Raw genomic sequence first — 55616 nt, 5'->3', positions numbered from 1 at the left:
GCCGCAGCATTGGGCGGCAATGTGGCAACGCGATCAGGCGGTGATGGATTTAGCGGCCGGGGCACGAAGTAAACGGTTGGCCAAAGCGCTGGCGGGGTCTGCACCGGACTGAATGACCTCTGCGCGAGCAGGCATCCTTTGCTCGGTGTTCCCTGGTGGGAGCGAGCCCGCTGGCGAAGGCGGTCGATTGGGTGACACAAACTCCAAAACTGTCATCAACCTCGACTAGGCTCAGCAGGTCCTCCCCGCTGAGCCCCCGCCATGTCCAAAGGCTTGCCCCTGATTTTCTTGCTGCTGCTCGGCCTCTCGGCTCATGCCGAAAACTGGCCGGGCGAGCAATGGTCCAGCGGCCCGACAATCAGTGGGCCGGCGCTACAAGCCCTGGAGACGTATGCCTTCGCGCCGCGTGATGAAGTCACCCGAACAGGTGTGCGCACTGATGCGTTGCTGGTGATCCGCGATGGCCAACTCATCTATGAGCGCTACGCTGGCCCGACCACCGCCGACACGCCGCACCTGACGTGGTCCATCAGCAAAAGCCTGATGGCCGCTGTTCTGGGGGTGGCGTATGGCGAGGGCCTGTTCAAGCTGAATGACCCGGTACACAAGTTTTACCCCGCGCTGGCCAAACACCCGGCGCTGACCATGGCCGACTTGCTGCACTGGTCGTCCGGGCTGGACTGGCAAGAAGACTACGAGTACGCGCCGTTGAAGTCGTCGGTGGTGGCGATGCTGTATACCGGCGGCCATCAGGACATGGCGGCGTTCGCCGCTGACCGTGCGGAATACGCCGCGCCCGGCCAGGCATTTCGCTATTCCAGCGGCGACAGCAACCTGTTATCTGCGGCGTTGAAAAACATCGTCGGCCCGGCCCGTTATCCGGACTTTCCATGGACGGCACTGTTCGAACCCTTGGGCATTCGTCACGCCGTTTGGGAAACCGACGCCAAGGGAACATTTGTCGCCTCATCCTATGCCTACCTCACCGCCCGCGATCTGGCGCGAGTCGGTCTGTTGATGGCCCGCGACGGTCGCTGGGGTGAACGGCAATTGCTCCCCAAAGACTGGGTCGCCTTCAATCGTGAACCCTTTTCCCACTACCGGGCCAATCAGGACGATGCCGTACCGGGTGGGCAGTGGTGGCTCAATCGAGCAGCCGATGGCGCGACGCAACCCTGGCCGGATGCCCCCGTCGACACGTTTGCGGCACTCGGTCATTGGGGGTAGGCGATGTACGTGATTCCCAGCGAAAACCTGGTGATCGTGCGTTATGGCGATGATCGCGACAGCAGCTACCAACACAATCAATTGCTCAAACTTGCGCGTGCAGCCTTTACCGGGACGGTGCAGCCATGAGCCGCCACAGCTTTGTTCGCCGCCGACCGTTCAGTACGCTATTGCTGGTGCTGTTGATATTCGTGCTCGGCTGGGTTTGGCAGGAGCGCGTGGCGTTGTGGGCCTTCCCGGACATCATCAGCGCTTACACCGCCAAGGAGTACTGTTCGTGCCGGTACGTGATGAACAATCCGCTGGAGTATTGCCACCAGTACGTGAAGCAATGGTTGCCCGTCAGCGACTTTACCGATGATGGCGAAAGTAAACGGGTTTCGGCCAGTGGTCTGGGCCGTAGGCATAGCGCGGTGTGGCTCGGCGAACGCCAGGGCTGCCGGCTAACGCCCTGAACGAACGTCTGTGGGCGCCCGGCTTGCCGGCGATGGCGATGTCAAAGAAGTCATCGCTGGCAAGCGAGTCTTCTACAAGGCACGGTGTTTAATTTTCGCGGTTTGCATTGTGCCCACGGGCGGTTAAGGTTCGTTCAGGTTTATTTTCAATACGAGTCTCTATGTTTAAGCGGTCCCTTGCTAAAACCTTCGCCTTCTTGCTGCTGGCCGGGGCCACAGTGTCTGCTCACGCCGATTGGTACCTGGATGGTGAATCTTCGCGGCTATCGTTTATCAGCACAAAAAACGCCAATGTCTCGGAAGTGCAGCGCTTTTTGGTGTTGCATGGCAAGGTCGATTCCAAAGGATTGGCGCAAATCGAGGTCGAGCTGGACTCGGTGAACAGCGGCATCCCGCTGCGCGATGAGCGCATGCGCAAGGACTTGTTCCAGATCGAGTCCTTTCCCGATGCCGTGATCAGCACGCAAATCGACCTGCGTCCGATCAACGACCTCGCACCCGGTGCGCAGCTGGAGCTGCGTTTGCCGGTAACCGTCAACCTTCACGGTAAAACCCATGAATACGATGCGGAACTGCTGGCAACCCGGCTCGATGATCGGCGCTTTCAAGTGGTAACGCTTGAGCCCTTGGTGATCAATGCGGCGGACTTCGAGCTGGCCGCCGGGCTGGAAAGTCTGCGTAAGATGGCCGGGTTGTCGGCCATCAGTCTGTCGGTGCCGGTGGGTGCGGTACTGATTTTCACGGCGCGCTGACATGGCCGGCGCGATATTTCCCTGGCGTGAAGGCAACAGCTTCGAACTGCTGATCGATGGTCCGCAGTTTTTCCCGCGCATGTTGATGGCGATTGCCCGCGCCGAAGAACAAGTCGAACTGGAGTTGTACCTGGTGGAGGCGGGCGCCTGCGCCGAGGCAATGGTGCAGGCATTGGTTGAAGCGGCGGAACGCGGTGTTCGCGTGCGCTGTTTGTTCGATGATTTTGGCAGCCTCGCATTCACCCTGGCATTGCGCCAGCGGCTGATAGCGGCGGGGGTCGAGCTCCGATTTTACAATCGCCTGTACTGGCGGCGCTGGATCGGCAACTTCTACCGCGATCACCGCAAGCTGTTGCTGGTCGATCAGAGCCTGGCCGTGGTGGGTGGCACGGGTGTCACCGATGAGTTCTGGACGCCGGGCGAAGACACCAGCGAATGGCACGAAGTGATGGTCGAAATCACTGGCCCGTTGGTGATCGACTGGCAGCTACTGTTCGACCGTCAATGGATTGCCAACCGTCATCGCCGCGCCTGGAAACCCGCGTCGCATTTTGGCCTGCCGCACCTGCCACGCGTACCGTCGGTGGGCGAGGGCATGGGCCGGGTCGCATATGCCGATGCCCGCCAACATCGCGACATTCTGCAATCGCTGATCAGGGCAATTAACAGCGGCCAACGAAGAATCTGGCTGGCAACACCTTATTTTCTGCCGACCTGGAAAGTCCGCCGCTCACTGCGTCGTGCCGCTTCGCGGGGCGTCGACGTACGATTGCTGCTGACAGGGCCACGCACCGATCACCCGTCCGTGCGCTACGCCGGGCATCGTTACTACCCGCGACTGCTCAACGCCGGGGTCAAGATTTTCGAGTACCAGCCGTGTTTCCTGCACTTGAAAATGGTGTTGATCGATAACTGGGTGAGTCTGGGTTCGTGCAACTTCGATCACTGGAATTTGCGCTTCAACCTGGAAGCCAATCTGGAGGCGCTGGACCCTGGCCTGACGCTGGCGGTGGCGGCGAGTTTCGAGAAAGATTTTGCGTTAAGTCAGGAAGTCAGCCTTGAGGCATGGCAACGCCGTCCATTTTGGCACCGGGTCAGGCAGCGAATATGGGGATGGGTGGATCGCGTGGTGGTCAATCTGCTGGATCGCCGGGGATAGCCGCAGCACCGAATAGCAAAGTGGAAGCGGGCTTGCTCGCGAAGGGGCCTTAACATTCAACATCTTGATTGAGTGTCATGACTCTTCGCGAGCACGCCCGCTCCCACAGGTTTTTTTGGTGTTTGAGGAATTACAGCAACTCAAAGCTCTGTTGTGTCACGTCCTGTGAGTCGAGGCCGATCTGCACGTTGAATTTGCCGGGTTCGGCGGCGTATTTGAGTTGAGTATTGAAGAACTTCAGATCGTCTTCCGTAATGGTGAAGTGCACGACTTTCTGTTCGCCGGCCTTGAGCATTATTTTCTGGAAGTTCTTCAGTTCCTTCACCGGACGAATCATTGAGCCGGTCACGTCCTGGATGTACAACTGCACCACGGTTTCGCCGTCACGCTTGCCGGTATTCTTCAGCACGACGCTGGCGTCGAGCTTGCCGGTCTTGTTCAGCGTGGTCGAGGACAAGGCCATGTCGGTCAGGCTGAAATCGGTGTAGCTCAAGCCGAAACCAAACGCAAACAACGGGCCGGTGGTGTCATCGAAATACTGCGAGGTGTAGTTGCCCGGTTTGCCCGGCGTGAAGGGCCGGCCAATGCTCAGGTGGTTGTAGTAGGTCGGAATCTGACCCACCGAGCGTGGGATGGTGATCGGCAGCTTGCCCGACGGGTTGTAGTCGCCGAACAGCACGTCGGCGATGGCGTTGCCGCCTTCGGTGCCGCTGAACCAGGTTTCCAGAATCGCGTCGGCCTGTTCTTTCTCTTCAAGAATCGACAACGGACGGCCGTTCATCAATACCAGCACCAGCGGTTTGCCGGTCGCTTTCAAGGCCTTGATCAGGTCGCGCTGGTTGGCCGGGATGTTCAGGTCGGTGCGGCTGGACGACTCGTGGGACATGCCGCGCGACTCGCCCACTGCGGCAACCACAACGTCTGACTGCTGCGCGGCTTTCACCGCTTCGTCGATCAGCACCTGCGCTGGGCGCGGGTCATCCACGACTTCCGGGGCGTCGAAATTGAGGAAGTTCAGGTAATCCAGAACCTTCTTGTCGCTGGTGATGTTGGCGCCACGGGCATAGGTCAGGGTTGCGTTGGGGCCCATCACGTTGGTCATGCCGTCCAGCAGGGTTACCGATTGCGCCGGTTTACCCGCGGCAGCCCAACTGCCCATCATGTCGATCGGGGCTTTGGCCAACGGGCCGACCAAGGCAATTTTTGCGGTTTTCTTCAGCGGCAGGGTTTCGCCCTGATTCTTCAGCAACACCAGGCTGCGACGCGCAACGTCACGCGCCTCGGCGCGGTGCAGACGGCTGTCGGCGTAGGTATCAACCGGGTCATCTTCGGCCTTGCCGATGCGCAGGTACGGGTCTTTGAACAGGCCCATGTCGTACTTGGCGCCGAGCACCTCGCGCACGGCATTGTCGATGTCGCTTTGCTCGATTTCGCCGGCCTTCAATAGCCCCGGCAGCTCTTTGCCGTACAGGGTGTCGTTCATGCTCATGTCGATACCAGCCTTGATTGCCAGCTTCGCGGCTTCGCGACCGTCAGCGGCGACACCGTGCTTGATCAGCTCGAAAATGGCACCGTGGTCGCTCACCGCCAGGCCTTTGAAGCCCCAATCCTTGCGCAGCAAGTCGTTCATCAGCCAAGTGTTGGCGGTGGCCGGCACGCCGTTGATCGAGTTCAACGCGACCATAACGCTGCCAGCACCGGCATCAATCGCAGCGCGGTACGGTGGCAGGTAGTCCTGGTACATCTTGACCGGGCTCATGTCGACGACGTTGTAATCCCGACCGCCCTCGACCGCGCCGTACAACGCAAAGTGCTTGACGCTGGCCATGAGGCTGTCGGCCGCGTTGGCGCCCGAGCCCTGGAAGGCCCGGACCATGACCCCGGCGATGCGCGACACCAGGTACGTGTCTTCGCCGAAGCCTTCGGAGGTGCGACCCCAACGTGGATCACGGGAAATGTCGACCATCGGCGCGAAGGTGATGTCGATGCTGTCGGCTGCGGCTTCCTTGGCGGCGATGCGCCCGGACCGGCCGATAGCGTCCATGTCCCAACTGGAAGCGAGGGCCAGCGGGATCGGGAAAATGGTTCGGTGACCGTGGATCACGTCGTAGGCGAAGAACATCGGGATCTTCAACCGGCTGCGCATGGCGGCGTCCTGCATCGGACGGTTTTCGGGGCGTGTAATCGAATTGAACGTACCGCCGATGTTGCCGGCCGCGATTTCCTTGCGGATCAGCTCGCGAGGCATTTCCGGACCGATGCTGATCAGGCGCAGCTGGCCGATTTTTTCATCGAGGGTCATTTGCTTCATCAGGTTGGTGATGAAAGCGTCCTTGTTTTCTACAGGTGCGGGCGTCGTGGCGGCCAATACGTTATGACTGGCCAGGCTGACGAACAGGCCCAGCAAACACAGCTTCTTCATGAATAGTTTTCTCAAAAGCCTAAACGGCCGTGAATACGCGCCGGTCAGCCAAAATTTAGGGAGCGACTATTGTTGTTCAAGTAAATGCAGCAAACTCGTGAACTGTTTTTGTACTGGGGCATCTTTTAGCCCATTGGCTCGCTTCAATCCAGTGGCGGCGCAGATTATGCCCCAAGAGCCGCGTTCAAAGTTCGCAGGGTGTTTTTTCAACGGAATGTGCAAGGGAGCATCAACCAGATGAACGTAAGACACCACTATCGGTCGAGCCTGCAGGTCGCAGCCTTGATGTTGCTGACTACGCTGCTGGCCGGCTGCGGCATCAACAACATTCCAACGCTTGATGAACAGGCCAAGGCCGCATGGGGCCAGGTGCAGAACCAGTACCAGCGCCGCGCCGACCTGATCCCCAACCTGGTGGAAACCGTCAAGGGCTACGCCAAGCACGAAGAAGAAACCCTGACTGCGGTCATCGAGGCCCGGGCCAAGGCGACGTCTATCCAGGTGGATGCCAAAACGCTCGACAACCCGGAAAAGCTCAAGCAGTTCCAGCAGGCGCAGGACCAGTTGACCGGTGCGTTGAGCCGTTTAATGGTGGTGTCCGAGCGTTATCCGGACCTCAAGGCCAACCAGAATTTTCTCGCACTGCAATCGCAGCTTGAAGGCACCGAGAACCGCATTGCCGTGGCGCGTCGTGATTTCATCCTCGCGGTGCAGCAGTACAACACGGAAATCCGTACCTTCCCGGGTCGTCTGTGGCACAGCGTGATGTACAGCGATCTGCCGATTCGTGAAACGTTCGAGGCGACCACACCGGATGCTGAAAAAGCGCCGCAAGTGAAATTCTAACCAACAGCCACACGGCGCAAGCCGCACGCTGCAAGCGAGGGCAACCTGCACCGCTTCTGCTTGTAGTGTGCTGCTTGAAACTTGCCGCTGCCCCCATGAGGTTGCCAATGCGCGTGTTGAAAGTTGGCCTGGTGCTGTTGCTCTGGGTGTTTGCCCTGACGGCTCAGGCCGAGTTGAAGTTTGCGCCACTCACCGGACGGGTGGTGGATAACGCCCAGATGATCGACCCTGCGGTTCGCGAGCAGTTAGACCAGCAGTTGCAAGCCCATGAAAAAGCCACGGGCGAGCAGTTGGTGGTGGTAACGCTGACGGATTTACAGGGCACCGACATTGCAGATTTCGGCTATCAATTGGGCCGCTACTGGGGCATCGGTCAGAAAGACAAGAACAACGGTGCGTTGCTGATCGTTGCGCGCGATGAGCGCAAGCTGCGAATCGAGGTCGGTTATGGCCTTGAAGATCGCCTGACCGATGCGCAAAGTTCGGTGATCATCAATCAGGTGATAACGCCGGCGTTCAAGACCGGCAACTTCAGCAAAGGCATCAGCGACGGGGTCGCGGCGATGCTGGTGGTCTTGGGCGGCAATCCACTGGACGAGCCGTCGACTGTCTATGATTCGCGCGGCGACGAGGACAGCGACTTTGTCTCGCGTCATCCAGGTGTGTTTGTGTTTCTGGTGATGCTGTTCATCCTGACGATTTTTGTGCTGCAAATGCTTGGGCTCCTGCCTGCCGGACGCGGTGGCTCTGGTGGCTCGGGCGGTGGTTTCGGCGGTGGTGGTTTTGGCGGCGGCGGTGGAGGCGGGGGCTTCAGCGGCGGCGGGGGCAGTTTCGGCGGCGGCGGTTCGTCGGGCGGCTGGTGATCAAACGTCAGTTAATAACAACAGCGAACGGGCACTTTTAAACATGGCATTACTGACCGAACACGAACAACGCAAAGTCGCCGAGGCAATTGCCCGGGTCGAGCGCGATACCGACGCCGAACTGGTGACGGTGCTCGCCGCCCGCGCCGACGATTACGTATACATCCCGTTGTTATGGGCCAGCCTGCTGGCACTCGTGGTGCCGGGTGTCGTGCACTACCTCACCGGCGTGCTGACCATGCACAGCCTGCTGTTGGTGCAGTGGAGCACGTTCATTGTGCTGTGCCTGGTGTTTCGCATTCCGGCGGTCACCACGCACCTGATCCCGCGTTCGGTGCGCCACTGGCGTGCTTCGAACCTGGCGCGCCGGCAGTTCCTGGAGCAGAACCTGCACCACACGGTTGGCAGCACCGGCATGCTGATTTTTGTCTGCGAAGCCGAACGTTACGTGGAAATTCTGGTGGATGAAGGCATTTCCAAGCGGCTGGATAACAAAAGCTGGGATGCAATTGTTGCGACCTTCACCCGGCAGGTAAAGCAAGGGCAAACCGTGCAAGGCTTTGTGGCCTGCATCGAGGCGTGTGGCGAGTTGCTCAAGGTGCATGTCCCCGTCACGCACGTGCGCAATGAGTTGCCAAATCGGTTGGTGGTTTTAGGCTGAGTTCAGCCTTCTGACTCAACACGCACATTATTGCAACAAGGAGACTCGTGTGGTGAGCGGACTTGTCCCCTCACCACAGGGAAGCCGACTTGGCTGACGATTCGCACCGTTCGGGAAATTAGCCGTGCCCTGACGCTGCATCGCCCTTAAAATACCCGCCATTCCCTGATTTGCTCCGCCCGAGGCCGTTTTTTCTCATGTCTGTCACCTCCACCCCCGCCAGCCTCGCGCCGGATCACCACGCCCGGTTCATCAATCTGCTGCAAACCAGTCTCGATCAAAACGCCTTCATCAAACTGGTGCTGGCCAAGTACGTTGGGGCCGAAACGGATTTGCAGCGGCTGATCATCAAGCAACTGACGGTCAAGGATCAGCCTTGCCTGTCCTTCGTTTATCGTTACAAGACCCGCGATATCACCAAGAACCTGTCGATTGAGGACGGTGTGACAACCATCGCCGAAATGCTACCGGCGTCGTTCAAAAATGCTCATTTGTTGTCGTTGACCGACGAAGCTCAGCTGGAATACAGCAAAAAGGGCAAGAGTTCGCTGTTCCAGAGCAAACCTCAGCAATTGCGCGAGGTGCCGTCCGCCGAGCATAACCGTGAGAAAAACCGCTTCCTCGATCTGAGCCGGCCGTTCTTGGCAGACCTGGGTGTGACCAACAGCAAGCACGAGCTGATTCCGGCGATGTCACGCAAGTGGAAGCAGATCAACAAGTTCATCGAAGTGTTCAGCCATGCGCTGACCACCTCACCGCTGGCGCTGGATAAGCCGGTGCAGGTGGCGGATTTCGGTTCAGGCAAGGGTTACCTGACGTTCGCGATCCACGATTACCTGCGCAACACCTTGAACGCTGAAGGCATGGTGACCGGCGTCGAGTTACGCGAAGAGATGGTCAACCTGTGCAACACCGCCGCCGCCAAGCTTGAGCACCCGGGGCTGGTGTTCAAGTGCGGCGACGTGCGCAGCGTCGCGCCGAGCGAGCTGGACGTGATGATCGCGCTGCACGCCTGCGACATCGCCACCGACTATGCGATACACACCGGCATTCGTTCTGGCGCCTCGATCATCATGTGTTCGCCGTGCTGCCACAAACAGATTCGCTTGCAAATCCAGAGCCCGGCGCTGCTCAAGCCCATGCTGCAATACGGCCTGCATTTGGGCCAGCAGGCCGAAATGGTCACCGACAGTTTGCGTGCGTTGTTCCTTGAAGCCTGTGGTTACGAGACCAAGGTGTTCGAGTTCATTTCACTGGACCACACCAACAAGAACAAGATGATCCTGGCGGTCAAACGCGCAGAGAAGGTAGACCCGGCTCAGCTGTTGTTGAAAATTCAGGAGCTGAAGGATTTCTACCACATCACCGAACATTGCCTCGAAACCCTGCTGCGGGCCGACGGCCTCCTCTAAGCCCGTGTGGGAGCGGGCTCGCTCGCGAAGGGGCCGTGACATTCAATATCTTAGTTGGCTGTCAGTCCACCTTCGCGAGCAAGCCTGCTTCCACAGCGGGTTTAACGGCGGTTTTACGCCCCAACATCACTGTCACGATCACCCCGGCTGCAAACAGCCAGGTGATCGGCTCGATGTGTTCCCCGAAAAACAACGCCGAAAACGCGATGGTAAAAAATATCTGCAACAACTGGATCTGACTGACCCGGGCAATGCCGCCCATGGCCAGGCCGGCATACCACGCAAAAAAACCGATGAACTGCGAAAACAGCGATACATAGCCAAATGCCCACCAGGTTTTGGCGGAAATCGCCCCCTGATGTTGCAGAGCCAGGTACACCACCGGCCCGATCAGCAACGGCGTTGACAGCACCAGCGCCCAGCAAATCACCTGCCAGCCACCCATCTCCTTGGCCAAACGACCGCCCTCGGCGTAGCCCAAACCGCCCAATGCGATAGCGCCGAACATCAGCAAATCGCCGGCCTGAATGCTTCCGGCACCGCTGATCAGTGCGTAACCCAGCACCAACGCACTGCCCAATGCGGCGCAGGCCCAGAAGGCTTTTGACGGTCGCTCATGGGAAAGCCACGCGGCATACAGGGCGACACACAGCGGTTGCAGCCCATTGACCAATGCGCCATGGGAGGCCGGCAAGGTTTGCATCGCCCACGCCGATAAAACCGGGAAACCGAGAATGACCCCCGCAATGACCAGCGACAGGCCTCTGACCTGCCGCCAGGTCGGCCATCGCTCCCGACGCCACAGCAGCAACAACGCCGCCGGGACCGCCGCGAACAATGCGCGGCCCAAACCGTTGAGCAACGGATGAATCTCCTGCACGACGATTCGGGTGAAGGGCAATGTGAGGCTGAAGATCACTACGCCCAGCAGGCCGAGGGCCATGCCGGTGTTTTCGCGCGAGGACATGATGGGGACCAGGATTCAGGGGTGATGAGTTGAGTCATCATCTAGCCATAATCCAGGGATCAGCAGCTGTTACAGCTAGGCGCAGAGTTATCCGTACAGTTGCCGCGCCCCTGTGGCGAGCAAGCTTGCTCGCGCCGGGCTGCGCAGCGGCCCCTATCGATTATTGGTAGTAGCTGGCTATTACCCTCCCTGCAGGATTAGGTCTACTTTGAGTATTCCTGCAGGCCCACGTTTTCCCAGAGGAGTCCTCACCATGGCGGCCAAGAAAATTCTGATGCTGGTCGGCGATTACGTCGAAGATTACGAAGTGATGGTGCCTTTCCAGGCGCTGTTGATGGTTGGTCATACGGTGCACGCGGTGTGCCCGGACAAAACTGCCGGGCAAACCGTTCGCACCGCGATTCATGATTTCGAAGGCGATCAGACATACAGCGAAAAACCGGGCCACCTGTTTGCGCTGAACTTCGATTTTGCCAAGGTTGCCGAAGCCGACTACGACGCGTTGCTGATCCCGGGCGGTCGTGCGCCGGAGTACTTGCGCCTGAACGAAAAAGTGCTGGAACTGGTGCGCGCCTTCGATAAGGCCGGCAAGCCGATTGCGGCCGTGTGCCACGGTGCACAATTGCTCGCGGCAGCGGGAGTTCTCGAAGGTCGCGAGTGCAGCGCCTACCCGGCGTGCGCCCCGGAAGTACGCTTGGCGGGGGGTACGTTCATCGATATCCCGGTGACGGACGGGCACGTTCAAGGCAATCTGGCGACAGCGCCGGCGTGGCCGGCACACCCGAACTGGCTCGCGGGTTTCCTTGGTCTGCTGGGCACCAAAATCACCCTGTAACGAGGGACTTTTCATGTGCGAGCTGTACGTCAAAGCCGATCCGATTCTTTACGAATCCCGCTCCCGCTCGCTGCGCATTTGCGGGGTGGTGACCACCCTGCGGCTGGAGAATCAGTTTTGGGACATCCTCAGCGAAATTGCCCAGGTCGATGGCATGACCACCAATCAGTTGATCGCCAAGTTGTATGAAGAGGTGATGGACTATCGCGGCGAAGTGGTGAATTTCGCTTCGTTCCTGCGGGTCAGTTGCACGCGGTACCTGAGCCAGCGACGGGGGCAGACTGCGGAGTTATCGGTGGTGCGCACGGCTGTAAAATAGGAGGATCGTCTCGTAGCGTCCCCTGACTGCTGGTACCCACGAGTGTGGTGAGGGAATGAACCTGTGGTGAAGAGATGAACCTGTGGTGAGGGGATAAATCTGTGATGAACAAATGAATCTGTGATGAAGAGATGAACTTGTGGTGAGGGGATAAATCCCCTCACCACAGGAAGTTTGTTTACTGAAGCGAAGCCATTACGAGCACATCGATCCTGTTCAGCTGGTTGTCAGATCACGAAGAAGCCGTGCGTGCCGTCCCGTCCCAGTTGCGCGACCAGTCCGTACTCCCAATCCAGGTAACCCTGCATGGCGGCACGTGGGTTGTCAGTGCCTTCATAAGGCCGGCGATAGCGGTCGATACGGGGTGAGGCCAAATGTTGCGGGCTGTTTTGCAATGGCAGTCCGGCGTCGATCCAGGCCGCGGTGCCGCCGCGCAAAACAGTCACCGGGCGCTGAGTCAGGGCCTGTAGCTGCGGCGCGACCCAACGGGCCAACAGGCTGCTGCCACAGGTCAGCACGTAGCGCTCGGCGGGTGGAATGTTTGCCAACGATGCCTGCAACTGACTGCGCAACACCCACCACGCACCGGGAATGTGCCGTTGTACGTAGAGCGCACTGGCGGTGAAATCCAGTACGTGTGTACCTGGCTCCTGCAACCAGTCCGCCAGGGTTTGCGGGCTGATTTCTTCAACGTCCGGTGCTGGCGGCAATGGGGCCTGCCAGGGGCCTAGTTCACTGAAATCTGTCGCGTTCAAGTCATCGAGTACGGTCACTTGCCAACCCATTTGCGCCAACCATGACGCGCTCATGTTAGCCCGCACGTTGTCGTCATCCACCAGCACCAGGCGTGCGCCGCGAACACTGGCGAAGTGGTCGGTTTCCTGAACCAATTGGCCGCCGGGCGTCGAGCGCGAACCGGGTAAATGACCGGCGGCAAACTCCTCAGGCGTCCGCACATCGAACAGGTAAGTTGTACGTGCAGGATCAGCCTGCCAGCGACGCAGTTCGGCCAGCCCTATCCGGCGCACATTGGCTTTCGTGGCGACGGCACGGGCGGCTTCGATGGCAAGATTCTTGTTCTGTGCACTCACCGCTTTGAAGCGTCGATCCTGGCCATGCTCCAGTGTCTGCCCGGCCAGGGTCCAGCCGATGGTGCCATTGCGCAAAGCCGCCACCGGGTTGGGAATGCCGGCGTTGACAAGCGATTGGGTGCCGATGATGCTGCGGGTTCGCCCGGCGCAATTGACGATGACGCGAGTCTTGGGGTCGGGTGCCAATTCGCGCACACGCAGCACCAGTTCTGCCCCCGGCACGCTGATGCCGCCGGGAATGCTCATGGTCTGGTATTCGTCAAACCGCCGAGCGTCGAGCACCACGACGTCAGCCTTTGAGTCCAGCAGCGCTTGCACTTCCTCTGCCGCCAGGGACGGGGTATGGCGTTCGGCATCCACCAGCTCGCCGAACGATTTGCTCGGCACATTGACGTCCTTGAACACTTCACCGCCGGCATCGCGCCAGCCTTGCAGACCACCGTCGAGCAGCGCCACGTCGGTGTAACCCAGTTGTTGCAGGCGCTGGACAGCTAGGCTGGCCAAGCCCTCGCCATCATCGTAAACGGTCACGGGCGTGTCTTTGCGCGGCACCCGTGCCAACACTTCAAGTTCCAGTTTCGACAGGGGGATGTTGGCGGCAAACAGCGGATGAGCTTCAGCAAAGGGTGCTTCTTCGCGCACGTCCAACAGCGCCAGTTCTTCACGTGCCAGCAGTGCTGTGCGGATGTCGGCGTGATAGCGGATTGCAAAATCGGTCATTGCGGGGGCTCCTTGGACAAGTCCCAGAGGTTAGGCAGCAGGCTGTTGGAGTAGCCGGAAATAAAGGTTTTTTCAGTGCCGTCGAGGCCATACACCGCGCGCTGCACTGCACCGATGTTGGCGCCATACACATGGATGCTGATCGACACTTGATCACTGAAGGCATTGGCCACCTGATGAATGTCACCCACTGTAGGCGACACCGCTTCAACCTGGCCCGGCTGCAGGCGCACCGGTTCGCCTGCCGGCGACAATTCTCCGTTGAGCTGTCGGGCAAAGCCTTGAGAGTACTCCGCACCACGCAACATGCCGATCAGCCCCCACACCCGGTGATCGTGGATAGGCGTACGTTGCCCCGGTCCCCAGACAAAACTGACAATGGAAAACCGCTTTCGGGAGTCGGCGTGCAGCAAAAACTGCTGGTAACGCTCGGGGTCGGGCTGGGCATACGCCTGCGGTAACCAGTCATCGACGCTGACCAGTTGTTGCAGCAAACCGCCACCGTGTTCAAGGATGGCGCTTTCCCCTGGCTGCTCATCAAGCAGCTCTGCGAGCTCGGCAATGAACTGGCGCAAGCGAGCCAGATTCGGTGGCGCAGGTTGATTGGGTACAACGTTATGGGGCATGAGCTCCCTCCGTGGAAACTGAAATAAACGTGAACTACACGGGCGAGCTAAAAGGTATTATTCTTTATGCACATTTTTCCAGTCATTTATTATGCGAAAAAAGAATGAAGATAGATGATCTGAACGCGTTCGTCGCAGTCATTCGCTGCCAAACCATCAGCCAGGCCGCTGATTCCCTGCAGTTGACCCAACCGGCAATTACCCGTCGGGTACAGAACTTCGAAGAAGCGCTGGGCGTCGAGTTGCTGGACCGTAATACCAAACCGCTGAAGCCGACGAGCATGGGGTTGCGGGTTTACGGGCAATGCCTGGAAGTGCTGCGCACCATCGATGCCCTCAGTGAACTGGTTGCCAGCGACGGTCCGCCCAGCGGAGCGTTACGCATCGGCGTGCCGCAGACCATCGGTGACGTGGTGTTGCTCGATGCCCTCAGTCAGTTGAAAGCCCTGTACCCGCAATTGCAGACTTCGGTGGCGACGGGGTGGGGCAGTCATTTGCTGGGCAAGGTCGAAAATGGCGAACTGGATGTGGTGGCGGCATTGTTCCCTGCCGGCAAGGTGTTCCCGGAAGGCGTGGTCGGTCGCTCGCTGGCCAGCATGAGCCTGGTAGTGGTCGCGGCCAAAGGCGAGGTGCGCAAGCGCTCATGCAAATTGGCGGATTGTTATCAGCGCGGTTGGGTGCTCAACCCGGACGGCTGCGGCTTCCGTGCGGGTTTGCAACGAGCATTGAGTGCGCAAGGTCTGTCCTTGCAAATCAACCTGGAAACCTTCGGTACTGAATTGCAGTTGGGTTTGATCGCCAATGGCTTGGGCTATGGCCTGGTTCCTCTGCCATTGCTGGAAAACAGCAGCCATCGCGACAAGCTCGAAATCGTCCCTGTTTCGGATTTCAAACCCGTGATTGATCTATGGCTTATCCATCCGCGCTTCCTGGGCAACCTGCAGGAACCGGTCGGTGTATTTGGCGAAATGGTGGCAGCCAGAGTCGGCAAACAGTGACAGACGGCATTGGTTTTAATTGTTTTTTGCATATCGTCGTTTGAGATAAATGCATTTTTTGTATATTAAGTTAGAACTAAAACGAATTTCACGGACGATTTTTATGTAGTTAGCATGGGGTTCGACGCGCTTAATCAGGGAAGTTGAAATGCCTGCGCACACCCCGGCTGCATTGCTTGATCGCCTCAAATCCTTGGTCCATTGGCCCGCGTGGCGTGACCTGCTCGCGCGCTTGCTGAGCCCGCTCCTGTTGTTGCTGCTGTGGGAGCTGGCTTCACGCACGGGGCTGTTGCCGCCACGCATCATCGCCGCCCCGAGCGCCATCGGCGCTACGTTATGGCAGATGCTCGGCAGCGGCGAGTTGGCCGCTCACCTGTGGATTTCCCTGCAGCGGGCACTCAGTGGCTTGGCCATCGGCGTCAGTGTCGGCACCGTTCTGGCGCTGGTGGCTGGCTTGTCGCGCCGCGGCGAAATCGCCATTGATTCGCCGATGCAAATGCTCCGCACCTTACCGTTCCTGGCCATCGTGCCGTTGTTCATCCTGTGGTTCGGCGTCGGCGAGACGCCGAAAATCGCCTTGATCGCCCTTGGCACCACGTTCCCGATTTACCTCACGCTGTTTTCCGGCATTCGCGGCCTCGACCCCAAACTTGTGGAGGCTGCCACGCTGCTTGGCCTCAAGCGCTGGGAACTGATCGTGCACGTGATCTTGCCTGGCGCGTTGCCGGCGTTCTTCGTCGGCTTGCGGTATGCCTTCGGTATCAGTTGGCTGGGTCTGGTGGTGGTCGAGCAGATCAATGCCAGCGCCGGCATCGGTTACCTGGTCAACGATGCGCGGGACTTCATGCGCACTGACGTCATCGTTATCTGCCTGATTATCTACAGCGTACTCGGCCTGGGTATCGACGGCCTGGTGCGCTTGCTCGAACGGTTTGCCTTGTCTTGGCGCCCGACCTTCATCAGGAACTGATCATGACTGTGTTGCTCGCAAAACCCACACGCGCTGCCGTCGAGTGCCGTCAGGTAACACGACGATTTGCCGGTCAAGCGGTGCTCGATAACCTGAACCTTGAAATTGCGCCCGGCGAGTTTGTCGCCCTGTTGGGCAGCAGCGGTTCCGGAAAAACCACTTTGCTGCGGGCGCTGGCCGGGCTGGACCGAATCGACGAAGGTCAGTTGCAGGTGCCCGAAGCGCTGGCGGCGGTGTTTCAGGAGCCGCGACTGATGCCGTGGAAGCGTGCCTGGCGCAATGTTTCCCTGGGCGTGCGTGGCGCGGCAGCGAAAGAACGTGCGCTGGCGGCGATGACCGAGGTCGGCCTGGCGCATCGGCTTGATGCCTGGCCTGGCACGTTGTCCGGTGGCGAGGCGCAACGTGTCGCCTTGGCCCGGGCGTTGGTTCGTGAACCGAAGCTGTTGCTGCTCGACGAGCCTTTCGCCGCCCTCGACGCGTTGACGCGTATCCGCATGCATCAACTGATTATCGCGTTGTGGCGAGTGCACACACCGGCCGTGTTGCTGGTCACGCACGACGTTGACGAGGCGGTGTTGCTGGCGGACCGGGTGGTGGTGTTGGCCCACGGGCGCATCGCCGAACAGATCCAGATTCGCTTGCCACGCCCGCGCCAGATCGCAACACCGGCATTTCATCATTTACGTTCGCGCCTGCTGGAGCTGCTGGGCGTCGATAGCGAATCCGACAATGCCAGCGTCGCGGACGATTCCCAACCCTTGAGCAGGACCGGCAACCAATGAGCTTATCCACCGTGCAACCGCGTGCCGAGCAACAGGCTCGGCAACCCGATCTGGACTCTGCGGCATTTGCCGAACAGCTGCAGGCGCTGAGCCGCGAGTTCGCCGCCACGGCGGCTTATTACGATAAACACAGCGAGTTCCCGCATGCCAATCTGCACCGTTTGCATGAGCACGGTTTGCTGGCGTTGACGGTGCCGCGCCGGCTCGGCGGCAGTGAAGCGACGCTGGCGCAGGCGCGCCGGGTGATCAGCGAGGTCGCCCGAGGCGAGCCGTCCACCGCGTTGGTGTTGGTGATGCAATACCTGCAGCACACTCGCCTGCAAGGCAATCAGGCCTGGCCGCTGCACCTGCGAGAACGGCTGGCGCGTGAAGCCGTGGAAGAGGGCGCATTGATCAACGCCTTGCGGGTTGAGCCAGATCTCGGCACGCCGGCACGTGGCGGCTTGCCCAATACCATTGCCCGCCGCGTGGACGGTGGCTGGATACTCAACGGCCGGAAGATTTACTCCACTGGCATTCCCGGCCTGACCTGGCTCGCAGTGTGGGCGCGAACTGACGACACCGAACCGTATGTCGGGACCTGGCTGGTGCATCGTGACACGCCGGGTATACGCATCGAAGAGACGTGGGATCACTTGGGCATGCGCGCCACGGGCAGCCACGATGTGATCTTCGACGAGGTGTTTGTTGCCACGCAATACGCGGTGGACATTCTGCCGGCCAGTGTTCCCCGCCCCTCTGAACTCGACAGTACGGGCGTGCTGTGGCTGGCGGTTTTGCTTTCTTCGATCTACGACGGTGTCGCCCGCGCGGCCCGCGACTGGCTAGTGGGTTGGCTTGCCGAGCGCACGCCCGCGAATCTGGGCGCACCGCTGTCGAGCCTGCCACGGTTCCATGAACTGATCGGGCGCATCGACGCGCTACTGTTTGCCAATCGCGTACTGCTGGATGCGGCCGCGCAAGGGCGGGTGGATCCGGGTGAAGCCACCCAGGTCAAATACCTGGTCACCAGCAACGCCATCAGCGCCGTGGAATTGGGCATCGAAGCCATCGGCAATCCGGGATTGGCGAGGGGCAATCCGATCGAACGTCACTACCGCGACGTGTTGTGCAGCCGGATTCACACGCCGCAGAACGATGCGATTCTGGGGGCCGTCGGGCGTGCGGTATTTGCGTTGCCGAGTCGCGGAGCGCAGGCATGACACGCATCGCCAGTCAGCTGGACGCCGCTTTCAATCAGCGGCTGCAAGAGCAATTGCCGGGCGTCGAAGTGCTGGCGCTGCCGCGCGGAGTGCCGGCGAATCTGCCGGCCGATGTGCAGGTTCTGCTCGCGGCGCCGCATGCCGATTTTCGCGATGCCGAAACGCCGCCGGCGGGGTGGCCGTTTGGCCTGCGGCTGGTGCAACTGGTGACCAGTGGGCTCGACTATTTCCCCCGTTGGTTGTTCGACAGCTTGCCGGTGGCCAGTGCGCGGGGCACCACGGCCGAGACGATGTCCGAGTTCGCCCTGGCGTCTATTTTTGCCGCCGCCAAGCAGTTGCCGAACGTCTGGATCAATGACGCTGCGCACTGGCAACAGCGTTCGCTAGCCGCCGTGTCTGGCAGCACCTTAGGGCTGTTCGGCTTCGGCAGTATCGCCCAGGCCCTGGCGCCAAAAGCACTGGCGCTGGGGATGCAGGTGTTGGCGTTGCGCAACTCTACGCAGCCGTTTGAAGTGGCCGGGGTGCAAGCAGTGGCGGACATTCACGCGCTATTTGGCCGTGCCGATCATGTGCTCCTGGCAGCGCCGGTTACGCCACTGACGCACCACATCGTCAACGAAGCGGTGCTGGCGTCAGCACGGCCGGGATTGCATTTGATCAACCTGGCGCGCGGTGCCCTGATCGATCAACACGCGTTGCTGCGAGCGCTGGAGGCGGGCCAGGTGGGGCTGGCCAGTCTTGATGTCAGCGACCCCGAACCCCTGCCGGCCGGTCATCCGTTTTACGGCCATAAAGCCATCCATTTATCACCCCATACCTCGGCTAATTCGCCGCAGGTGTACCTCAACATTGCCCGATTGCTGGGGCGCAATATCGAACGCCATCGCAACGGGTTGCCATTGGAAAACCGGGTGGAAATCGCCCGTGGATATTGAAGGGAGTCAGCCATGAGCGCAGTCAATGCAGTGCATCGTCCGGCGGTGTACGACTTGCCCCGCGACGGCCATACGGTGTTTCGCTGGGAGCATCCGCCACAACAGCAGAACGTCGAACTGGAACGGCAGCAGCGTAAACAGAGCCTGGCCATTGCGTTGCGAGTGTTCGCCTTGCAGGGCTTCGATATGGGCGGCGCCGGGCATATCACGGTGCGCGATCCGGAGCGCCCGGACCATTTTTGGGTGAACCCCGTAGGCGTTTATTTCGGCCATATCCGGGTCTCGGATTTACTCTTGGTAAACCCTGAGGGCGAGATTCTAGAAGGCGAGGGCGCCTTGAACCTGGCAGCGTTCGCCATCCATGCCGCGCTACACGAAGCTCGCCCACACGTGATCGCGGCGGCACATGCGCACTCGTTGTATGGCAAGGCTTGGTCGAGCCTTGGGCGTTTGCTCGATCCGCTGACCCAGGACGCCTGCGCCTTTTATGAAAAGCACGCCTTGTTCGATAACTTTTCCGGGGTGGTCCTGGAGGCCAGTGAGGGGGCGCGCATCGCCCGCACCCTCGGCAATCACCACGCCTTGATCCTGCAAAATCATGGCTTGCTGACCGTCGGCGAAACGGTTGAGGCCGCGGTGTGGCGCTTTATCGCCATGGACAACGCGGCGCGCACGCAACTGCTCGCCGAGGCTGCAGGTTCGCCAAAGTTAATCCCACATGACGTGGCCCGGCACACGGCCAAACAGGTCGGTACCGAGTTTGGTGGCTGGTTCAGCTTCCAGCCGTTTCGCGAGCGGATTTTGCGTACCGAGCCGGATGTTCTGACTTGAGGAGTTACACCATGCACCGTCGACGTTTTCTTGAACTCTCGGCGCTGGCCAGCCTGGGCGCGCTCAGCGCCGGGTTACCGCGCATCAGCCTGGGCGCCAACGACCTGAGTGGCGTCACCCTGAACGTGGCGACGTACAAAGGCGCGGCACCCACGTTCTTCGCCGAAGCGGGTATCGAGCCTGCGCCCTATACCGTCAAGTACGCCGAGTTCACTGGCGGCAACCTCAGTTTTGAGGCGCTGGTCAGCGGCACGCTCGATATATCGCCGATGAGTGAGATACCGCCGATTTTCGGAATCAAGAATCACGCGCCAGTGAAGCTGATCGCGGTGCTCACCGGCGATGTCAACAACCAGGCGTTCATCGTGCCCAAAGACTCCACGGTGCAATCCGTTGCGCAGCTCAAGGGCAAGCGCATCGGTTATATCCGCTCTACCAGCTCGCATTACTTTTTGCTTAAAGCACTGAAGGAACAGGGCCTGACCTTTAATGACATCCAGCCCATGGCGCTGACACCTCAAGACGGTTTCGCAGCGTTTCAGAACGGTGCGCTGGATGCCTGGGTCTGTTTTGGCTACTTCATTCAACTCGCCGAGCAGCGCAGCGGCGCCCGGGTGTTGAAAACCGGCCAGGGCTATCTGTCGGGCAACTACGTGATCGCCGCCAATCAGAACAGCATCGCCGACCCGCTCAAGCATCAGGCGATTACCGATTACATCTTGCGCGAGTATCGGTCTTGGCAATGGATTGCGTCGCATCCCGAGGAATGGGCAAGCAAAAGCGCAAAAGTTCTCGGCATGCCGCGTGACGTGTTCCTGGCTCAGTACCGTGCACAAAGTGGCCCCCGGTTACTGCGGCCAGTGGACGACGCGGCAGTAAAGTCCCAACAGGACGTTGCGGACCTGTTTTTCGAGGCCGGCGTATTGCCCCAGCACCTTGATGTGTCGGGGATATGGGACCGAAGTTTTCACTGGAGCTGAATTCACTTTTCCGGTGGTCCAAACATTTGCCAGGGAGGGCACGCATGCTCACTTCTTTTGCCCGTCATTCGGCGGTTCTGTTGTGCCTGATCAGTCCTTTTGGGCACGCTTCGCAAACTGCCACGCAACTGCATCAGCGCCTTACCGTGCTTGATAGCCACCTCGATACACCGATGCAACTGGCCCGTCCGGGGTGGGACATCACCCAGCGTCATACTTATGCCGAAGACTTGTCCCAGGTGGATTTGCCGCGCATGAAAGAGGGCGGGCTGGACGGCGGTTTCTGGGCGATTTTCACCCCGCAAGGACCTCTGACTGCAGAGGGCCGGACATTGGCGAGCGAACATGGCCTGGCGGTGATCACACGAATTCGCGATCTGATTGCTGCCCACCCCAGGGATTTTGCATTGGCTTTGCGCGCCGAAGACGTGCCGGCAATTGTCGCGCGCCAGCAGCGGGTGGTGTTTATCAGCATGGAGAACGCCGAGCCGTTGGCGGCGGATCCGCAACGCTTGCAGACCTATTATCGACTGGGGCTGCGCATGCTCGGGCTGGTGCATTCGGCCAACAACGACTTCGCCGATTCGGCCACCGCTTTACCGCAATGGCACGGCTTGAGTCCGGCCGGCCAGGCATTGGTCGGCGAGGCTAATCGGCTGGGCATTCTGCTAGACGTCTCGCACGCCTCGGATCAGGTGTTCGATCAAGTGCTGGAGCTGTCCACCGCGCCGATCATTGCTTCGCACAGCAGCAGTCGGGCGATCACGGCGCACCCACGTAACCTCGACGATCAGCGCTTGCGTCGGTTGGCGGCGAAGGGCGGTGTGGTGCAGGTCAACAGCTTTCCCAGTGACTTGATCAATCGCGTGCCCGACCCCGAACGCGATAAGGCGTTGGGCCCGTTGTACCGTGAGTTTCGGCTGGCGGCGAGCATGAACCCGGCCCAGGTGGCGGATCTGGCAGCGCGCATCCGCGAGGTCGAATCCCGCTATCCGCAAGTCCAGGCAAGCCTCGATGATTTCATGAAGCACTTGTTGCACATCCTCCAGGTCGTCGGCCCCGATCATGTCGGAATCGGCGCGGACTGGGATGGCGGCGGCGGGGTGCAAGGCTTGAGTGACGTTGCGCAGTTGCCGCGCATTACCGAGCGTTTACTGGCGGCGGGTTACAGCGAAAGTGACCTGGCGAAAATCTGGGGCGCAAATTTGTTGCGGGTACTGAGCGAGGCGCAACACGTGCACTGATAGCGCGAACATGATTGAACGTTGTGACTATGCAATGGCCGCAGAATCTTCTTTGTTGAATATGAAACAAATTAATATTTGCATATGCTTAAAATGTATTTCTCTTATTAAACATCGCCCCCTAGGATGGCTTCCCATAGACCCAAGTGACTGAACAAGTTGCTCGGCTATAACCGAATGCACTATCTATTTGCCAGGCAGGGAGCGCTTGAATGCCATTGACCAGAAGACAATTGATCGCCCGTGTCGCCGCTGTCGGTGGCCTTCAGGCGGCCTCTGCGGTGATGGGCATGCTCGGACTGAACGAGACTGCGCAGGCCGCTGCGGAGAACTATGCAGCCCTGCCGGTCGCCAGCGTGGGTCATGGCGCCAGTGTGGTGGTGATTGGTGCCGGCATCGGCGGCCTGGTCAGCGCTTATGAGCTGAAGAAGGCTGGCTTCAAGGTCACGCTACTCGAAGCGCGTGACCGTGTCGGCGGCCGTAACTGGACCGTGCGCGGCGGTGATCGTGTCGACTACACCGATGGCAGCGTGCAGGTCGCGGATTTCGATAATGGCTTCTACCTCAACGCCGGTCCCGGTCGCTTGCCCAGCCATCATCAACTGATGCTCGGCTACTGCCGTGAACTGGGGGTAGAGCTGGAGGTGCTGGTCAATACCAGCCGCAATGCGCTGGTGCGCCCGGACCTTAATCAGCCGGCGATCCAGATTCGACAAGCGGTCAACGATAGTCGCGGGCACTTTTCCGAGTTGCTGGCAAAAGCCGTCAATCGCAACGCGCTGGACCAGGAACTCAGCCTCGAGGACCGCAGCAACCTGCTGAGTTTTCTCAAGACCTGGGGCGACCTCTCGGACAAGCTCGAATACGTTGGTTCCGCCCGCTCGGGCTACAAGGTCTGGCCGGGTGCGGGTGATCAGCTCGCGCAGAAAAAGGACCCGCTGCCGTTGCAGACATTGCTTAACCCGGCGCTGACCACCGCGTTGATGATTGATGAATACCCGGAATTTTCGCCGACCATGTTTCAACCCGTTGGCGGCATGGACCGCATCCCCAAGGCGTTCGCCCAACACCTGAAAGCGGCGCTGCGCCTGAACGCCGAAGTGCGCTCGATCACCAATCAAGCGGATTTCGTCGAGGTCGGCTATCTGGATCGGCGCAGCGGCCGCGAACAAAAAATTCGCGCCGATTATGTGATCAGCGCGTTGCCGTTGCCGCTGCTGGCCAAGATCGACAGCAACCTCGCAGCACCCGTGCGTCAGGCCATTTCAAGCGTGCAATTCGGTTACGCGAACAAGGTTGCGTGGCAGTCCCGGCGATTCTGGGAAAGCGATTATCAGATCTACGGCGGTCTGTCGTTCATCAATCAGGAAGCGTCGGGCCTGTGGTATCCCAGCGGTGGTTTCAATCAGGCGCAAGGGGTGTTGGTAGCGGCTTATAACAATGGTGAAACCGCCCGCAAGTTTGGCGAGAAAAGCCTTGATCAACAAATCGCCATCTCCCGGCAAGCCGTTGAATTGTTGCACCCGGGGCATGGCCATGAGCTGCGTAAGCCACTGGCAATCGCCTGGGCAAAGATTCCGTACAACCTCGGCCCGTGGATCAACCACGAGGTTGCCGAACCCGACTACAGCTTGCTCAACCAGCCTCAGGGCCGGGTGTACCTGACCAGTGACGGGCTCGCGCACAGTGGTGTCGGCATTTGGCAGGAAGCGGCGGCCGGCGCGGCGCGGCGTGTGGTGCGCAATCTTTTCGAGCGGGCGCAAAGCTCGCCCATCAAGCAAACGGCCTGAAAAAGCCGCGCTTTCATTCAAACAGCCACAAACGATTTGCCAGGTAGCGGACCTCCGAGGCTGGCATTAAATAACCTTGGAGTGTCTTTGCATGTCTTTGAAAAAAACCTTGCTGGGGATGGGGATCCTCTTCGCGGCGAGCAACACCCTGGCCGCCTCGATTTCGCGAGTGCCCTCGACGTATCCCAACTCACCGATCCTGCAATCGGTGACCCTCGGCGCCAACACCGAGGTCACTTACCTCTCGGGCCTGCTGCCCGATCCGGTCGACCCTAAAGCCGCGAAAGATCAAATACGTGCCGTCGGCAATACCGAAGCCCAGACCCGCGTGGTGCTGCGCAAAGTCGAGAACATCCTGGCGAGCCAGGGCTTGAAACTGGCCGATGTGGTGCAACTGCGTATTTACCTGGTGGGCGACCCGGCGCTGGGCGGCAAGCTCGATTTCGATGGCCTGCAAGTGGCGTTTCGCGAGTTCTTCGGCACCGACCAGCAACCGCTGAAACCTGCGCGCACCACCGTGCAAGTGGCCGGGCTGGTATTGCCGGGAGCCTTGATTGAAGTCGAAACCGTTGCCGCCAGGTCGCACTGAGCGCCGTCAGAAAAGGATATTTGAAATGCGTTCAACTTTGCATAAAGCCCTGTTCGGTGCTGCCCCATTGAGCTTCGGCCTGCTCGGCATGGCCGTGCCGCCCGAGCTGTTTGCCGCCGACGAAACACTCGGCACGGTAGTGGTCACAGGCGTACGCGGCAGCCAGCAACGTACCGTCACTAACAGCCCCGCGCCGATTGACGTCATCGACAGCGAGCAACTGCGTACCATCGGCCAGAACGGCCTGAAAGAGATGCTTGGGCGTTTGTTGCCCTCCTTCAACGTGCCGACCATCAATGGCGGCGGCACCGCTTTCCTGGTCCGTGGCGTGAGCATGCGCGGCCTCGGCGGCGACCAGGTGCTGGTGCTGATCAACGGCAAGCGTCGGCACAACTCGGCACTGATCAACAACGGCGCACGGGTGGGCAATGCCTCGGTTCCGGTAGACCTGGACCTGATTCCCACGGCCTCCATCGAACGCATCGAGGTGCTGCGTGACGGAGCGGCGGCGCAGTACGGCTCCGACGCCATTGCCGGGGTGATCAACATCATCCTCAAGCGCAATGCCGAAGGCCTGACCTCCGACACCAGCGTCGGCCAGTATTACGACGGCGATGGCACCACTGGCCACGAAGCCTTCAACTGGGGCTCGGCACTGGGTGAAAACGGCGGTTTCTTCAACCTGTCGTGGGACGGCAAACTGCAGGAGCCTTACGAGCGCTCCAGTGCGGCCACCGGCCAGTTGTATTTCAACCAGCCGAACGGTGCGCCTGACCCTCGCGAAAGTAACCGTCAGGGGTGGGGCACCGAGTACGGGCTGGGCCGTGACCGAACCACCAGCGTCGCCTACAACGCCGAGTTGCCGTTACAGGACGACTTGAAGCTGTATTCGTTTTCGACCTTGAGTTATCGCAACAGCAACAAGGATTTAGGCCATCGCAAGCCCACCGACATCACCAGCCTCAATGGTGTGCCGGACGCGCCCTATCCAAACGGCGGACAGGCGCGACGCGAAATTCACGAGGTGGACTTTCAATTCGCCGGTGGTGCCAAGGGGCAGGCGGGGAATTGGGATTGGGACCTGTCGAGCACCTACGGCAAGGACCGTGCTGTGCTCGATACCGACAATAACCTGAACATTTCCAACGGCCCTTACGGCCAGCATGACTTTCACTTGGGCAACCTGATTTTCGATCAGTGGACCAACAACCTCGATTTCACAAGGGCACTGGATATCGGTTGGAGCAGCCCACTTGAAACCTCGTTCGGCGTTGAGTACCGCTGGGAAAAATACGCACTGGAGGACGGCGAAGCGAATTCCTACAACTACGGCAATTACGTGCCAAACGTTGGCCGATTCGCCGGCGTGCGGCCCGACCCCGGTTTGTTTTCGGTCAATGGCACGACTCCGGATGATGCCTACGATCTTGAGCGTCACAGCGAAGCTGCTTATCTCGATTTCGGCCTGAACATCACGCCTGACTGGTATGTCGGCGCTGCCGCACGTTATGAGAAGTACAACCTTGGCGTAGGCGACACCACCAGCGGCAAGCTGACCACGCGTTACGAGTTCCTGCCGGGCTATGCGGTGCGTGCAGCGGTCAGCAATGGCTTCCGAGCGCCGTCGCTGGCGCAAAGTGTGTTTTCCACCACCAGCACCGTGACCCAGTTCGGTGCCAATGGCACCACCAGTTCGGTACGCACCAAGCAAATGCGCCCGGATTCGGCCGAAGCGATTGCTCTGGGGGCGAAGAACCTGGAGCCGGAAACCTCGCGCAATTACAGCCTGGGTTTCACTGCGGAACCTGCCGAGCGCCTGCGCTTTACCGCAGACTTCTACCTGATCGACATCGACAAGCGCATTCTGCAAACCGGTTTGCTGCAAGGTGCCGCCGTCTCGCAGATCCTCGTGGAAAACGGCTTGGCACCCAACCTCGCCGGGCAGTACTACGCCAACGCCGCAGACACCCGCACCAAGGGCGTAGACCTGGTAGCCGATTACAGCCAGTCGTTTGGCGAGTACGGAACGGCGAAATGGAGCGTCGCCTACAACCACAACAAAACCACGATTCGTGACCTCGCGGACACACCGGCAGCCCTCGCGCGGCTGGGTTCCAGTTACCTGCTGTTTGATCGTCAGCAGCAGATCGACCTGACCCAGTCGACGCCTAAGGACAAGTGGATTCTGTCGACCAACTACAAGGTCGGCGACTGGACCACCAACCTGCAACTCACGCGGTTTGGCGAGTACACCGAAGGCTCGAACATTCCGGCCAACGACCGGACGTACAGCGCCAAGTGGATCACCGATATCGACGTGGCTTACGACGTGACCAAGAACCTCACCGTTGCGCTGGGTGCGAACAACCTGTTCGACGAATACCCCGACAAAATCGGCCTCAAGGCTTGGGCCGGTACCTATGAATACGGCATGTTCTCGCCTTATGGACTGGGCGGCGGGTATTACTACAGTCGCGTCAGCCTGGCGTTCTGATCAATGACCCAACGCACATCGGGCAGCAGCAAGCGTGTTCGCGATGAGGCCATCAACCCCGGCGCAAAACTCGGCTGGGTGTTGATGATAATCCTGTTTTTTTCAGGATCTGGCACCGTGGCCGTGGCGGACGACACGTTGCGTGTTTCCAGCCAAAAACAGTCGCTGAAGATTTTGCTGCAAGCAGCCGGGGAGCTGGAAAACTTGCCGTACCCGATCGAGTTTGCCTCGTTCGCTGCTGCCGCGCCCACCGCCGAAGCCTTGGCGGCAGGCGCGGTGGACATCGGCAGCCTGGGGGATGCGCCGTTCGTGTTTGCCGCCGCCGCGGGCGCGCCGATCAAAACCGTCGGTGTGATCAAGGTCAACGTGACCCAAACGGCTGTGGCCATTGTGGTCAACCAGAACTCGCCACTGACCGACGCCGCCAGCCTGAAAGGCCAGCGGATTACCACCACTCGTGGCTCCATCGGGCACTTCATGGCATTGGCCGCGCTGCGTTCGGCTGGCCTGCATGCACGCGATGCGCAGTTTATTTTCCTGCAGCCTGGCGAGTCTCGCAGCTTGCTGGCCAATGGGCAGGCGGATGCCTGGTCGACTTGGGATCCCTACACCAGCATGGTGCAAATGGAAGGCGGCACGCGCGTGCTGGTCAGTGGTGAGGGATTGTTTGCCGGCCACATGTTGCTGGTGGCCAACGACACTGCGATCCGTGACAAGCCTGCGCAAATTCGCGACCTGCTCCAGCGCCTGGGTCGCGCCTATGCCTGGGCTAACGAGCATCAGGAAGTGTTTTCGAAGATCCAGGCCGGCTATAGCGGCTTACCGGTGGAAATTCATGAGCGCTCCAATCGTTTTGCCCTGCCGCACCGAATTCCTGTCGCGCCAGCCGTGGTTGAGGATGTGCAGCACACCGCCGACCTTTATCGGGATGAGGGCATTATCCAACGCTCATTCACTGCGGCTGGTTACTTTGATGGTCAGTTCAATGAGGTGACAGATTAATGACTACCGGGTGCTGGTTAAGTTGAATAACGTTTTTATGATGTGATTTTTTAAGTTTAACTATCAGTGTTTTTTATAGTCGTGTGCGCGGTCTTTAAGTGATCTGCGTAAAACGCTATTTGTCTGATTTTCTATACATTTTTAAGTTGGGTGATTAGAGGTAAACGATATTTCACACGGCTTGATGGTTTGCCTAAAGTTGCCTTGAAACAATTTAAAAGATTTACCGGTTTATTCATCTTCGCTACTTCCAGGGAATGAGGGAGCTTGCATGTTCACTGTAACGACTGCCGATAAACTTCAAGCGCGGCATATTCTAGATGTCGTGGAAAAACGTTCTTACGGTGTGCAACTGAAAGGCTTTTGTCCGCCGGACACCTTGCAGGTTGCACGTGATCATTTGTTCCAGCCAGAACTGCGCAGTGCCTTCAGTGAGCAACAGGAGTTCGTGCGCGTCGGCAAGGCCTACATCGAAATTCAGGATGAACACAGTCGCGCCGAGTATCACGCCCAGGCACAGGCCAACATCCGACGGATTCGCAACCTGTTTCGGCCGCTGGCTTCACCCATCGATGAACTGCGCTTGCTGCTGGATGAAGTCTGGCCACAAGGCGCGCACTTGCTACAGGTGGACGGCCAGAAGTGCTTCGTCGGTATCGCGCGTTTTCAGGGCAGCGGCGTCGACCTGACACCGCACACCGACAATCTTGAGCGCAATGCACCGCCGGGCCATAACCCGAAGTTGCTCACGCAGCTGTCGACCAACATCTATCTGGAAATTCCCGAGGACGGCGGTGAACTGGAGATCTGGGGCATTGAGCCGGACGAGGCGCAATACAACCGGCTCAGAGGCGACCGCGCCTATGGCATTGAACGCCACTTGCTACCGCCGCCGGACTTCGTGATCAAGCCTGAGCCCGGTGACCTGATCTTGCTGAACCCGAGGTTGATTCATGCGGTGCGGCCATCAGCGAGCAGTACGCGCGTCACCCTCGGCGTTTTTATCGGTTTTTACGGCGAACATCAGCCTTTGGCCTACTGGAGCTAACTCATGAGTCATGCACAGGAAATCAACCTCAAGGCCTATTTCAACAAGGGCGGCGAAGAGCACGAATTTGAAGGCAAACGCGTGGTGTTGGCGGTCAGCGTGGGCCAGGAATACCACGAAGACCAGAAGCTGCGATCAACCATTCACCTGATCAACCAGTCGGGTTTCAGCCACGTCAAAGTCGTGGTCGCCGACACGCTGCAGCGCCACAACAAGCACGGCAAATCGCCCGGCGAAGCACTGTCGGCGTCGATACGCGACGGCGACGCCTGGCTGGCGCGCAACCAGCCGATACTCGATGGTTTACGGGTGCCTTATCACATCACTCGCTGGAACCAGGAACTGGCGAGCGATCACTACGCCGAACTGCGCCAGCAACTGAATGTGATCTACCACGAACGCCATGAGCTGCGCGAAGCCATCGAAAGCACCATTGCGGTGTTCACCGACCGTTTGCGATTGCGTGACGAACACGCCGACATCGAACGCGCCGCCAGCCAATGCCGCGAATACATCCTCGAAGAAATCCCGATCATCCTGCCGCTATGGGCAGGCGAGGGCTATGACTACGTGTTGTACCCACAGCAGATGACCGCAGCGATGGCCACCAGCCGCGACCTGCTGATCGAACCGCACAACCCGGACCGCGTGCGCTGGTTACCGCTGAAGTTCAAGAAGCGCGGCATTCCGATTCCGTTCACGTTACCGGGTGTCATTCACCCGAACTGGTCGAATGGCGCGGTTGCGATTTAGTCGCGGCAGGACGGCTGTTTTCATTCAATTGAACAAGGAGTTTCCATGAGCGTTTTTGCGCAACAGCAACGCAAATGGTGGGCATTGCTCGGGGTCAGCATTGCCAGTTTTCTGGGCTGCGTCGATTTCACTATCGTCAACACCGCATTGCCAGCGTTGCAGCAGGATCTGGCAGCGTCCGTTGACAGCCTGCAGTGGGTGATCAACGGCTTTATCCTGGCGCTGTCGAGCTTCATGGTGCTGGTGGGTCGACTGGCCGATATACATGGACGCAAACGCGTGTTGTTCATTGGCTTGAGCGTGTTCGGCCTGGCGTCACTCGCGGCCGGTTTGGTCGGTCAGATTGATCAATTAATCGGCGCCCGCATTGTGCAGGGCCTGGCGTGCGCGGTGCTGTATACCGCGTCCGGAGCCATTGTCTCCAGCACGTTCGACAGCACCGAACAGGGCAAAGCGTTCGGTGTGCTGTTTGGGGTCAATGGTGTCGGTCTGGCCATCGGGCCGGTGTTGGGCGGGGTGATTACCAGTGCGTTCGGCTGGCAATGGATCTTCCTGATCAACGTGCCGTTCGTGGTATTGAGCCTGGTGATTTGCAGCTTCAGCGTCGATGAATCCCGTGCTACGCAGACAGACGCCGGGCTCGATTGGCTGGGAGCGATCCTGTTGTTGATCGGGTTGCCGAGCCTGGTGCTGGTGATTGTTCAAGGGGCCGCGTGGGGTTGGAGTTCGTCCATCACGCTGGGCCTGATCGTGCTGGCAGTGTTGGCGCTCTGGGCGTTTATCGAGGTCGAAAAACGCGTCGCGGCACCGATCATCGACCTGCAGTTGTTTGCCAACCGACGGTTCGTTGCGGCGGTGACCGCCAGTTTTGGTCTGGCGTTGTTTTACTGCGTGGCGTTTTTTGTCATGCCGCTTTACCTGGCGCTGGTTCGCGGCGAAAACGTCCAGTCCAGTGGGCTGCTGTTGTTGCCCACCACGCTTGGAGTCGCTGTTTTGTCACCGCTGGTGGGTCGCCTGGTGGATCGTAAGGGGCCGGCACTGCTGATCAAAACCGGGTTGTTGCTGTTTGTGGTGTCGGCGCTGTTGCAGGCAGGTTTTGATCGGCAGACTTCCCTGGTCTACGTGTTGGCGGCGTTCGTCGTGATGGGGTTGGGCTGGGCAAGCATTCTTGGCCCTTCGACAGTGCTCGGTATTTCCTCGGTACCGCAGCAAGTCGGCTCAGTGGCGATGGGTTCGCTGATGACCTTGCACAACGTTGGCGGTGGGCTTGGATTGGCGGTCGGCGTCGGGATTTATCATCATTTTTCCGGCGTGCCGCTGAACGATGTGCAAGGCGCATTCATCAATGGGTATCGTGCGGTCATGGTGTTTCTGGCGCTGGCCAGCCTTGCTGCATGGGCCTCGGTTGCGCTGTTGCTGCGCAGCGTAAAAACCGCGCAGGCGGATGCCGATGCATCGCTACCCAATGGCTAAACCGGCAATAGCGTCTTTACTATCAAGCGACTTTTGCTTTATCAAACGACAGGAGTAGCACCATGTCCGGATGGTATGAGTTGAGCAAAACCAGCAGCGGCCAGTTTCGCTTCGTATTGAAAGCGGCCAATGCCGAAACCATTCTTGTGAGCGAGCACTACACCAGCCGCAGCGGGGCCGAAAGCGGCATCGCCGCCGTGCAGAAAAACAGCCCGCTGGATGAGCGCTATGAAAGAAAAAACACCAAGGACGGTCACCCGTACTTCAATCTCAAAGCCGCTAACCATGAGATTGTCGGCAGCAGCGAAGCCTATTCGTCCGACGCCGCCCGCGAAAAAGGCATCGCCAGCGTCAAGGCCATCGGGCCAACGACGGTGATCAAGGACAAGACCTTGCCGGTGCTCTGAACCTGTAGCAGGCGCCACCATTTGATCGATGCAACTCCCAGAACTCGAACATCACACCGATCCCGTGGGAGCGGGCTTGCTCGCGAAGGAGCCGTCACTGGCGGCACCTTTTTTTGAGTGCGAAGCCGTCATCGTCGGATCGCCGCCGTCACTTCACTGCTAAACCTCAACCGGCACCGTGAGCTTCGGGCTGCCCAGTGCGTGGGTTTTCGAATCGAAAAAGCGCAGCTCGCTGCCGGTGCCTTCAAACACCTTCGCGTAGTGCCGTTTTTGATGCTGGATGAACGCTTTGCTGCGCGGATAAATCGAGATCGCGACTACGTTTGGTTTCGCCTGGCGCAGCGCGTGGATGATGTGGCTGTCCTGCTCGCCAAGGGCATGGCCAACGATGCACAGCCCTTCACCATGGCCGAGCAACTGGTCATAGCAAAACGACAAATAGTCAGAGCTGCGGATGGTTTTCAGCTTGTCTTGCGACGCGCCTTCGTTAACGAAGAGCGGCACATCATCGAGTGTCTTGATTGTATTGTTGATTGCGAAACTGCCGAGCAGCGTGCCTTCAGTAGACATCAACTTGCGTGCCGTGCCGTCCTGGTTGCGCACCAGATGCAAACCGCCGTGCAGGTACAGCAGGCGTGTTTTATCGGTGGCGGTGGTGCTCAGATCGAAGCTGGGCTCGGCGCCCTGAAACAGATCGGTGATTGCCTCGGGCGACTGCTGAATCGCCCAATAGTTAAGCAAGTCGTAGTTGGTGGTGAACACCGTCTGATAGCGGGCCAGTTCCTGGCTGATCGACGCCAGTGTCTGGGGCACCACCAGCCGCCACGGGATGTGCACCGCGTGCACTGTATTAATCAGCGCTTCCTTGATGGCGTAGTAGCGATTTCGCGGAGCGGCAGAGCTGACGGCCAACGCTTTATTGACGCGACTGGTGATTTTCAGCGCACTGAGCACCTGCTCGAAACTGCGGGTTTGCAGCGCCTCGAACACGCTCAGTTCAGACTGGCTGAGCGGTTTTTCTTCGACGGTACGGGCGTTTTCAAACAGCGAGTCGTAGCCAAAGTCATCCCACACCGCGCGGCTGGCGCCGTTACCTGCCAGCAAGCCGCTGATTGATACGGTGGCGCGCAAGGCGTTCCAGTCTTCAAGTTGGGCGTCAACATCCTGGAAATCGGTCATTGCGGTCGTCGTCTCAAAAGCAAAAGGTCTGATGGGCGGCGACTTTATCACGACCCGGCGTTGAGCCAGATCAACATACGAGGCGACTTATCGGCCGATCCTGTGAGCATCCGCTGGATCCGGCGCTGCCGATCTGGCCTCAAGCCGAGGAGATTGGTTGATGAGCAGCACATTTTTCATTCCTGCCGTGAACATCATGGGCAGCGATTGCCTCGACGAAGCCATGGTCGCCATTGGCAAGTACGGTTTTCGCAAAGCATTGATCGTGACCGACATCGGGCTGGCGAAAGCAGGCGTCGCAAGCATGATCGCCGAGAAGCTGGCACTGCAGGACATCGAATCGGTGATCTTCGACGGCGCCAAACCCAATCCGAGCATTGCCAACGTCGAACTGGGCCTGGGTTTGCTCAAGGAAAGTCGCTGTGATTTTGTGGTGTCGCTGGGCGGCGGTTCGCCGCACGACTGCGCCAAGGGCATTGCACTGTGTGCGACCAACGGCGGGCAGATTCGTGATTACGAAGGCGTCGATCAATCCACTAAACCGCAATTGCCGCTGATCGCCATCAACACTACCGCGGGCACGGCCAGCGAAATGACCCGTTTCTGCATCATCACCGACGAATCACGCCACGTAAAAATGACCATCGTCGACCGCAATGTCACACCGTTGCTGTCGGTCAACGACCCGGCGCTGATGGTTGCCATGCCCAAAGGCCTGACCGCCGCCACGGGCATGGATGCGCTGACTCACGCCATCGAAGCGTATGTGTCGACCGCCGCCAACCCCATCACCGATGCCTGCGCGCTGAAAGCCATCACGTTGATCAGCAACAACCTGCGCCAGGCAGTGCGCAATGGCAGCGACATGGCCGCGCGGGAAAACATGGCGTACGCGCAGTTCCTGGCGGGCATGGCGTTCAACAATGCCTCCCTCGGTTTCGTCCACGCGATGGCGCATCAACTCGGCGGGTTCTATGACTTGCCGCACGGTGTGTGTAATGCGGTGCTATTGCCGCACGTGCAAAGTTTTAACGCACTGGTTTGCGCCGACCGGCTGACGGATGTCGCCCACGCGATGGGGGCCGTTATCCGTGGTTTCAGTCCGCAAGAGGGCGCTCAAGCAGCCATCGTGGCGATTCGCAACCTGGCCCATGATGTTGAAATTCCCGGTGGTTTACGGGAGCTGGGCGCCAAGCTCAATGACATCCCGGTGCTCGCCGCCAACGCGCTGAAAGACGCCTGCGGGTTGACCAACCCGCGTGTGGCCGATCAACGGCAGATAGAAGAGATTTTCCGCAGCGCGTTCTGACGGCGCCTTTTGATCTTCAAGAGGTCGCAATTATGGCCTTCGCCGGTGCGGCGCTGAATTGAATCAGCGCCACGCCCGCAATCAGCAACACCGCGCCAGCCACTCGCGGCAGTGTCATCTGGCGCTCCACCAACCCGAACAACCCGAAATGGTCGAGCATCAGCGATGCCGCTACCTGTCCCGCCAGCGCCAAGGCAATGAACCCTGATGCTCCAAGCTTGGGCAGCAGCATCAACGCCAATGAGATAAAGCACACCCCAAACGCGCCCCCCGCCCACATCCACAGGGGAGCCTTAGTGATAAAAGCGAGTGACGGTAGGGGCAGGCGCAGTGCCAGCATCACGGGCAGCAGCACCACAATGCTGACCATCAAAGAGGCGAGCGTTGCCCACAGCGGATGCCCCAGTCCGCGCCCGAGGTTGGCGTTGATCGCGCTTTGAAAAGGCACCACGGCTCCAGCAAAAACCGCCAGCAACAACAATCCGACCCAATGCAACGTACTCATGATCTTTCTCCAACAAATTTTGTTGGACTGTAGAGTATTCGTCGTGCAAATTTAAATTCCAAATAAACATGTAGAACATGCATCAGATGAATGATCTAAGGCGCATCGACCTGAACCTGCTGGTGATCCTTGATGCATTGCTCAGCGAGCAGCACGTGACCCGCGCCGCCGAGCGCTTGCACTTGAGCCAACCGGCGGTCAGTCATGCGCTGGCGCGGTTGCGCGATGTGCTGGGTGACCCGTTACTGGTGCGCGCCGGCGCCGGCCTTATCGCTACCCCGCGCGCCCTTGAACTGATGGCACCCCTGGCTGAAATCCTGGCTCAAGTGCAATCGTTGCTGGCGCCCAACGCTTTTGATCCGGCCACCGCCAAACGGACATTTCGCTTGGCAATGTCCGACTACGGTGCAGCCATCGTCCTGCCGCAATTGGTTCGAGCGTTGCGACGTGAGGCGCCGGGTATCGACTTGCAAATCACTCACGCCAGCCGCGAAGGCATGCTTGATGGCGTGCTCAATGGTGATATCGATGTCGCGGCCGGGGTGTTTCCGGAGCTGCCGAACGAGTTGCGCAGCACGCCGTTATTCGAGGAGCATTTTACGTGCCTCCTTGACCGTCGCACGCTACCAGCCGATGGCCGCCTCGACCTCGCAACCTACCTTGCCCGGCCCCACGTTTTGCTGGAGATGCGCGGCAGTGGGACCCCGGAAATCGAACGGGCGCTGACAGCTTTGCGCGAGCGCCGCCGGGTGGCCGTCAGCTTGCCGCACTGGAGTGTCGCGCCAGATGTTATAAGCGACACAGACTTGATCCTCACCGTTGCCAGTCGGGGTTTGCTGGCTATCGATCACGCAGCGCTTATCGTGGTGCCGCCGCCGTTTCATATCCCCTCGTTCACGTTTGTACTGGCGTGGCATAAGCGACGGGGCGCGGATCAAGCATTAAGCTGGCTGAATGGCCGGATGTTGGCGGCTATAGAGATGGACTAACAACACATGAGGTTGAACGCAGGTCACCATGGCCACTAGAAATTCCGCGCCGCTGGCGAGTTACCTCGATCTTTTGCTGGACGCCGTGTGTGCGGTCGATAAACAGGGTCGCTTCGTGTTTGTCAGCGCGGCCTGCGAGCGTATTTTCGGCTACACCCCGGATGAATTGATCGGCCAGCCAATGATCGATCTGGTGCATCCCGCCGATCGGCAACGCACGCTCGACGCTGCAGGGGAGATCATGGGTGGCTCGCCCAAACTCAACTTCGAAAACCGTTACGTGCGCAAGGACGGCACCGTCGCCCACATTCTTTGGTCGGCGCGTTGGTCGGAGGTTGATCAACTGCGCATCGCCGTTGCCCGCGACATTACCGAGCGCAAGCAGGCCGAGTCCAGGCAAGCGGCGCTGTACGCCATTTCCGAAGCTGCCCACGCGGCAGAAGACTTGCTGGCGCTGTTCAAGCGTATTCACCTGATTATCGGTAAGTGGCTGCCGGCGCTGAATTTCTCCGTCGCGCTGTATGACGAACGCACCACGCAGCTCAAATTCCCCTATCACGTAAACGACCATGAACAGCATCCCGAATGGCCCTCGACCGTCACCGGCCGGTTGTGCGACGAGATTACTCGCAGTGGGCAGCCAATCATGCTGGCGGCGGACAACGCGCCTGCCAGGTTTGAATCGCTGGTTATGGGCCAACATTCATCCTGTTGGTTGGGCGCGCCGTTAAATTCGCACAACGGCACCATCGGCGCGTTGTTGGTCAAAAGCGTCGCGGGCGGTGAGCGCTACACCGAGCAGGACAAAGAGCTGTTGCAATACGTGTGTGCGCAAGTTGCGACCGCCATAGAGCGCAAGCAACTGCACGCTCGCCTGCAGCGTATGGCCGAATATGACCAACTGACTCAATTGCCCAATCGCGAACTGCTGCGCGAGCGGCTTAAAGCCTCACTGACATTGGCGCGTGCCGATTCTGGCCGCATGGCCTTGCTTTACGTCGATCTCGACCGTTTCAAAGCGGTCAACGATACCCACGGCCATGCCGTCGGCGATATGTTGCTGCAAGCGGTGGCCGCTCGGCTGAAAGGCTGCGTTCGCGAAACCGACACTGTGGCGCGCATCGGCGGTGACGAATTTGTGGTGTTGCTGCACAGCATCCAGACCCTGGAAGACGCGGACGGTGTGGTGGCGAAGATTCGTCAGGTGCTCGCCCATCCACTTCGCCTGGATGGCCACAACATGATCCTGCAGACAAGTATTGGGGTGGCGTATTACCCAGAGCATGGCACTGAAGAGGAACAGCTGTTCAGGTATGCCGACGAAGCAATGTACGCAGTGAAACGCCAGCATCACCTGCGGCTAGGCACCTGATATTTCGTCACCGTTCGTCGCAGCGCATTTATTTTTTCTAAACCTTTGTGGCGATTGAAATTCAGATTCTATGCGGGCTCAAGCTCGTCGCGATCATCACCAAGAGGAAGAGAATCATGCCTAATTCAAGAAACTCGAACTCGGGAAACTTCGCCAACGATCGAACGAAGGCGTCTGAAGCCGGTCGCAAAGGTGGGAAAACTACCACCACGACTGTCGATAAAGACCCTGCGAAACCAGAAATGGGCCGCAAAGGTGGTCAGAAATCCAAGTAGTTGGTGCAGGTAGTTTTGATTGAGAGGCGGGGGCGAAAGCTCCCGTTTTAATTTTATTTTGAGGAGGGCGCGACCATGAACAGGATGGCCACCCATATACGCAATGTCGGTTTTGCCACACTACTGGGCGTGTGCGCCACGAGTGCGTTTGCCGAGTCACCTGCCGAATTCATCAACGACGCATCGGCCAAAGGCATGGCCGATATCGAAGCCAGTCGCTTGGCGCACCAGAAAACCGAATCCAAGGAAGTGAAGGATTACACCATCGTCGTCATCAACGACCGGACGACCGCCAACCAGCACCTGGCGAAGATAGCCAAACAGCTGGATATTCCGGTTGCGCCACGCGAAGAGGTGGTCGGCAAAGCCAAAGAGCTGATGCCAGAGGTGAAGGAGGGCGCCGCTTTCGATCAGTCCTATGCCGACAGTCAGGTGAAATCGACTGAAGAGGCCATTGAGCAGTTGCAACAGGAAGCCAAGACGACCAACGTGCCGGAAATCAAAGCGTTCGCCGAAGAAACCCTGCCCAAATTGCAGAATCATCTGCAAATGGCCAAGGCCCTTCAAGCCAGTCGCTGATCAACCGAGTAGAACGCGCGGGTGAACCGGTCACCCGCGAGGGCAAGCATCAGCACTGATTCAGGTCTTGCTTGTGTTTGGTTTCTGCCGATGTGCCCTCCAGCGTCAACGTCTGGTTTTCGCCCATCGCCCGGTATTGCTTCCTCAGCGCTTCCAGCTCCTCGAGGCTTTTGCCATCGAGCCCCAGCATCGCATTCTGCGCGTCCGTCGTTGCACGCAACAGTTCATCAATCTTCAGGTGAAGAATATCGTTGTCGCGATTTTGCGTGTTTTGAATCAGAAATACCATCAAAAACGTGATGATCGTCGTCGATGTATTGATGATCAGCTGCCACGTGTCGTTGTAGTTGAAAATCGGCCCAGTCAGCGCCCAGATGACGATCAATGCCACTGCAACCACGAACGTCGTTGGACTGCCCGCCCACATTGAAAGGGCTTGGGACATCTTCGCGAATTTCATTTCCGTGTTCCTTATTGGGATAGGCCTGATCGTCTGACAGCGGCTGCCTCCTGAAATTTCTTTTTACAATTTAGAGCGCTGTCGAGCTTTTCGAGATCCTGTGTGTTGCACCGACGAAGTGATGCCAGTTCAGGTTTTAGACAGACAGGACCTGTTACAAAATTCAGGAGCCAGGCAGGAGCATGGTTGTAACAGGGGGCATTTTTTTGCTGGTTCACTCGATTGGCGAACAGCCTGAGGAGGCAGCATGTGGTTACGTAATGTGGCATTGCTGGCGGTGGTTATGGCGGCTTCCGGTTGTGTGGAAGAGCGCGTGGTGCACGACCGGCGTCCAGTGCAACGCGAATATGTGGAAGTGGTTGCACCGCAACCGCCACCGGAACGCGTGATCGAAGTCGAACCGGTAGGGCGCCAGGGTTATGTCTGGTCGCGTGGGTATTGGCGTTGGGAAGGTGGACGCTATGTGGCCGTTCATGGCCATTGGGAACCGGTACGGCCAGGTTATCGTTACGTGCATCCGCACTGGGAGCAGCGTAATGATGGCTGGCACTGGCAGCGAGGAGGTTGGGTCAACTGACGGTAGCCGTAAGTCGGGTTGGGCAGGCAGTCGGGGCGCGGTATCGTAGCGAACCGGTTGTCTGTCCACGCACGACAACACCAACAGGAGAACGCAATGAGTTGGTCCGCCAAACAATACGTCGCTTTTGAAGATGAACGTACACGCCCGGCCCGTGATTTGCTCGCGGCGGTCCCGCCATTGGACGTGCGCTCGGCAATCGACATCGGCTGCGGCCCCGGCAACTCCACCGAGTTGTTGGTAGAGCGTTTTGTCAACGCGACGGTGCGTGGTATCGACACGTCGACCGACATGATCGAGGCTGCGCGCAAGCGCTTGCCCCAAGTGCAATTCGATCTCGCGGACATTGATACCTGGAGCGAAAGTGGACCTTTTGATGTGATCTTCGCCAACGCTGTTTTGCAGTGGGTGCCCGATCACTCGACGTCTCTGCCGGCGCTGGTGCGCAAACTATCATCCGGCGGCAGCCTGGCGATCCAGATGCCGGACAATCTCAATGAACCCTCTCATCGCCTGATGCGCGAAGTCGCCGCAGCGGGTCCATGGGCCAGCAAGCTTGCGAGTGCGGCGGGGCTGCGAACCGAGATGGACAGTGCCAGCGGCTACTATTCGATGCTGCGCCCGCACTGTTCTCGCGTCGATATCTGGCGCACCACTTACCATCATCCGCTTGCCGGTGGCGCTTCAGGGGTTGTGGAATGGTTCAAGGGCAGCGGCTTGCGGCCCTTTCTCGAACCGCTGGATGATGCCGAGCGAGCGCAGTACCTGAAACAGTATCAGGCGGCCATCGAACAGGCTTATCCAGCCCTGAGCGATGGTTCGGTGCTGCTGCCATTTCCGCGTTTGTTTATCGTGGCAACGCGTTAAGTCTTGATGCAAACGGGGTGCTTATCGCTGCACCCCGACTAACAGCATCATTGGCCGCTCACGCTCTTCTGCCAGCGCCGGTTGCGCCGCGATGTCGGCCTCCGACGGTCCCCACTCGTTGACATGCCGGATCGTGAACCCTGCTGCGATCAGTGTGTTCAACAGCGTCCCCAGGGTCCGGTGTTGCTTGATCACGCCCTCAGCCAACCAGTTCGTCACACGCTCGCCTTCAAGCTGATAGCTGTCGATAGGCCAGCGCTTGTTGCCCTCGCTATCAATCAACCAGCCCGGGTTGCGCGGAGCCATGAAGATCGGGTGTTCAATGGAGAATACGAAACGCGAACCGGGCTTAAGGGTCGCATGAATTTGTGCGAACAAGCCCGGCAGATTTTTTATGTAGTGCAGCGCGAGAGAGCTGTAAGCCAGATCAATACTGGCCGGCGGCAACTCAAGATTCTCCAGGTCGGCGCGGGCGTATTGGATGTTCGGCGCTGACGTTGTCGTGCGCGCACGCTCCAGCATTTTCGCCGATACGTCCAGGCCCAGCACATTGTCGGCGCCTTGTTCACTGGCCCAACGGCAGAACCAGCCATAACCGCAGCCGAGGTCCACCACGTTCAAGCCTTTCATCGGCGGCAGCATCGACATTAACGCAGGCCATTCCGGCGCCGCATCCAGGCCGCCAATGGAGCGGCCCATTTGTGCGTAACCCTGGAAAAACTCCGGATCGTCGTAAATGTTTTGAGTCATGTTCGTGGTGCTCTGTGGGTGTCGTTTACCAGGCGCACTGAGTGTGTGGCCGATTGTTGTCTCAGTGAGCCTATTTAGACCTGTGATCAGCATTAGCCGATCATGGACCGGCATTTGCAGTTTCAGGTTTAGGGTCAAGAGACACCCGCAAGCAAACTCTCGTAAGGAATTCGGAGCCCATCGTGCAAGCGCTTGATCATCGATAAGCTTAACTTTCGTTTGCGATTCAGCACTTCGGATACGCGCCCGCTGGTACCGATGAAGGGTTCCAAATCACGAGGGGTCAAACCCTGCTGCTCCATGCGAAATCTTATGGCCTCAATCGGATCGGAGGGCAGCATCGGGAAATGCTCGTCTTCGTATTTTTCGACGAGCAGCGCAAGAATTTCCAGCTCATCGCCTTCAGGTGAGCCAATTTCTGCCCCCCACAACTTCTCAATTCGAGCCAGTGCAGCCGTCAGATCCTCTTGGCTGCGAATAGGTTTAATGTCCATTACACGGTCTCCGCGTTGATCTGATCATACTGTGCATGAGTACCAACGAATCTTACAAAGCCAAGTTGTCGTTGGTAGTCGATGGCCAGGACTACTCGGTATTTGTTGCCACCGATGTTGAACACGACCCTGGCCCCTTTAAGAATGCTGGCTGTTCTCAGCTCCGCCTTCACCTCTTGTGGCGTGCGATAAATTGCCCTTTCCATGTGTCGATACCATTCAACCAGTGGGATTTCAGCTTCGCTGTGAGACGGACTGCTTTCCCAGAATTCCCGCAAAGTCCCTTTTGCAATAACTCGCACTGTTGTTCCTCCCTTTTTGGGAGATATTAGCGTTCGCTTGACTGACATGCAATCGGTGATTAATGCATCAACGATGCGAGGTAGCTAAATCCAGCCCACAAAAAAACCGGCCATAAGGGCCGGTTTTTTTTGGCTGCATCCCGTCAAAAACACTTTAACGAAAGAGCAAAATTCGATTGGAGCGGGTAGAGGGAATCGAACCCTCGTCGGAAGCTTGGGAAGCTACTGTTCTACCATTAAACTATACCCGCTCAGAGCGGCTGACTTTGTACCAGATGTTGCGTTGGAAATGAAGTTTTTCTTTGTGCGGGACGGCTTTGACGCGGGTGCAACAATGCGTGGACCGTGTGACGGTCGTTCGCGGGCAAGCCTCGCTGCTACAGGAATACGTTTAACACTGCAGGGCGGCGAAGCTTGCTCGCGATGACGCTGTTTCAAAGTGCCGGTGCATGGTGATCCTGGACGTAGTGATAACGCGGTCGGCTTTCGTGCTGAGCAGGTTTCAAAAAGCCAAGCAGTGCGTTGCGGCTGTCGCGGCATGCGGCTTTGTGTTCCATGTCCAGAAAGTGGCCGGTGGCTTCCAGGGTGGTGAACGTGCTGTGTTGCACGTGGTTGGCGAACAATCGCGCGCCATCGGCGGCGGTGTATTCATCCCATTCACCATTCATGAACAACACCGGCACGTTGATGCTTTGCGCCGCTTTGAGGAAGCATTGGCGATCACTGTGCAGCAGGTCGTTGATGTGAAAGTGCATCTGCCCGTACTCATGGTCGGCCAGGCTGCTGACGTGGCGGTAGTTGAAGCGCTTGAACAGGGTCGGCAAGTGTTTGCCGATGGTGCTGTTCACCAGATTGCCGACGCGGTCACCGTCACGGCTGCCGAGGTAATCGACGCCGCGCTCGAGGTAGTCGAGCATGTGTGAGTTGATCTCTGGCGAGAACGAACTGATCACGGCTTTTTCGATGCGTCGCGGCTGTTGGGCCAAGGCCACTAACGTCGCCGCGCCACCCCAGGAAAACGACAGCACGTGTTCGGCGGCGAAGTGGTCGATCAGCTCCAGCAGGATCTGCCCTTCAACTTCCTTGGTCAGCAATTTCTCATGCAGGTTGTGGGCCTTGGACTTGCCCGCGTAGGGCTGGTCGTAGCAAACCACATTGAACTGCGGGTGAAGGTTTTTCACGGTCTGTGCAAACGACGCAGTCGTGGCCATCGAGCCGTTGACCAAAATAATGGTCTTCTCTGCGGCGTCTGCGCGATAGAACTCCGTGTAAACCCGATACTGACCCTGTATATCCAGCACAGCGATTTCTGGCCTCATGTCATAAGACTCCTGGCAAGCGGGTATGCGCGCAAATGAGATTGCACGAGCTTTGTGACAGGTAGGCATACGCCTGGAATTTGAGAGGCCCATGTCGATCCGGTGAAGCAGGTCGACGGGTATTGTTATTGGCGGGCAGTCTGTCGGCCTGAGGCGGAACCTGAGGGTTCTCTAACCGACAAAAAGTTTCTTAGAAGTATGGTGTGACTCGTCAGTCACATTTCGGCTGACGTCCTGATTCAAGCAGGGGCTGCGCCATCCTGCAAGTGCCATTGGTAAATTGTTCGACAACTTCTGCTCGGCGGTAGGCCGCTTAGATCATTTGGATCTCGTCATCGCTCAGCGAGCGGTATTCGCCCGGTTTCAGCGAGCGGTCGAGCACCAGCGGCCCCATGCATTCTCGGTGCAAACGCAGCACTTTGTTGTCGAAATGGCCGAACATTCGTTTCACTTGGTGATAGCGACCTTCGACAATGCTCAGACGTGCAGATTTTGGCCCGAGCAGTTCCAGTTCGGCAGGCTGCGTGGTGAGGTCTTCGAAGGCGAAGTACAGGCCTTCAGAAAATTTCAGCGCATATTCCGGTCCGATGTCCTGTTCGGTTTCAACGTAGTAAACCTTGGGCAATTTGGTCTGCGGTTGGGTCAGGCGTCGTGACCAACTGCCATCGTTGGTGATCAGCATCAGCCCGGTGGTATTGAAGTCCAGGCGACCGGCGATGTGCAGGTCGTGCTTGTCTGGCTCGTTTATCAGGTCGAGCACGGTCGGGTGCTGCGGATCGCGCGTGGCGCTGACGCAACCCGGCGGTTTATGCAGCATGAAGTGACGCAACGGTTTGCCAACTTGCAGCACCTCGCCATCGACCTCCACGCGGCTGAATTCCCTGACTTGCGCGTGCGGGTCGCTGACGATATCGCCGTCGATGCGCACACGTTTCTCCACCAGCAACAGGCGAACCTGCTGACGGTTGAAGCACGGCAGATTACTCAGGAAGCGGTCAACACGCATGACGGGCATCGATAGAAAAAGGGCCGCGCATATTAGGCGATCGGCGGCTTGGCTGCTTGCAACAGTGCGTCGACCCCGGCGCAGCGTGGGCACAGGCAAGATTGATCACGCAGTTCTGGCGGCAACGCTTCGAGGACTGCCGGGTCGATGCTGACGCTGAAGCACCAGCACGCCTGGTCAGCCGTTCGCGGGTCCGCCAGGGTGCAGTCGTTGCTTGCGCCGCAGGCTGGGCAGATGTCAGGGCGGTTCATGCAGGGTTATTCATAGCTTGAGTGAGACATTTCCACGCAGGTGCGGTTACGGCCAGATTGCTTGGCCCGATACATCGCATGATCGGCTCGAGAGAGCAGGGTGTGCAAGGTGTCATCGGGTTGTAGCGTGGTCAGGCCGATGCTGACGGTCAGCTGCAGTTCGCTGCCGTTGTAGGCATAACGCTGTTGCTGCACGTGCTGACGAATTTTTTCGGCGATCATCAGGCCGGTTTCACCGTCGGTGTCCTTGAGCAACACGATGAACTCTTCACCGCCCCAGCGGCAAACGATGTCGGAGTGACGCAGGCAACTTTCCAGGTCCCGGGCAAAACCGATCAGCACCTGATCGCCGGCAAGGTGGCCATAGGTGTCGTTCAACGCCTTGAAGTGATCCAGGTCCAGCAACAACGCGGTCAACGGCTTTGGTTCGCGCTGGGCTTCGTGCATGGCTTGAGCGGCCAACAGGTCGAAACCGCGCCGGTTCGGCAACTCCGTCAGGCTGTCGAGCGTTGCCTGGGCATGAATTCTGGTTTGATAACGCTTGATCACCCGGTTGAGCAGGACCAGCACAATCAGGGTCACGAACAGGCAGATCAGCAGGTTGAGGTACAGCGACTGGCGGATGTCATTGAGCGCGCCATCTTCACGTTTGTCGACGAACAAATACCAATTGAGCTCCGGAATAAACCGCACATTAAGGAAATGCCCTTTACCCTGCACAGAGTACTCGTAGCTGCCGCTGTGGGGTTTTGGCAGTTGGCTGATCAGCTCTTTCATGCTGTCGAGCTCATTGAGCGTTTGCCCGATGTGCGCGCCTTGCGGGCCACCCTCGGCGCCCGTCAGCACCAGACGCCCGAAGTTGTCGACAAAGTACACGCTGCGTTGATAGCGCTGTTGGTACTTGTCGATGAGTTTGATCACTGCATCGACCGTCAGCCCGACGCCGGCGGCGCCGATGAAACGGTCGTTGTAGTCGAACACCTTGTAGTTGATGAAGAAGGTCAGGTTATCCCGGTTGGCCAAGTCCGGGTCGACGTTTATCTCGTACGGAGCCGCCATGTCCCGTACCCGGAAGTACCACGCATCGCGGGGCTCGTCGGCTTTGATCTGCTTCAGTACACCCTTGGCCTGGTAGTACGTGAGGCTGGTGTTGGAGATGAAAAAAGCGGTGTAAGCGCCGTAATGGGTCATGACCTCGTTGAGGTAGCGGGTCATTTGCTCGGGGTTTTGTTCACCGTTGACCACCCAGTCCCGCATGAAGGTATCGCGCGACATCATCGACGAAATCAGAATCGGCCTGACCAGGTCTTTCTGGATTTCCGAATACACCGTGTCTGAAGTCAGCGGCAGCTCGGTATTGACGATGCTGTCACGGATCGACGCTCGCGAGGCGTAGTAACTGAGAAAGGACGTAGCGAGGAAGCCTGCGCCCAGCAGCGCGATCAGCGTAAGGACCAACGAACGTTGCGAATACAGCGACGAGCGAGGCGGCATGACAGTTCCATTGGCAGTGATCCGGGTGGGAGGCATTCTAATGGGACTGCGGGGAAATAACTGCTGGATTTGTGGGGTGAGTTGGTGGGGATCAAGGGCTAGGGCTCAGCCCCTCCGGTCCTGGGGGAGCTGCGTGAGTGCGATAATTGGTGGCATTGACCTGAATATCGAATGGTGCCTGGGTATTGAGGAAGAGGGTGGGCGTGTCGCTGCAGTCGCAGCGCCCCCCAAGACTATCGTTAGAGTTCATGTTGCACCGGTAAATAAACACCGCAGGAAACTGAAGGGGATTTCCGATGACCTTGGGGGGTGGCATATCCGTATTTATCGTTCAATTCGTGAGTTCAACCTTTTTGCAATGTGGCGTAACCACGACTCACCTGACTCCCAAGAAATCCAATAATAGTAGTAACAACTAAGATTCCTTAAGAAGTAATTTCTTAATATCGGTTCGTCCTGCTTCTGCTCAAGTAGCGCGTTGATCTCGCTTCGAACTTTAATCAGTTCATCGATGTGAGATTCCGTTAAGAAGGTGTCTAAAACCTGCTCGGCCGTCTCATGCTCGAATGTCCAATCTTGATGGGAATAGGAACCAAAAAAATTATGCAGCTCTGCAAAATCTGCGTTCATTTTATCAACTAGATGAGGGTTGACTTCGAAGAACGTTACTAATATGGTTTAGCCAAGTTCTTCCCGACTCCCACTCATGCCAATAACAATAATAGCAACTCATGTCTTTGAGCAGGAATTCTCTTAGCTCGGTTTCCTCCATCTGAACCTCCAGTAGCGTAGATATTTCTTTTTGCACTGAGTCAATGACTTCAGCAGTAGAGTCGAGTAAGAAGTCTTTTATTACGTCATCCGCCAGTTCATACTCGCACATCCAGTCCTCATTAAAATAGGCGCCCAAGAATTGATATAATCTATTGAATGATTTGTCTGTCACTTGCGTACCCCGTTAAAATAAAATATTCGCTTCTCGAAGTTGATTGTTTTTTAAGTATTAGCTTGACAAAATCTAATGACTCCAATTTTCCAGTGTTACGAACTACGCCAACTCCAATGGGGGTTGTCATTTGCTGAGTGATCACAAGTTTTCTGGTTCTGCTGTTTAGGAACTCATCTATTAATGTTTTATTTTGCTTGACTGTATTGAAAACTGCAGCTTCAGCAGTAGCTTGATTTGGAAACGTTGAAGCGATCGGTATATTTGGCTCGCCCCTAAGTCTTTGTCGTAACTGTGCCTCTGTTCGACCAATATGTTTCTCAATAAGATGACCTCCTCGAGCTTCATGCGCTGACAACCCGCCTCCCGGGGCAAGTACGCTGAACGGCCCATTGGCTTCAATTTCTCCGGGACAGGGACCACAAGCTAGTCCCAGCGGATCCACCCACCCCGTCGGGTTCGGCGTGTACTGGTACTGATTCAGCCCACCCGCCAGCTTGATCGGGTCCGGCGTCAAATACCGTCCAACATCCGGATTGTAGTAGCGATGCCGGTTGTGGTGCAGGCCGCTTTCGCGGTCGAAGTACTGCCCCTGAAAGCGCAGCGGATGTTCCAGTTGTTCACCGACGCCATGTTGCAGACGACTGACTTTGCCGTAGGCGTTGTACTTCGCCGACCAGGCAATGTCGCCACCAAAGTCCGTCAGTTCCTGCGGTGTGCCGAGGTGATCCAGTTGGTAGTAAAACGGGCAGGCCTTGCGCGGGCCTTTGCCGTCGGCAGGCGGTTGTCTTTGACGATGGGCTTACCGACGCGGTCCTGCAGCAACAGGTTGCCGACCGGGTCGTGAACAAAGGTTTCCGGGCGTCGTCGCGGGCGTGGTTGACGCGGGTCAGGCGGTTTTCGATACAAAACAAATCCATACAAAACAAATCCGTCCCCTTTTCTACTCTAAACGTCGTCGTGTTTTTTTCGGATAGTCATCGTTATGCCCGTTTAGTGATCTATCGGGCACAATCCGCAATCATCAATATAACATTCCTAAAACATGCTCTAACCAAGCTCTTCCTGATGGCCATGCATAGGGGTAGTAGTAGGAACATCCGATTTCCTCAAATAAAATTGCCTGAATTTGATCTTCATTCTGGGTAGTACGCAGAATAAATTTTAACTCGTCCTTCACCTTTGAAAGCGTTTCTGAAGAAGCTTCAGTAATAAATGTTCTTATAACCTCATCCTCTGTATCGTGATCAAACTTCCAATCTTGATGGAAGTACCCTCCGAAAAGTTGATACAACATCGGAAATTTTGCACTCATTATTCTGCATATCCTGTGTGTATACGATAACCATCAGGCATGCGACTGTCTTTTCGTAATAACAGATGCACGCCGGAAACATCCACGGTAGATGCGTTACGCTTTAAAACGAAACCTACTGGAAAGGGTAGGGAATCATTTATTATAATTTGTTGATCGTGGCTTTTCATGAATTTCTCGATGTCAGATTTTTTTGATCCAATAACGCTGTAGGTTGCCTTTTCGGCTGTAGCTTGATCATAGAAGGTCGATGCCTTTCCGAGCCATGGCTCATCCTCAAGCCTTTGTCGCAGCTGCGTTTCAGTTCGACCGATGTGTTTTCTTATTAGATGTCCTCCTCGAGCTTCATGCGCTGACAACCCGCCTCCCGGGGCAAGTACGCTGAACGGCCCATCGGCTTCAATTTCTCCGGGACAGGGACCACAAGCTAGTCCCAGCGGATCCACCCACCCCGTCGGATTCGGCGTGTACTGGTACTGATTCAGCCCACCCGCCAGCTTGATCGGGTCCGGCGTCAGATACCGTCCAACATCCGGATTGTAGTAGCGATGCCGGTTGTAGTGCAGGCCGCTTTCGCTGTCGTAGTACTGCCCCTGAAAGCGCAGCGGCTGTTCCAGCTGTTCAGCGGCGCCATGTTGCAGACGGCTGACCTTGCCGTAGGCGTTGTACTTCGCCGACCAGACGATGTGGCCGCTGAAATCCGTCAACTCCTGCTGTGTGCCGAGGTGATCCAGTTGGTAGTAAAACGGGCAAGCCTTGCGCGGGCCTGCATGACGGTTCTATTGGCAGTGATCCGGGTGAGAGGCATTCTATTGGGGCTGCGGGGAAATAACCTCTCCATGTGCACCGCGAGTGTTGCTTCCAAGCTTGTGTGCAACTCTTCATTGATCCCTGAAGGAGCTGCCGAAGGCTGCGATCTTTTGATCTTGATCGTTAAAAAAAAATTAAAGGATCGCAGACTTTAGCAGCTCCTACAGGGGGACGCCCAAGCGAGGGTTTTCAGTTAAGCGCGCCATCCGCTCAGAGGACTGATATACACCGGCCCCTACAGTTCGTAATCCATTACAGATGACCCGGTCTGCGATACAAAACCCGTCCCCTTTTCTCGAAATTTCCTACCTGCTCGTCATCCTCTTATCTTGGCTTTCAACCTGTCTTCAATGTGGCGTAGCCATGATTCGCCAGAATCCCATGAGTTTCAGTAACAGTAGTGACAGCTCAATTTCCTTAATAAATAAATTCTTAATGCCGGTTCAGCCTGTTTTTGAGCAAGTAGAACGCTAAATCTATTTATTTCTTACCATACTGAGCGGTCTTCGAGGCCTGCTGCTATCAGTTGATCACTCCACTCATCAACCAATACGCTATAAATATCATCAAAAAACTCGCGCGGCGCTTTCATTTTTTCCCAGTTGGTGGGAAAAGAACTTGTGCTTTGACAGTCATGTTCCAATAACGCTTTAAAGTCAAAGGACTTATCTAGTAGCGCGGCCTGGAGAGTCGCTACTAGCAAAAATTTATGTCTGTAGCTTAAGTAGTCACTGTTGTTGGCGATGTAATTCTTTGCAAGTTTTTTTCGATCGCTTGCGTTATTCATGTCGTATTTTTCAAGTTCTATACCTAAGGTGTGCTCTCTGTCATAGATGTCGAACGCTCCAATTATTCCCCGGACAGTCGGCTTGTACTCTATATCTAGAAACGGGTGTTTGATCATTTTATATCCGCCGGATTTGATGTAAATATAGTGGGATTTTTCCCTTTGCTGAACTTTGTCTCAGATCCATGCATTGACTCTAAAAGGTGAGGGTTTTTAGAGTCTTTTTTATTCGGTTTATAACCCCTTCCGACATCTTTATTATGGCGGCGGACAATTGGGTATCCGTTTACATCTTCTCCAGTGAATTGCGGAAGCTTTCTAACGACCCTAGTCGTATCGTCATTCAGCGTATGCATGTGCAAATTCCAGCTTTTATACTGAGAACTCAGGTTTCCTCTGGTAGATTTTCTCTTGGTGATTGGGTCGGTTCCGTCGATTGCGCGCTGACGGATAACAGCATCAGGAACATCAGCACCGTGTTTACCGATGGAATGCATTCCAGGTCGCTTATCCTCAAATCTTTCCACCCAACGCTTAGCAACCTCCTCTTTGACAACTTCAATCCGCGCCCGTCGTTCCTCATGACTCAGCTTCGGCAGTGCCGGCGCACCCTCATCAACCGTTACTTGAGTTACATCATCCGGCGCACCACACCCAAGCTTACCCGGCGGTGGACAACTCAACCCCAGCGGATCCACCCACCCCGTCGGATTCGGCGTGTACTGGTACTGATTCAGCCCACCCGCCAGCTTGATCGGGTCCGGCGTCAGATACCGTCCAACATCCGGATTGTAGTAGCGATGCCGGTTGTAGTGCAGGCCGCTTTCGGCGTCGTGATACTGTCCCTGGAAGCGCAGCGGCTGTTCCAGCTGTTCACCGGCGCCATGTTGCAGACGGCTGACCTTGCCGTAGGCGTTGTACTTCGCCGACCAGACGATGTCTCCGCTGAAATCCGTCAACTCCTGCGGTGTGCCGAGGTGATCCAGTTGGTAGTAAAACGGGCAGGCCTTGCGCGGGCCTTTGCCGTCGAGCATGGCCAGCGGGCGGAAGCTGCCGGGTTCGTGGAGGTAGCTGCGGTAGTGGCTTTTGCTGCTTTCGGCGACGAGGTTGTCGCCTTGCCAGAAAAATTCGGTGGTGTGGCCGTCGACGGTTTTGGCGATGCGCCGGCCGAAGGCGTCGTAGCGGTAGCTGGCGGTGCCGCGGTCCGGGCGGGTGAGGCCGATCAGGCGGTGTTGGCAGTCGTAGCGGTATTCGGTGACGAGCTTTTGCGCGGTGCCGCGGCGTTCGCGGATGAGGTTGCCGAAGGCGTCGTAGTCGTAGTGACGGTCGCCTTGCATCAGCAGGCGGTTGCCTTTGACGGTGGGCTTGCCGACGCGGTCCTGCATGAACAGGTTGCCGGCGGGGTCGTGGACGAAGGTTTCCGGGTCGTCGTCGCGGGCGTGGTTGACGCGGGTCAGGCGGTTTTGCGGGTCGTACTGGTAACTGCGGCGGCCGTGGCGGGTGTCGGAAATGAGTTCGAGGTTGCCGTTGGCACCGTAGGAATAATCGCGGCGATACAGCGGTTGTTGCGGTTTGCCGATGGCGTGGGCGCTCAGGCGTCCTTGATCGTCGTAGGCATAGTCGCTGAGCAACAGGCCCTGCTGGCGTTGCTGTTCGCGGCCACCGACGAAGTAATGCGCGGTGAGTCGGGCGCCGTTGAGGTCGATGCCGGTAAGCGCGCCGCCTGCCGCGTGGTGGTAATCGAGGACGCTGTTGTCCGGCAGGCGCAGGCGGTTGAGCTGGCCGCTGGCGTCGTAGCCATAGCGCAGGGTGCCCCAGCTCTGGTGTTCGGTGATTAGTCGATCCTGGCGGTCGTACTCGAATTCCAGCGGATGATCATGACCGTCGTCGACACTGGTCAGGCGACCGAGGCTGTCGTAGTGATAGGTCACGCACGTGCCATCAGGCAGGGTCTTGACCCGCAAGCGTCCGGCTAAATCGCGTGCATACCCGGTGACCAGTTGCGAGCCGTCCTCGCCAAACTCGGTTTTTTCCAGCAGATGACCGTTGAGGTCGTAGGCGTAAGCGGTGCGCAGGCCGTCGAAGCCGGTTTCCTGTCGGATCAGGCCGTTGGCGGTGTAGTCGAGGTGGTACTTTTCGCCGGATTCGTTCTCGATCTCCGTCAGCAACAGCTGCGCGTTGTCGTAGCGATAATTGAGCTGGCTGCCGTCCGGATTGATCCGGCGACTGACCAGGTGCAGGTCCTCGACATACTCGTAGCGCGTGACCTGGCCCAGCTCGTCGGTGGCAGAGGTGAGCGTGCCGTAGGCGTTGTAGCTGAAGGATCGGGTGGCACCGCTCGGTAGGGTGGTTTTGATCAGGCGGCCAACGGCATCCCATTGCGAGTGAGTGACGGCGCCGTGTTCGTCCTCCTGGGTAATCCGCCGCCCCAGTGCATCGTAGGAAAACTTCCGCGTGCCACCCTCTGGCAGGGTTTCTTCGACGAGCTGGCCCAGCGCGTTCCAGACCAACAGATGCCGGCTGTGGTCCGGGTAACGGATCGACAGCAAGCGACCCTGGGCGTCGTAGCGGTAGTGCGTGGCGTGACCGTCCGGGTCGATGGCCTCGGTGACATCGCCCTGGGCATTGCGCAGGTATTTCCACTCGGCCTTGCCCCGAAAGCGCGCGTGCAGGAACCCGTTGCGGTACTCGTAGGCCGTTGGCGCGTCGTAGGGTGGAATCAGCGCTACCAGCCGTCCGGCGTCGTCGTAGTGGTATTCAGTGATCGCGCCCAGTGGGTCCTGCTCGGCGATCAAACGTCCCTGATCGTCGTAGGACTTGAGGTGTTCGCCACCATCCAGTTCGACCTTGCGCACCAGCCGCGCCCGGTCGTCGTGGACATACACCTCTTCGCTGCCATCGATATTCTTGACCGTGACGCTGCCCTGGTCATCCCAGACGTATTGCGCGTCCATCTGCGCAAACGAGGCCCAGTGACGGATACAACGGGCGGCCTTGCCGGACCGTTCCCACGCCCAGAAGAAACTCGCCCCACCGGCCAGTTGCCGCTGGAGGATGACGTGCTGCTCGTCGTAGCGGTAACGCTCACTCTCCTCGGCGGCGTTGGTCGCTTCGATCAGCTGATGGCGCTCGTCGTAGCGATAGCAAACCAGCGTCTGCTCGGTCACCCAGCCCTGTGCCACGGTGGGCGCCGGGGTAAACCGCTGGTAGTCGACAGCGATCAAATGACGGCGGTCGTAACGCAACAACAAGGCGCGACCGGCGCCGTTGTCCACGCGTTCGAGGCGACCGTGGTGGTCATAACTGAGGTGCAGGCGGTTGTCGTAGGCGTCGCTGATCGCGCTCAACCGGCCATTGATGAAGTGATAAAAACGCGGCGCGTCGCCGGCCTGGGCGAGGATCAGTTCTTCGGGGGCATCGCCGAGAAAAATCGCCGCCCGCGACAGGCTGTTGTGAATCGCCGGGCGTTCGGTGCTCGGGATGGGAAAGGGTGTGCGACGGTTTTCGTGGTCGATCCAGATGACTTCGTCGCCGTCGATTTCCAGGCGATGGGAGAGGCTGTGGCTCCAGCCGAATCCGAGGCCGCCATCGATCTCGGCGGCGCTGGTGCGGTAGAGGCGGGTGAAGTCGAAGGGGAGGAGGCCGTCGAGCGTGCCGTCGGTGAGGGTCAGCAGTTCTTCGCCGGTGACCATCGACACCGGGCACTTGTTGGTCGCGGTTTTTGCGACAGAATCAGCGCTGTCACCGTTGGGGTTTTTCGCCTGCTTTGAAGCGTCGTCGCGGTGTTCGTTCTGCTTGAGCGTGGTGTTCTTGCGGGCGTTCCAGTTGATGAGCAAGCGACCCTGATTGGCGCTGGCTGCAATACCGCGCGCGGCGACGGCTTTGTAGTTGTGGACGTATTGGGTGATCGAATTGAGGGTGTGATAAGTCGCCTTTACGAATCGCAGCGCAAGGCCGGCCAACACTGAACCGTACTGCAGTCCGCGAAATGCCAGATAGGCCGCAGCGATTGGTATGCCTACCGCGGTGCTCGCCAGGGCCAGCGCGATGAGCGTATCGATGAGTACCTGTCCGACCAATTCTCCTGCGGCCCCCGCCATCTCACTGGGCGGCAGCATCTCCCACCACAAACTGGCTGTGCGCAGCAGCAAACACAGCACCGCTTCATCGCTCGCCAGCAGCATGGCTTTTTCCATTGCTGCGGGAGACTCTCGAGCCATAGTCATCAGCGATTGCGCACTGTTGCCCAGTCGCTCAAGGTGTTTTTCAGGATTTTTGAGAATGTCGAAGACCAGGCTGACGGTGTCCCACACCCCAACAATCACCGCCCAACTCCCGGCCAACATGCCATTCCCCGCCGCCGCAAACGCCGACGTCGACCACTGCGGCTTGAACCCCTCCCACTCCTTGCGCAGCCAGTCTTCAAGTTGCCCGGTCAGTCCGTCGTAAGACTTGAACAGCGCATCAACCTGGTCCTTTGTCACCGCACTTTGTACATGCACCCGGTAAAATTTTCCGGGTACACCTCTGAATGATCCTTTGCCGTGTTCATCAAGCGTGATCGACGTGCGCTCACCCCCATCGACCGCAATCACATCCACCTGAATGTTCCCCAGCGGAATGTCATACACCGACTCGAACGAACTCTCGATCTGCAGAATTTCGTTCTGCGGGCATTGCGCCACCGTGGAGATAAAATCATCGTCGCGACGGCCCACCACCGTGGTGCTGTCGCCGAACTTGATCCGCCGTTCCATGTCCATAAGCGACGGCAAGTCCGTCGCGTGACTGACCTTGTCGGCGGCGCGGCTGAACCAATGATCGAGCTGCTGGCGATACAGCGTCAGGGTGTCAGGGAAGTCGTCGAGCGCCTGCTCGATGCGTGCGCTATGCTCCATCAGCGCAGCGCTTCGAACGAAGGCGAACAATCAATCGGGTCGAACATGAGCAGTCCTCGCGCAGGAAAATTGGCGCGGGAGACTGTGCAGGGGATTAGCGGGGAAAGAAGTCAGGCAGGGTAGCTGTGGTTGTAGGAAGATTCGCTGAATGACGAGGATTTACCGGTAGACGCAATGTTTCCATGAACACAAAACGACTGTGGGAGCGAGCAAGCCCGCTCCCACAGGATTATGGGTGAATCTGTTGTGTCGCGATCACTGCAGGTTTTTCAGGTACGCGCGCCACCCTCCAAAGTGGCTGATATCCACCGCCCCCTCCAGCCCGTACCCTTCACAGATGAACCCGCTCTCCCAGCGTCCATCCGCCAGTTGCACCTTGCCTAACCCCAATGGTGCCGGGATCCCGGTCAGGAACGAGCCCAGCTCACTGCTCGGCAGTTCCCACACCTCCACTGCAACCGCCACGCCGCCGTTCTTCACCCGCACCATACCCGGGCGAAAGGGCGGCCCACCGGCGAGTGCATACAACTGATAGTCCGGAGAACTTAGCGTCGTCTCGACCAATGTCGCCCCGCGCCGTTTCAGTTGCCAGTTCAACGCCAGGCCATCCAGATGCGCTCCGCAGACCACCAGCCGTGCGCGGTCATTGCGAGCGGCAGTCGTGGGTGCTGATAGCGTTGAACCTTGATGACGCTGCAACGCATCCGCCACGCTCAACAGATACTGGTCGGTGAATACACGCCCGAACAGCGTGACTCCCCACGGCAAACCATTGTCCATGAAGCCGCTCGGCACGGCGACGGCGGCGTAATCGAGCAGGTTCATGAAGTTGGTGTAGTAACCCAGTTGCGAGTTGCGCAGCACGGGTTCGGCTTCCAGTTCGGCCAGCGTCACCGGGCGGCCGATGGTCGGCGTGATGACGCAATCGAGGTGTTCCAGTGCCGTGTCGCACAGCGCTTTAAGGGCTTGCAGACGGTACTGGGCGCGGAAGGTTTGTACGCCGTTCACTGCCGGTGCCTTGGCCAGCACCGCACGAATCACCGGCAGCACGGCTTCGGGATTGTTCTCCATCAGCTCCCCGGCGACGCTGTAGCGTTCAGTTACCCACGGTCCTTCATAGAGCAGGCGGGCGGCTTCGAGGAACGGCGACAAATCCAGCTCCACCGCTTCGCCACCCAGTGTCTTGAGTTGATCGATGGCATCACCGAACAACAGCGGGCCTTCAGGGCATCCGAAAAACGCCAGGTCCTGCGCACGTGGCACGCCGAATCGGAAGGGG

Annotated in this window: 57 protein-coding genes and 1 tRNA gene (2 of these 58 running past the window's edge); 34 read left to right on the top strand and 24 right to left on the bottom strand. The window is 58.1% G+C overall.

The window, feature by feature from the left end; genetic code table 11:
• From ACQR3R_RS14000 to ACQR3R_RS13980, 5 genes are all read left to right on the top strand, one after another.
• Positions 1-112, top strand: the 3' end of a protein-coding gene (locus tag ACQR3R_RS14000; RefSeq protein WP_428272891.1) for a hypothetical protein. 776 nt of this gene lie to the left of the window's left edge; only the last 112 of its 888 coding nucleotides appear in the window; its start codon lies beyond the left edge, outside the window; the stop codon is at positions 110-112.
• A 149-nt stretch (positions 113-261) separates the two neighbouring features.
• Positions 262-1227, top strand: a complete 966-nt coding sequence (locus ACQR3R_RS13995; protein ID WP_428272890.1) for a serine hydrolase — start codon at positions 262-264, stop codon at positions 1225-1227.
• Between the two features lie 125 nt (positions 1228-1352).
• Positions 1353-1682 (top strand): hypothetical protein, encoded by a 330-nt coding sequence (locus ACQR3R_RS13990; protein WP_428272889.1) that lies wholly within the window; start codon positions 1353-1355, stop codon positions 1680-1682.
• A gap of 161 nt (positions 1683-1843) precedes the next feature.
• Complete coding sequence (locus ACQR3R_RS13985; protein WP_428272888.1) at positions 1844-2434, top strand: YceI family protein; 591 nt, start codon at positions 1844-1846, stop codon at positions 2432-2434.
• Position 2435: 1 nt separating this feature from the next.
• Positions 2436-3593, top strand: coding sequence for a phospholipase D-like domain-containing protein (locus ACQR3R_RS13980; protein WP_428272887.1), 1158 nt, complete (start codon positions 2436-2438; stop codon positions 3591-3593).
• A gap of 130 nt (positions 3594-3723) precedes the next feature.
• Here ACQR3R_RS13980 and bglX read toward each other — a convergent pair whose 3' ends face one another.
• Positions 3724-6015, bottom strand: a complete 2292-nt coding sequence (gene bglX / locus ACQR3R_RS13975; RefSeq protein ID WP_428272886.1) for a beta-glucosidase BglX — start codon at positions 6013-6015, stop codon at positions 3724-3726.
• A gap of 237 nt (positions 6016-6252) precedes the next feature.
• Here bglX and ACQR3R_RS13970 point away from each other — a divergent pair, with 237 nt between their 5' ends.
• From ACQR3R_RS13970 to ACQR3R_RS13955, 4 genes are all read left to right on the top strand, one after another.
• Complete coding sequence (locus tag ACQR3R_RS13970; RefSeq protein ID WP_428272885.1) at positions 6253-6861, top strand: LemA family protein; 609 nt, start codon at positions 6253-6255, stop codon at positions 6859-6861.
• 107 nt (positions 6862-6968) lie between these two features.
• Positions 6969-7724 carry a TPM domain-containing protein gene (locus ACQR3R_RS13965; protein WP_428272884.1) on the top strand — a complete coding sequence of 252 codons (756 nt, stop codon included), beginning with the start codon at positions 6969-6971 and terminating at the stop codon, positions 7722-7724.
• A gap of 43 nt (positions 7725-7767) precedes the next feature.
• Positions 7768-8385 (top strand): TPM domain-containing protein, encoded by a 618-nt coding sequence (locus tag ACQR3R_RS13960; RefSeq protein ID WP_428272883.1) that lies wholly within the window; start codon positions 7768-7770, stop codon positions 8383-8385.
• Between the two features lie 197 nt (positions 8386-8582).
• Positions 8583-9797, top strand: coding sequence for a methyltransferase (locus ACQR3R_RS13955; RefSeq protein ID WP_428272882.1), 1215 nt, complete (start codon positions 8583-8585; stop codon positions 9795-9797).
• A 61-nt stretch (positions 9798-9858) separates the two neighbouring features.
• Here ACQR3R_RS13955 and ACQR3R_RS13950 read toward each other — a convergent pair whose 3' ends face one another.
• Positions 9859-10764, bottom strand: coding sequence for an EamA family transporter (locus ACQR3R_RS13950; RefSeq protein WP_428272881.1), 906 nt, complete (start codon positions 10762-10764; stop codon positions 9859-9861).
• A 253-nt stretch (positions 10765-11017) separates the two neighbouring features.
• On the opposite strand from ACQR3R_RS13950, the gene ACQR3R_RS13945 reads away from it, so the two are divergent.
• Together ACQR3R_RS13945 and ACQR3R_RS13940 are read left to right on the top strand one after the other, a co-directional pair.
• Positions 11018-11599: a DJ-1/PfpI/YhbO family deglycase/protease gene (locus tag ACQR3R_RS13945; protein ID WP_428272880.1), complete on the top strand. Its 582-nt coding sequence runs from the start codon at positions 11018-11020 to the stop codon at positions 11597-11599.
• Between the two features lie 13 nt (positions 11600-11612).
• Complete coding sequence (locus tag ACQR3R_RS13940; RefSeq protein ID WP_428272879.1) at positions 11613-11918, top strand: ribbon-helix-helix domain-containing protein; 306 nt, start codon at positions 11613-11615, stop codon at positions 11916-11918.
• Between the two features lie 227 nt (positions 11919-12145).
• Here the strand turns inward: ACQR3R_RS13940 and ACQR3R_RS13935 are convergent, their stop codons facing one another.
• Positions 12146-13729 (bottom strand): rhodanese-like domain-containing protein, encoded by a 1584-nt coding sequence (locus ACQR3R_RS13935; protein WP_428272878.1) that lies wholly within the window; start codon positions 13727-13729, stop codon positions 12146-12148.
• Positions 13726-14355: a hypothetical protein gene (locus tag ACQR3R_RS13930; RefSeq protein WP_428272877.1), complete on the bottom strand. Its 630-nt coding sequence runs from the start codon at positions 14353-14355 to the stop codon at positions 13726-13728. The genes ACQR3R_RS13935 and ACQR3R_RS13930 overlap by 4 nt, the downstream gene beginning before the upstream one ends.
• 104 nt (positions 14356-14459) lie before the next feature.
• On the opposite strand from ACQR3R_RS13930, the gene ACQR3R_RS13925 reads away from it, so the two are divergent.
• From ACQR3R_RS13925 to ACQR3R_RS13850, 16 genes are all read left to right on the top strand, one after another.
• Entirely contained in the window at positions 14460-15353 is an 894-nt protein-coding gene (locus ACQR3R_RS13925; RefSeq protein WP_428272876.1) for a LysR substrate-binding domain-containing protein, read from the top strand.
• A gap of 148 nt (positions 15354-15501) precedes the next feature.
• Positions 15502-16323 (top strand): ABC transporter permease subunit, encoded by an 822-nt coding sequence (locus tag ACQR3R_RS13920; RefSeq protein WP_428272875.1) that lies wholly within the window; start codon positions 15502-15504, stop codon positions 16321-16323.
• Positions 16324-16325: 2 nt separating this feature from the next.
• Positions 16326-17105 (top strand): ATP-binding cassette domain-containing protein, encoded by a 780-nt coding sequence (locus ACQR3R_RS13915; RefSeq protein WP_428272874.1) that lies wholly within the window; start codon positions 16326-16328, stop codon positions 17103-17105.
• On the top strand, positions 17102-18307 hold the full coding sequence (locus ACQR3R_RS13910) for an acyl-CoA dehydrogenase family protein (RefSeq protein WP_428272873.1): 1206 nt from the start codon (positions 17102-17104) through the stop codon (positions 18305-18307). Before ACQR3R_RS13915 ends, ACQR3R_RS13910 begins: the two co-directional genes overlap by 4 nt.
• The gene (locus ACQR3R_RS13905) at positions 18304-19242 is read left to right on the top strand and encodes an NAD(P)-dependent oxidoreductase (protein ID WP_428272872.1); all 939 of its coding nucleotides are present in this window, start codon (positions 18304-18306) and stop codon (positions 19240-19242) included. Before ACQR3R_RS13910 ends, ACQR3R_RS13905 begins: the two co-directional genes overlap by 4 nt.
• 12 nt (positions 19243-19254) lie before the next feature.
• Positions 19255-20073 carry a class II aldolase/adducin family protein gene (locus tag ACQR3R_RS13900; protein WP_428272871.1) on the top strand — a complete coding sequence of 273 codons (819 nt, stop codon included), beginning with the start codon at positions 19255-19257 and terminating at the stop codon, positions 20071-20073.
• An 11-nt stretch (positions 20074-20084) separates the two neighbouring features.
• Positions 20085-21053: an ABC transporter substrate-binding protein gene (locus tag ACQR3R_RS13895; protein ID WP_428272870.1), complete on the top strand. Its 969-nt coding sequence runs from the start codon at positions 20085-20087 to the stop codon at positions 21051-21053.
• Positions 21054-21097: 44 nt separating this feature from the next.
• Positions 21098-22297 (top strand): membrane dipeptidase, encoded by a 1200-nt coding sequence (locus tag ACQR3R_RS13890; protein ID WP_428272869.1) that lies wholly within the window; start codon positions 21098-21100, stop codon positions 22295-22297.
• A gap of 212 nt (positions 22298-22509) precedes the next feature.
• The gene (locus ACQR3R_RS13885; RefSeq protein ID WP_428272868.1) at positions 22510-24087 is read left to right on the top strand and encodes an FAD-dependent oxidoreductase; all 1578 of its coding nucleotides are present in this window, start codon (positions 22510-22512) and stop codon (positions 24085-24087) included.
• 91 nt (positions 24088-24178) lie between these two features.
• Entirely contained in the window at positions 24179-24676 is a 498-nt protein-coding gene (locus ACQR3R_RS13880) for a Rid family hydrolase (protein ID WP_428272867.1), read from the top strand.
• Between the two features lie 25 nt (positions 24677-24701).
• Positions 24702-27170: a TonB-dependent receptor domain-containing protein gene (locus tag ACQR3R_RS13875; protein WP_428272866.1), complete on the top strand. Its 2469-nt coding sequence runs from the start codon at positions 24702-24704 to the stop codon at positions 27168-27170.
• Positions 27171-27173: 3 nt separating this feature from the next.
• Complete coding sequence (locus tag ACQR3R_RS13870; RefSeq protein WP_428272865.1) at positions 27174-28172, top strand: aliphatic sulfonate ABC transporter substrate-binding protein; 999 nt, start codon at positions 27174-27176, stop codon at positions 28170-28172.
• Between the two features lie 271 nt (positions 28173-28443).
• Positions 28444-29220, top strand: coding sequence for a 2OG-Fe(II)-dependent halogenase WelO5 family protein (locus tag ACQR3R_RS13865; protein ID WP_428272864.1), 777 nt, complete (start codon positions 28444-28446; stop codon positions 29218-29220).
• A gap of 3 nt (positions 29221-29223) precedes the next feature.
• On the top strand, positions 29224-29973 hold the full coding sequence (locus ACQR3R_RS13860) for a tRNA-dependent cyclodipeptide synthase (RefSeq protein ID WP_428272863.1): 750 nt from the start codon (positions 29224-29226) through the stop codon (positions 29971-29973).
• Positions 29974-30018: 45 nt separating this feature from the next.
• Positions 30019-31446 (top strand): DHA2 family efflux MFS transporter permease subunit, encoded by a 1428-nt coding sequence (locus ACQR3R_RS13855; protein WP_428272862.1) that lies wholly within the window; start codon positions 30019-30021, stop codon positions 31444-31446.
• A gap of 62 nt (positions 31447-31508) precedes the next feature.
• Positions 31509-31853 carry a DUF1508 domain-containing protein gene (locus ACQR3R_RS13850; RefSeq protein WP_428272861.1) on the top strand — a complete coding sequence of 115 codons (345 nt, stop codon included), beginning with the start codon at positions 31509-31511 and terminating at the stop codon, positions 31851-31853.
• Positions 31854-32012: 159 nt separating this feature from the next.
• Here the strand turns inward: ACQR3R_RS13850 and ACQR3R_RS13845 are convergent, their stop codons facing one another.
• On the bottom strand, positions 32013-33032 hold the full coding sequence (locus tag ACQR3R_RS13845) for a DUF4917 family protein (RefSeq protein ID WP_428272860.1): 1020 nt from the start codon (positions 33030-33032) through the stop codon (positions 32013-32015).
• A gap of 160 nt (positions 33033-33192) precedes the next feature.
• Between ACQR3R_RS13845 and yiaY the strand changes: the two genes are divergently transcribed.
• Positions 33193-34341 carry an L-threonine dehydrogenase gene (yiaY, locus tag ACQR3R_RS13840; RefSeq protein WP_428272859.1) on the top strand — a complete coding sequence of 383 codons (1149 nt, stop codon included), beginning with the start codon at positions 33193-33195 and terminating at the stop codon, positions 34339-34341.
• A gap of 16 nt (positions 34342-34357) precedes the next feature.
• On the opposite strand, the gene ACQR3R_RS13835 is transcribed toward yiaY, so the two are convergent.
• Positions 34358-34846, bottom strand: a complete 489-nt coding sequence (locus ACQR3R_RS13835) for a DMT family transporter (RefSeq protein ID WP_428272858.1) — start codon at positions 34844-34846, stop codon at positions 34358-34360.
• Positions 34847-34932: 86 nt separating this feature from the next.
• Here ACQR3R_RS13835 and ACQR3R_RS13830 point away from each other — a divergent pair, with 86 nt between their 5' ends.
• The 4 genes from ACQR3R_RS13830 to ACQR3R_RS13815 all read left to right on the top strand — a co-directional run bounded on the left by ACQR3R_RS13830 (position 34933) and on the right by ACQR3R_RS13815 (position 38061).
• Entirely contained in the window at positions 34933-35835 is a 903-nt protein-coding gene (locus ACQR3R_RS13830) for a LysR substrate-binding domain-containing protein (protein WP_428272857.1), read from the top strand.
• A 28-nt stretch (positions 35836-35863) separates the two neighbouring features.
• Positions 35864-37207, top strand: a complete 1344-nt coding sequence (locus tag ACQR3R_RS13825) for a diguanylate cyclase domain-containing protein (protein ID WP_428272856.1) — start codon at positions 35864-35866, stop codon at positions 37205-37207.
• 116 nt (positions 37208-37323) lie between these two features.
• A complete protein-coding gene (locus ACQR3R_RS13820; RefSeq protein ID WP_090181100.1) occupies positions 37324-37482 on the top strand; it encodes a KGG domain-containing protein in 159 nt (52 codons plus the stop codon).
• A gap of 75 nt (positions 37483-37557) precedes the next feature.
• Complete coding sequence (locus ACQR3R_RS13815) at positions 37558-38061, top strand: DUF4142 domain-containing protein (protein ID WP_428272855.1); 504 nt, start codon at positions 37558-37560, stop codon at positions 38059-38061.
• Between the two features lie 49 nt (positions 38062-38110).
• Here the strand turns inward: ACQR3R_RS13815 and ACQR3R_RS13810 are convergent, their stop codons facing one another.
• A complete protein-coding gene (locus ACQR3R_RS13810; protein WP_428272854.1) occupies positions 38111-38521 on the bottom strand; it encodes a low affinity iron permease family protein in 411 nt (136 codons plus the stop codon).
• A 247-nt stretch (positions 38522-38768) separates the two neighbouring features.
• On the opposite strand from ACQR3R_RS13810, the gene ACQR3R_RS13805 reads away from it, so the two are divergent.
• Entirely contained in the window at positions 38769-39098 is a 330-nt protein-coding gene (locus ACQR3R_RS13805) for a hypothetical protein (RefSeq protein WP_428272853.1), read from the top strand.
• Between the two features lie 96 nt (positions 39099-39194).
• A complete protein-coding gene (gene tam, locus ACQR3R_RS13800) occupies positions 39195-39965 on the top strand; it encodes a trans-aconitate 2-methyltransferase (RefSeq protein WP_428272852.1) in 771 nt (256 codons plus the stop codon).
• A gap of 21 nt (positions 39966-39986) precedes the next feature.
• Here the strand turns inward: tam and ACQR3R_RS13795 are convergent, their stop codons facing one another.
• The 17 genes from ACQR3R_RS13795 to atzF form a co-directional block, all read right to left on the bottom strand.
• Complete coding sequence (locus ACQR3R_RS13795) at positions 39987-40715, bottom strand: methyltransferase domain-containing protein (RefSeq protein ID WP_428272851.1); 729 nt, start codon at positions 40713-40715, stop codon at positions 39987-39989.
• 134 nt (positions 40716-40849) lie between these two features.
• Positions 40850-41209: a helix-turn-helix domain-containing protein gene (locus tag ACQR3R_RS13790; protein ID WP_428272850.1), complete on the bottom strand. Its 360-nt coding sequence runs from the start codon at positions 41207-41209 to the stop codon at positions 40850-40852.
• The gene (locus ACQR3R_RS13785) at positions 41209-41511 is read right to left on the bottom strand and encodes a type II toxin-antitoxin system HigB family toxin (RefSeq protein ID WP_428272849.1); all 303 of its coding nucleotides are present in this window, start codon (positions 41509-41511) and stop codon (positions 41209-41211) included. The genes ACQR3R_RS13790 and ACQR3R_RS13785 overlap by 1 nt, the downstream gene beginning before the upstream one ends.
• Positions 41512-41688: 177 nt before the next feature.
• A tRNA-Gly gene (locus ACQR3R_RS13780) sits at positions 41689-41762 on the bottom strand.
• Positions 41763-41945: 183 nt separating this feature from the next.
• Entirely contained in the window at positions 41946-42830 is an 885-nt protein-coding gene (locus ACQR3R_RS13775; RefSeq protein ID WP_428272848.1) for an alpha/beta fold hydrolase, read from the bottom strand.
• Positions 42831-43143: 313 nt separating this feature from the next.
• On the bottom strand, positions 43144-43836 hold the full coding sequence (locus tag ACQR3R_RS13770; RefSeq protein ID WP_428272847.1) for a pseudouridine synthase: 693 nt from the start codon (positions 43834-43836) through the stop codon (positions 43144-43146).
• 32 nt (positions 43837-43868) lie between these two features.
• Positions 43869-44087, bottom strand: a complete 219-nt coding sequence (locus ACQR3R_RS13765) for a cysteine-rich CWC family protein (RefSeq protein WP_428272846.1) — start codon at positions 44085-44087, stop codon at positions 43869-43871.
• A 6-nt stretch (positions 44088-44093) separates the two neighbouring features.
• On the bottom strand, positions 44094-45581 hold the full coding sequence (locus ACQR3R_RS13760) for a diguanylate cyclase domain-containing protein (protein WP_428272845.1): 1488 nt from the start codon (positions 45579-45581) through the stop codon (positions 44094-44096).
• Positions 45582-45905: 324 nt separating this feature from the next.
• The gene (locus ACQR3R_RS13755) at positions 45906-46211 is read right to left on the bottom strand and encodes a contact-dependent growth inhibition system immunity protein (protein ID WP_428272844.1); all 306 of its coding nucleotides are present in this window, start codon (positions 46209-46211) and stop codon (positions 45906-45908) included.
• A gap of 4 nt (positions 46212-46215) precedes the next feature.
• Positions 46216-46464 (bottom strand): contact-dependent growth inhibition system immunity protein, encoded by a 249-nt coding sequence (locus ACQR3R_RS13750; protein WP_428273431.1) that lies wholly within the window; start codon positions 46462-46464, stop codon positions 46216-46218.
• 40 nt (positions 46465-46504) lie between these two features.
• A complete protein-coding gene (locus tag ACQR3R_RS13745) occupies positions 46505-47233 on the bottom strand; it encodes an RHS repeat-associated core domain-containing protein (protein WP_428273429.1) in 729 nt (242 codons plus the stop codon).
• Entirely contained in the window at positions 47230-47436 is a 207-nt protein-coding gene (locus tag ACQR3R_RS13740; RefSeq protein WP_428272843.1) for a hypothetical protein, read from the bottom strand. The genes ACQR3R_RS13745 and ACQR3R_RS13740 overlap by 4 nt, the downstream gene beginning before the upstream one ends.
• 115 nt (positions 47437-47551) lie before the next feature.
• The gene (locus ACQR3R_RS13735; RefSeq protein WP_428272842.1) at positions 47552-47842 is read right to left on the bottom strand and encodes a contact-dependent growth inhibition system immunity protein; all 291 of its coding nucleotides are present in this window, start codon (positions 47840-47842) and stop codon (positions 47552-47554) included.
• A complete protein-coding gene (locus tag ACQR3R_RS13730; RefSeq protein WP_428273427.1) occupies positions 47842-48576 on the bottom strand; it encodes an RHS repeat-associated core domain-containing protein in 735 nt (244 codons plus the stop codon). The genes ACQR3R_RS13735 and ACQR3R_RS13730 overlap by 1 nt, the downstream gene beginning before the upstream one ends.
• 563 nt (positions 48577-49139) lie before the next feature.
• Positions 49140-49556, bottom strand: a complete 417-nt coding sequence (locus ACQR3R_RS13725) for a hypothetical protein (protein WP_428272841.1) — start codon at positions 49554-49556, stop codon at positions 49140-49142.
• A complete protein-coding gene (locus ACQR3R_RS13720; protein ID WP_428272840.1) occupies positions 49553-54337 on the bottom strand; it encodes an RHS repeat-associated core domain-containing protein in 4785 nt (1594 codons plus the stop codon). Before ACQR3R_RS13720 ends, ACQR3R_RS13725 begins: the two co-directional genes overlap by 4 nt.
• A 255-nt stretch (positions 54338-54592) precedes the next feature.
• Positions 54593-55616 carry the 3' portion of an allophanate hydrolase gene (atzF, locus tag ACQR3R_RS13715; protein WP_428272839.1) on the bottom strand. Its footprint extends 755 nt past the window's final position, so the window shows 1024 of its 1779 coding nt (coding positions 756-1779); the start codon falls outside the window, past its right edge; its stop codon occupies positions 54593-54595.

The organism is Gordonia sp. IEGM753 (assembly GCF_050321825.1).
Lineage (GTDB): Bacteria > Pseudomonadota > Gammaproteobacteria > Pseudomonadales > Pseudomonadaceae > Aquipseudomonas.
Note: the sequence above shows the minus strand (reverse complement) of the source record. Positions and strands in the feature narration are given on the sequence as shown.

Coding starts and splice junctions, on each gene's coding strand:
- ACQR3R_RS13855 (WP_428272862.1), top strand. CDS start 30,019: ATGAGCGTTTTTGCGCAACAGCAACGCAAATGGTGGGCATTGCTCGGG.
- ACQR3R_RS13775 (WP_428272848.1), bottom strand. CDS start 42,830: ATGAGGCCAGAAATCGCTGTGCTGGATATACAGGGTCAGTATCGGGTT.
- ACQR3R_RS13770 (WP_428272847.1), bottom strand. CDS start 43,836: ATGCGTGTTGACCGCTTCCTGAGTAATCTGCCGTGCTTCAACCGTCAG.
- ACQR3R_RS13945 (WP_428272880.1), top strand. CDS start 11,018: ATGGCGGCCAAGAAAATTCTGATGCTGGTCGGCGATTACGTCGAAGAT.
- ACQR3R_RS13940 (WP_428272879.1), top strand. CDS start 11,613: ATGTGCGAGCTGTACGTCAAAGCCGATCCGATTCTTTACGAATCCCGC.
- ACQR3R_RS13925 (WP_428272876.1), top strand. CDS start 14,460: ATGAAGATAGATGATCTGAACGCGTTCGTCGCAGTCATTCGCTGCCAA.
- ACQR3R_RS13995 (WP_428272890.1), top strand. CDS start 262: ATGTCCAAAGGCTTGCCCCTGATTTTCTTGCTGCTGCTCGGCCTCTCG.
- bglX (WP_428272886.1), bottom strand. CDS start 6,015: ATGAAGAAGCTGTGTTTGCTGGGCCTGTTCGTCAGCCTGGCCAGTCAT.
- ACQR3R_RS13885 (WP_428272868.1), top strand. CDS start 22,510: ATGCCATTGACCAGAAGACAATTGATCGCCCGTGTCGCCGCTGTCGGT.
- ACQR3R_RS13915 (WP_428272874.1), top strand. CDS start 16,326: ATGACTGTGTTGCTCGCAAAACCCACACGCGCTGCCGTCGAGTGCCGT.
- yiaY (WP_428272859.1), top strand. CDS start 33,193: ATGAGCAGCACATTTTTCATTCCTGCCGTGAACATCATGGGCAGCGAT.
- ACQR3R_RS13845 (WP_428272860.1), bottom strand. CDS start 33,032: ATGACCGATTTCCAGGATGTTGACGCCCAACTTGAAGACTGGAACGCC.
- ACQR3R_RS13825 (WP_428272856.1), top strand. CDS start 35,864: ATGGCCACTAGAAATTCCGCGCCGCTGGCGAGTTACCTCGATCTTTTG.
- ACQR3R_RS13790 (WP_428272850.1), bottom strand. CDS start 41,209: ATGGACATTAAACCTATTCGCAGCCAAGAGGATCTGACGGCTGCACTG.
- ACQR3R_RS13750 (WP_428273431.1), bottom strand. CDS start 46,464: ATGTGCGAGTATGAACTGGCGGATGACGTAATAAAAGACTTCTTACTC.
- ACQR3R_RS13830 (WP_428272857.1), top strand. CDS start 34,933: ATGAATGATCTAAGGCGCATCGACCTGAACCTGCTGGTGATCCTTGAT.
- ACQR3R_RS13795 (WP_428272851.1), bottom strand. CDS start 40,715: ATGACTCAAAACATTTACGACGATCCGGAGTTTTTCCAGGGTTACGCA.
- ACQR3R_RS13850 (WP_428272861.1), top strand. CDS start 31,509: ATGTCCGGATGGTATGAGTTGAGCAAAACCAGCAGCGGCCAGTTTCGC.
- ACQR3R_RS13720 (WP_428272840.1), bottom strand. CDS start 54,337: ATGGAGCATAGCGCACGCATCGAGCAGGCGCTCGACGACTTCCCTGAC.
- ACQR3R_RS13875 (WP_428272866.1), top strand. CDS start 24,702: ATGCGTTCAACTTTGCATAAAGCCCTGTTCGGTGCTGCCCCATTGAGC.
- ACQR3R_RS13860 (WP_428272863.1), top strand. CDS start 29,224: ATGAGTCATGCACAGGAAATCAACCTCAAGGCCTATTTCAACAAGGGC.
- ACQR3R_RS13820 (WP_090181100.1), top strand. CDS start 37,324: ATGCCTAATTCAAGAAACTCGAACTCGGGAAACTTCGCCAACGATCGA.
- ACQR3R_RS13930 (WP_428272877.1), bottom strand. CDS start 14,355: ATGCCCCATAACGTTGTACCCAATCAACCTGCGCCACCGAATCTGGCT.
- ACQR3R_RS13990 (WP_428272889.1), top strand. CDS start 1,353: ATGAGCCGCCACAGCTTTGTTCGCCGCCGACCGTTCAGTACGCTATTG.
- ACQR3R_RS13765 (WP_428272846.1), bottom strand. CDS start 44,087: ATGAACCGCCCTGACATCTGCCCAGCCTGCGGCGCAAGCAACGACTGC.
- ACQR3R_RS13870 (WP_428272865.1), top strand. CDS start 27,174: ATGACCCAACGCACATCGGGCAGCAGCAAGCGTGTTCGCGATGAGGCC.
- ACQR3R_RS13865 (WP_428272864.1), top strand. CDS start 28,444: ATGTTCACTGTAACGACTGCCGATAAACTTCAAGCGCGGCATATTCTA.
- ACQR3R_RS13890 (WP_428272869.1), top strand. CDS start 21,098: ATGCTCACTTCTTTTGCCCGTCATTCGGCGGTTCTGTTGTGCCTGATC.
- ACQR3R_RS13910 (WP_428272873.1), top strand. CDS start 17,102: ATGAGCTTATCCACCGTGCAACCGCGTGCCGAGCAACAGGCTCGGCAA.
- ACQR3R_RS13815 (WP_428272855.1), top strand. CDS start 37,558: ATGAACAGGATGGCCACCCATATACGCAATGTCGGTTTTGCCACACTA.
- ACQR3R_RS13955 (WP_428272882.1), top strand. CDS start 8,583: ATGTCTGTCACCTCCACCCCCGCCAGCCTCGCGCCGGATCACCACGCC.
- ACQR3R_RS13970 (WP_428272885.1), top strand. CDS start 6,253: ATGAACGTAAGACACCACTATCGGTCGAGCCTGCAGGTCGCAGCCTTG.
- ACQR3R_RS13735 (WP_428272842.1), bottom strand. CDS start 47,842: ATGAGTGCAAAATTTCCGATGTTGTATCAACTTTTCGGAGGGTACTTC.
- tam (WP_428272852.1), top strand. CDS start 39,195: ATGAGTTGGTCCGCCAAACAATACGTCGCTTTTGAAGATGAACGTACA.
- ACQR3R_RS13980 (WP_428272887.1), top strand. CDS start 2,436: ATGGCCGGCGCGATATTTCCCTGGCGTGAAGGCAACAGCTTCGAACTG.
- ACQR3R_RS13935 (WP_428272878.1), bottom strand. CDS start 13,729: ATGACCGATTTTGCAATCCGCTATCACGCCGACATCCGCACAGCACTG.
- ACQR3R_RS13985 (WP_428272888.1), top strand. CDS start 1,844: ATGTTTAAGCGGTCCCTTGCTAAAACCTTCGCCTTCTTGCTGCTGGCC.
- ACQR3R_RS13725 (WP_428272841.1), bottom strand. CDS start 49,556: ATGATCAAACACCCGTTTCTAGATATAGAGTACAAGCCGACTGTCCGG.
- ACQR3R_RS13895 (WP_428272870.1), top strand. CDS start 20,085: ATGCACCGTCGACGTTTTCTTGAACTCTCGGCGCTGGCCAGCCTGGGC.
- ACQR3R_RS13760 (WP_428272845.1), bottom strand. CDS start 45,581: ATGCCGCCTCGCTCGTCGCTGTATTCGCAACGTTCGTTGGTCCTTACG.
- ACQR3R_RS13960 (WP_428272883.1), top strand. CDS start 7,768: ATGGCATTACTGACCGAACACGAACAACGCAAAGTCGCCGAGGCAATT.
- ACQR3R_RS13965 (WP_428272884.1), top strand. CDS start 6,969: ATGCGCGTGTTGAAAGTTGGCCTGGTGCTGTTGCTCTGGGTGTTTGCC.
- ACQR3R_RS13950 (WP_428272881.1), bottom strand. CDS start 10,764: ATGTCCTCGCGCGAAAACACCGGCATGGCCCTCGGCCTGCTGGGCGTA.
- ACQR3R_RS13880 (WP_428272867.1), top strand. CDS start 24,179: ATGTCTTTGAAAAAAACCTTGCTGGGGATGGGGATCCTCTTCGCGGCG.
- ACQR3R_RS13805 (WP_428272853.1), top strand. CDS start 38,769: ATGTGGTTACGTAATGTGGCATTGCTGGCGGTGGTTATGGCGGCTTCC.
- ACQR3R_RS13810 (WP_428272854.1), bottom strand. CDS start 38,521: ATGAAATTCGCGAAGATGTCCCAAGCCCTTTCAATGTGGGCGGGCAGT.
- ACQR3R_RS13835 (WP_428272858.1), bottom strand. CDS start 34,846: ATGAGTACGTTGCATTGGGTCGGATTGTTGTTGCTGGCGGTTTTTGCT.
- ACQR3R_RS13905 (WP_428272872.1), top strand. CDS start 18,304: ATGACACGCATCGCCAGTCAGCTGGACGCCGCTTTCAATCAGCGGCTG.
- ACQR3R_RS13900 (WP_428272871.1), top strand. CDS start 19,255: ATGAGCGCAGTCAATGCAGTGCATCGTCCGGCGGTGTACGACTTGCCC.
- ACQR3R_RS13920 (WP_428272875.1), top strand. CDS start 15,502: ATGCCTGCGCACACCCCGGCTGCATTGCTTGATCGCCTCAAATCCTTG.
- ACQR3R_RS13755 (WP_428272844.1), bottom strand. CDS start 46,211: ATGAACGCAGATTTTGCAGAGCTGCATAATTTTTTTGGTTCCTATTCC.